42 protein-coding genes and 1 tRNA gene are annotated in these 57,671 nt (G+C 37.3%); 10 read left to right on the top strand and 33 right to left on the bottom strand.

Annotated elements, in window-relative coordinates:
* The first annotated feature begins 88 nt into the window (after positions 1–88).
* A tRNA-Phe gene (locus AC59HC_RS15380) sits at positions 89–161 on the top strand.
* A gap of 189 nt (positions 162–350) precedes the next feature.
* On the opposite strand, the gene AC59HC_RS15375 is transcribed toward AC59HC_RS15380, so the two are convergent.
* From AC59HC_RS15375 to AC59HC_RS15355, 5 genes are all read right to left on the bottom strand, one after another.
* Positions 351–1,112: a LytR/AlgR family response regulator transcription factor gene (locus tag AC59HC_RS15375; protein WP_411413911.1), complete on the bottom strand. Its 762-nt coding sequence runs from the start codon at positions 1,110–1,112 to the stop codon at positions 351–353.
* A 79-nt stretch (positions 1,113–1,191) separates the two neighbouring features.
* Entirely contained in the window at positions 1,192–2,511 is a 1,320-nt protein-coding gene (locus tag AC59HC_RS15370) for a RagB/SusD family nutrient uptake outer membrane protein (RefSeq protein ID WP_202838911.1), read from the bottom strand.
* A 12-nt stretch (positions 2,512–2,523) separates the two neighbouring features.
* Positions 2,524–5,853, bottom strand: a complete 3,330-nt coding sequence (locus AC59HC_RS15365; RefSeq protein ID WP_202838910.1) for a SusC/RagA family TonB-linked outer membrane protein — start codon at positions 5,851–5,853, stop codon at positions 2,524–2,526.
* A 6-nt stretch (positions 5,854–5,859) separates the two neighbouring features.
* Positions 5,860–8,433 carry a zinc-dependent metalloprotease gene (locus AC59HC_RS15360; RefSeq protein WP_496558939.1) on the bottom strand — a complete coding sequence of 858 codons (2,574 nt, stop codon included), beginning with the start codon at positions 8,431–8,433 and terminating at the stop codon, positions 5,860–5,862.
* A gap of 129 nt (positions 8,434–8,562) precedes the next feature.
* Positions 8,563–10,146, bottom strand: a complete 1,584-nt coding sequence (locus AC59HC_RS15355) for a sensor histidine kinase (RefSeq protein ID WP_202838908.1) — start codon at positions 10,144–10,146, stop codon at positions 8,563–8,565.
* A 228-nt stretch (positions 10,147–10,374) separates the two neighbouring features.
* Here AC59HC_RS15355 and AC59HC_RS15350 point away from each other — a divergent pair, with 228 nt between their 5' ends.
* From AC59HC_RS15350 to AC59HC_RS15340, 3 genes are read left to right on the top strand one after another with little or no spacing between them, the layout of a single operon-like run.
* On the top strand, positions 10,375–11,550 hold the full coding sequence (locus tag AC59HC_RS15350) for a thioredoxin family protein (protein WP_202838907.1): 1,176 nt from the start codon (positions 10,375–10,377) through the stop codon (positions 11,548–11,550).
* A gap of 14 nt (positions 11,551–11,564) precedes the next feature.
* Positions 11,565–12,197, top strand: a complete 633-nt coding sequence (locus AC59HC_RS15345; RefSeq protein ID WP_202838906.1) for a DUF3575 domain-containing protein — start codon at positions 11,565–11,567, stop codon at positions 12,195–12,197.
* Between the two features lie 4 nt (positions 12,198–12,201).
* The gene (locus tag AC59HC_RS15340; RefSeq protein ID WP_089690129.1) at positions 12,202–12,408 is read left to right on the top strand and encodes a hypothetical protein; all 207 of its coding nucleotides are present in this window, start codon (positions 12,202–12,204) and stop codon (positions 12,406–12,408) included.
* Here the strand turns inward: AC59HC_RS15340 and AC59HC_RS15335 are convergent, their stop codons facing one another.
* Entirely contained in the window at positions 12,409–13,605 is a 1,197-nt protein-coding gene (locus AC59HC_RS15335) for an exo-beta-N-acetylmuramidase NamZ family protein (RefSeq protein ID WP_202838905.1), read from the bottom strand.
* 4 nt (positions 13,606–13,609) lie between these two features.
* On the opposite strand from AC59HC_RS15335, the gene AC59HC_RS15330 reads away from it, so the two are divergent.
* Together AC59HC_RS15330 and AC59HC_RS15325 are read left to right on the top strand one after the other, a co-directional pair.
* Positions 13,610–14,839: an ABC transporter permease gene (locus AC59HC_RS15330; protein ID WP_110010172.1), complete on the top strand. Its 1,230-nt coding sequence runs from the start codon at positions 13,610–13,612 to the stop codon at positions 14,837–14,839.
* A 174-nt stretch (positions 14,840–15,013) separates the two neighbouring features.
* Positions 15,014–16,006, top strand: coding sequence for a PLP-dependent cysteine synthase family protein (locus tag AC59HC_RS15325; RefSeq protein ID WP_110010173.1), 993 nt, complete (start codon positions 15,014–15,016; stop codon positions 16,004–16,006).
* Positions 16,007–16,064: 58 nt separating this feature from the next.
* On the opposite strand, the gene AC59HC_RS15320 is transcribed toward AC59HC_RS15325, so the two are convergent.
* Genes AC59HC_RS15320 through AC59HC_RS15310 form a run of 3 tightly spaced genes read right to left on the bottom strand, consistent with a single transcriptional unit; the run spans position 16,065 to position 17,853 of the window.
* Positions 16,065–16,595 carry a hypothetical protein gene (locus tag AC59HC_RS15320; RefSeq protein WP_343643753.1) on the bottom strand — a complete coding sequence of 177 codons (531 nt, stop codon included), beginning with the start codon at positions 16,593–16,595 and terminating at the stop codon, positions 16,065–16,067.
* Between the two features lie 37 nt (positions 16,596–16,632).
* Positions 16,633–16,935, bottom strand: a complete 303-nt coding sequence (locus AC59HC_RS15315; RefSeq protein ID WP_079242769.1) for a chaperone modulator CbpM — start codon at positions 16,933–16,935, stop codon at positions 16,633–16,635.
* Positions 16,936–16,938: 3 nt separating this feature from the next.
* Positions 16,939–17,853 (bottom strand): DnaJ C-terminal domain-containing protein, encoded by a 915-nt coding sequence (locus tag AC59HC_RS15310; RefSeq protein ID WP_110010175.1) that lies wholly within the window; start codon positions 17,851–17,853, stop codon positions 16,939–16,941.
* A gap of 93 nt (positions 17,854–17,946) precedes the next feature.
* On the opposite strand from AC59HC_RS15310, the gene AC59HC_RS15305 reads away from it, so the two are divergent.
* Complete coding sequence (locus AC59HC_RS15305) at positions 17,947–19,146, top strand: dicarboxylate/amino acid:cation symporter (RefSeq protein WP_202838902.1); 1,200 nt, start codon at positions 17,947–17,949, stop codon at positions 19,144–19,146.
* Between the two features lie 18 nt (positions 19,147–19,164).
* On the opposite strand, the gene AC59HC_RS15300 is transcribed toward AC59HC_RS15305, so the two are convergent.
* The 3 genes from AC59HC_RS15300 to AC59HC_RS15290 all read right to left on the bottom strand — a co-directional run bounded on the left by AC59HC_RS15300 (position 19,165) and on the right by AC59HC_RS15290 (position 22,414).
* Positions 19,165–19,548: a DUF779 domain-containing protein gene (locus tag AC59HC_RS15300; protein ID WP_202838901.1), complete on the bottom strand. Its 384-nt coding sequence runs from the start codon at positions 19,546–19,548 to the stop codon at positions 19,165–19,167.
* A gap of 89 nt (positions 19,549–19,637) precedes the next feature.
* Positions 19,638–20,672 (bottom strand): alcohol dehydrogenase AdhP, encoded by a 1,035-nt coding sequence (adhP, locus tag AC59HC_RS15295; protein WP_110010178.1) that lies wholly within the window; start codon positions 20,670–20,672, stop codon positions 19,638–19,640.
* Positions 20,673–20,884: 212 nt separating this feature from the next.
* Entirely contained in the window at positions 20,885–22,414 is a 1,530-nt protein-coding gene (locus tag AC59HC_RS15290; protein ID WP_496558938.1) for an aldehyde dehydrogenase family protein, read from the bottom strand.
* Between the two features lie 182 nt (positions 22,415–22,596).
* Between AC59HC_RS15290 and AC59HC_RS15285 the strand changes: the two genes are divergently transcribed.
* The gene (locus tag AC59HC_RS15285; protein ID WP_202838899.1) at positions 22,597–23,523 is read left to right on the top strand and encodes an AraC family transcriptional regulator; all 927 of its coding nucleotides are present in this window, start codon (positions 22,597–22,599) and stop codon (positions 23,521–23,523) included.
* Positions 23,524–23,605: 82 nt separating this feature from the next.
* On the opposite strand, the gene AC59HC_RS15280 is transcribed toward AC59HC_RS15285, so the two are convergent.
* The 14 genes from AC59HC_RS15280 to AC59HC_RS15215 form a co-directional block, all read right to left on the bottom strand.
* Complete coding sequence (locus tag AC59HC_RS15280; protein WP_496558937.1) at positions 23,606–25,057, bottom strand: RagB/SusD family nutrient uptake outer membrane protein; 1,452 nt, start codon at positions 25,055–25,057, stop codon at positions 23,606–23,608.
* A gap of 12 nt (positions 25,058–25,069) precedes the next feature.
* The gene (locus AC59HC_RS15275) at positions 25,070–27,910 is read right to left on the bottom strand and encodes a SusC/RagA family TonB-linked outer membrane protein (RefSeq protein WP_496558936.1); all 2,841 of its coding nucleotides are present in this window, start codon (positions 27,908–27,910) and stop codon (positions 25,070–25,072) included.
* A 573-nt stretch (positions 27,911–28,483) separates the two neighbouring features.
* Complete coding sequence (locus AC59HC_RS15270) at positions 28,484–29,947, bottom strand: RagB/SusD family nutrient uptake outer membrane protein (RefSeq protein WP_496558935.1); 1,464 nt, start codon at positions 29,945–29,947, stop codon at positions 28,484–28,486.
* A 14-nt stretch (positions 29,948–29,961) separates the two neighbouring features.
* Positions 29,962–32,760 (bottom strand): SusC/RagA family TonB-linked outer membrane protein, encoded by a 2,799-nt coding sequence (locus AC59HC_RS15265; protein ID WP_429813194.1) that lies wholly within the window; start codon positions 32,758–32,760, stop codon positions 29,962–29,964.
* A gap of 613 nt (positions 32,761–33,373) precedes the next feature.
* On the bottom strand, positions 33,374–34,702 hold the full coding sequence (locus tag AC59HC_RS15260) for a hydroxymethylglutaryl-CoA synthase family protein (protein ID WP_202838894.1): 1,329 nt from the start codon (positions 34,700–34,702) through the stop codon (positions 33,374–33,376).
* A 169-nt stretch (positions 34,703–34,871) separates the two neighbouring features.
* Positions 34,872–37,382 carry a M1 family metallopeptidase gene (locus tag AC59HC_RS15255; protein ID WP_202838893.1) on the bottom strand — a complete coding sequence of 837 codons (2,511 nt, stop codon included), beginning with the start codon at positions 37,380–37,382 and terminating at the stop codon, positions 34,872–34,874.
* Positions 37,383–37,407: 25 nt separating this feature from the next.
* Entirely contained in the window at positions 37,408–37,626 is a 219-nt protein-coding gene (locus AC59HC_RS15250; protein WP_110010187.1) for a hypothetical protein, read from the bottom strand.
* Positions 37,627–37,855: 229 nt separating this feature from the next.
* Entirely contained in the window at positions 37,856–38,650 is a 795-nt protein-coding gene (locus AC59HC_RS15245; protein ID WP_110010188.1) for a thymidylate synthase, read from the bottom strand.
* A 137-nt stretch (positions 38,651–38,787) separates the two neighbouring features.
* Positions 38,788–39,438: a hypothetical protein gene (locus AC59HC_RS15240; protein WP_110010189.1), complete on the bottom strand. Its 651-nt coding sequence runs from the start codon at positions 39,436–39,438 to the stop codon at positions 38,788–38,790.
* 16 nt (positions 39,439–39,454) lie between these two features.
* Positions 39,455–39,895, bottom strand: a complete 441-nt coding sequence (locus tag AC59HC_RS15235) for a hypothetical protein (protein WP_110010190.1) — start codon at positions 39,893–39,895, stop codon at positions 39,455–39,457.
* Positions 39,896–40,025: 130 nt separating this feature from the next.
* On the bottom strand, positions 40,026–41,375 hold the full coding sequence (locus AC59HC_RS15230; RefSeq protein WP_202838892.1) for an alpha-amylase family glycosyl hydrolase: 1,350 nt from the start codon (positions 41,373–41,375) through the stop codon (positions 40,026–40,028).
* A gap of 292 nt (positions 41,376–41,667) precedes the next feature.
* Entirely contained in the window at positions 41,668–42,267 is a 600-nt protein-coding gene (locus AC59HC_RS15225; RefSeq protein WP_137905915.1) for an IS1096 element passenger TnpR family protein, read from the bottom strand.
* 133 nt (positions 42,268–42,400) lie between these two features.
* Positions 42,401–43,432 (bottom strand): sensor histidine kinase, encoded by a 1,032-nt coding sequence (locus AC59HC_RS15220; protein ID WP_496558934.1) that lies wholly within the window; start codon positions 43,430–43,432, stop codon positions 42,401–42,403.
* Between the two features lie 48 nt (positions 43,433–43,480).
* Positions 43,481–44,155, bottom strand: coding sequence for a response regulator (locus AC59HC_RS15215; protein WP_002977493.1), 675 nt, complete (start codon positions 44,153–44,155; stop codon positions 43,481–43,483).
* Between the two features lie 325 nt (positions 44,156–44,480).
* On the opposite strand from AC59HC_RS15215, the gene AC59HC_RS15210 reads away from it, so the two are divergent.
* Together AC59HC_RS15210 and AC59HC_RS15205 are read left to right on the top strand one after the other, a co-directional pair.
* The gene (locus AC59HC_RS15210; RefSeq protein ID WP_202838891.1) at positions 44,481–47,270 is read left to right on the top strand and encodes a TonB-dependent receptor; all 2,790 of its coding nucleotides are present in this window, start codon (positions 44,481–44,483) and stop codon (positions 47,268–47,270) included.
* Positions 47,271–47,314: 44 nt separating this feature from the next.
* Complete coding sequence (locus tag AC59HC_RS15205) at positions 47,315–48,724, top strand: beta-helix domain-containing protein (protein ID WP_496558933.1); 1,410 nt, start codon at positions 47,315–47,317, stop codon at positions 48,722–48,724.
* A 412-nt stretch (positions 48,725–49,136) separates the two neighbouring features.
* Here the strand turns inward: AC59HC_RS15205 and AC59HC_RS15200 are convergent, their stop codons facing one another.
* The 7 genes from AC59HC_RS15200 to AC59HC_RS15170 form a co-directional block, all read right to left on the bottom strand.
* Positions 49,137–50,375, bottom strand: a complete 1,239-nt coding sequence (locus AC59HC_RS15200) for an amidohydrolase (RefSeq protein ID WP_496558932.1) — start codon at positions 50,373–50,375, stop codon at positions 49,137–49,139.
* Between the two features lie 78 nt (positions 50,376–50,453).
* A complete protein-coding gene (locus AC59HC_RS15195; protein WP_496558931.1) occupies positions 50,454–51,299 on the bottom strand; it encodes an AraC family transcriptional regulator in 846 nt (281 codons plus the stop codon).
* A gap of 184 nt (positions 51,300–51,483) precedes the next feature.
* Entirely contained in the window at positions 51,484–52,827 is a 1,344-nt protein-coding gene (locus AC59HC_RS15190) for an amidohydrolase (RefSeq protein WP_496558930.1), read from the bottom strand.
* A gap of 299 nt (positions 52,828–53,126) precedes the next feature.
* Positions 53,127–54,416 (bottom strand): glutamate-1-semialdehyde 2,1-aminomutase, encoded by a 1,290-nt coding sequence (gene hemL / locus AC59HC_RS15185; protein ID WP_411414670.1) that lies wholly within the window; start codon positions 54,414–54,416, stop codon positions 53,127–53,129.
* 19 nt (positions 54,417–54,435) lie between these two features.
* On the bottom strand, positions 54,436–55,404 hold the full coding sequence (locus tag AC59HC_RS15180) for a hypothetical protein (protein WP_202838885.1): 969 nt from the start codon (positions 55,402–55,404) through the stop codon (positions 54,436–54,438).
* A 16-nt stretch (positions 55,405–55,420) separates the two neighbouring features.
* Entirely contained in the window at positions 55,421–56,479 is a 1,059-nt protein-coding gene (locus AC59HC_RS15175; protein ID WP_227943005.1) for a glucosaminidase domain-containing protein, read from the bottom strand.
* Positions 56,480–56,545: 66 nt separating this feature from the next.
* The gene (locus tag AC59HC_RS15170) at positions 56,546–57,454 is read right to left on the bottom strand and encodes a 1-aminocyclopropane-1-carboxylate deaminase/D-cysteine desulfhydrase (RefSeq protein WP_202838883.1); all 909 of its coding nucleotides are present in this window, start codon (positions 57,452–57,454) and stop codon (positions 56,546–56,548) included.
* Positions 57,455–57,671: the final 217 nt, after the last annotated feature.

Here is a 57,671-nt window from a genome sequence, read left to right as displayed (position 1 = left end):
AAAATAAAACAAAATACTTGCGCGGTATTATAAAATGTTATACTTTTGCAACACTTTAAAACAACGAAGTAATAAACGAAAACATAATGGTTTCTTAGCTCAGTTGGTAGAGCAATGGATTGAAAATCCATGTGTCCCTGGTTCGATTCCTGGAGAAACCACTTTAAAACCTCTAATTTATTTTAGAGGTTTTTTTGTTACCTTATTTTCCTAAACCAATGTGGGATCAATTGCAAAAGTTGGGGACTAAGCAAAAAGCGGGATCAATTTCATTGATTTTTTTAAGCCTGATCATAATCTTAGACCTTCTTAGCACGACTAGAAGTACGATGATGTAGTAAATAAGTAAATCAACTATTCAGCCAGTTCAGGCATTCAGTAATCTGTAATTTACTGATAAAAACTTCAGCATTCACTTCCGGTTCCGGTGAAAGTCTAAGTTCTACTTTCTGGCTGGAATGCTTGATAATTTCGGAAACCGCGTCTTTATTAATGATAAATTTCCTGTTGATCTTAAAGAAAATTTCAGGGTTCAGCTTCTGAATAATATCTTTAATGGTATCATCATAAATATAGGTCTGATGATCTTTTGTGGTCAGGAAAAGGTATTTCCCGGAGGCAAAAAAGTAGGCAGTGTTACGCTCGTCTATTGATTTTAGTTTATTTCCTTCTCTTACCATGAAACGTTTCATCACCTCATCTTCTGCCTGTCGTAATGAGGACATAGATTTAAGAACCGGTTCAGGATCAAAATTGTTTCTTATGGAAATAAATTTTTGTAAAGCTTTATGGAGATCCTCTTCTTCAAAGGGCTTCAGAAGATAATCAATGGTAAAATGTCTGAAAACCCTCATGGCATATTCATCAAATGCAGTAATGAAAATAATCGGGGTAAAAAGTTCTACCTGTTCAAAAATTTCCAGGCTCATTCCATCTCCGAGATGAATATCCATAAAGATAAGGTCTGCGGATTCTTTTTCAAAGAAATCAACTGCCTGTTTTTTAGAACGAAGAATAACAGTCTCTGTAACAGGGACTATGCTCTGTGTATCCAAAAGATTTTTCAGATAATTAACAGCCAGCAGCTCATCTTCTATAATGGCAATTTTCATAACGATGCAAAAGTACAAAAAAACCGCTGAAACAATTAAGTTCAAGCGGTTTCCTCTGTATTGAATTTGATATGAAGTTCTATAAATTAGGGTTATTCTTCTTCGCACTCATTGGATATTCAATGGTATATCGCGGATCATTCTGCTGAAGAATATACTCATTACCACTAATGGTGTGGCTTATTTTTTTCTGATTTGCTCTTCTTAAGTCGAACCATCTTTGTCCTTCCAGAGCAAATTCTCTGAATCTCTCATCCAGGATAAATGTCATAAACGCAGCAGAATCCATTGTGTTTACTGCATTTTGTACTGAAGTATATCCCTCCGGCGTATATCTGTTTTTTAATACTTTCAGTAATGTTTCTTTAGCTTCAGCCAGTTTATTCAGCTTTAATAATGCTTCAGACTTGATAAAGTACTGCTCCGCTGTTCTGAAAGACACTTTGAATTCTAAACTTCCTCCTTTGGTGACTTTATACTTACTACCATTTTTTTCAAAATACATGCCAAACCTTTTATCTGCCGTGGAATTGTATGAAGAAATCAGTTCCGGAGATGCAAAAGATAAATTTTTGATTGAATTATCCCATGTATTATCCAAAGCCATGATCGACTCCGGGGAAGCATAATGGTTAGGTGGTGTGTTTACCGTATTTAAATTGCTCAGATCTCCTTTTACTGCCAATACCTGACCTGCATAGTTTAAAGCCTTGTTCCAGTCTCCTTCATATAGCGCTGCTCTTGCTTCAAAAGCCAGCAATGCTGTTTTTGAGAACCTGTAATTAACTCCCAGCGGCTGCTTCTGCTCAATCATCAAATCCTCAGCTTTTTTAAGATCTGCATGAACCTGATTGTACACCTCCTGTACTGATGATGGCTTCAATACCTGCTCAAGATCGATTTCAAGACTGATCGGAACGCCTCTGTCGGTAGAAGCTGTAGCACTATTATACGGTTTACCATATAAATTCACCATATCAAAATACAGGTAAGCACGAAGAGCATACGCCTCTGCTAAAATCTGATTCTTTTCAGGAGAATCCTGCATGGTTTTGCTTCCTTCATTGATAATCTGATTCAGATAAAAGTTCACGGAATAAAAGCTTACCCATGGAAATTCCGTAGATGCCTGATCATTATTAGCGTCTTTCCACATCGCAATTTCACGATAGGAAATAAAATCTGTTGAATTATCATCGATATTCACCTCATCGGTACGAAGTGCCACCAGTGATTTGTGAACAGGATATTTTGAATACGCAGATGTAAGGACTTTTCTATAGTCTTCAGTAGTCGTAGGAATCACTTTTCCTTCCGGCTGAATATCTAAAAACCTGTCGCATCCGATATTGATAAAGCTGATTGCTGCAAGAGCTATGATTGCTGTAATTTTTCTCATTTTTCTCAAGTTTTAAAAAGAAACATTAAATCCTACGGTCACCGACTTGGTGATAGGCTGTGCATAAATATTACCATACGTTTCCGGATCGAAATATCCTTTGTATCCGTTGCTGAATACAAACAGGTTACGTCCTTCAACGCTCAGTCTCAGGCTCGAAATCCCCATAGGATTTGTAAATTCTTTAGGAAGTGTGTACCCTAAACGGATGCTACTGATTCTGATATAGCTGATTTCTTTTGCCCATACATCCAGTAAGCTGTAGGCATTGGAACGGTTTCCTGTAAACCATTTATTGGCCATCCATCCGTCCGGGTTAGCTTCCATATCAGGACTTGTAATTCCCGGAAGCGAACCTCCAGCTTCATAAATATCTCTTGTGTAGTTTCTTCCTCTGTCTAACTCCATACCTCGGTAAGAAGGAGTTCTCATTACTGTCTGCTTCAGGTTGAATGTTGCAGAGATGGTAAGGTCAAAATTACTTACTTTAAAGGTGTTGATAATCCCTCCGGTAAATTTCGGATCTCTGTCTCCTACATAAGTAAACAGGCTTCTCAGCTCAGCATTTGAAAGTTTGGTATCAACAAGCTGCCCTGGCAGGAAATCTGCATACACATCATATAACTTAAAGAATTCTGCTGCTGAAACCTTCTGATCTCCTTTCCAGAATAATGGGTTTCCCTGTTCATCCATTCCTGCTGTTTTCAAAGCAAAAACAGCATTTACCGGAAGTCCTTCTCTTGATGGAAGCAATGCATTATCACGCGGCTGCTCACTCAATACTCTGCTCTTGTTATGTGCAAAGTTAATGGTAGTCGTCCATTTGAAATTATCATGATTGATGTTTCTGGTAGATATCGCCAGTTCAAAACCTTTGTTGGTCAGGCTTCCCCAGTTCATCATCGTATATTCGAATCCTGTTTCCAAAGGAGTTTCTTTCATACTGATCATATCCGTACCTTTTCTGCTGTAGACATCAGCGGTAAGGCTTACACGATTATTGAACAATCCCAAATCAAGACCTAAGTTGGTATTGGTTGTTTTTTCCCATCTCAGTTTATCGTTAGGAGGGCTGAGAACATTGATAATCGATTCTTTTCCTCCCGGAAGAATGGTGGCATCATTATATTCACCGATAAAGAATGGTGAGGTGTTTCTGTCGATATTTCCCTGAAGACCGTAAGATGCTCTCAATCTAAGGTTGGATACAGCAGAAATATTTTTCATAAAGTCTTCCTTCGTTACCAGCCATGATCCTGAAACGGCCCATATCGGAAGGTATTTATACTTTTTGTTAACTCCAAACAGGTTAGTACCGTCATATCTCACACTTCCAAAGAATGTATATTTCTGATCATACGTATAAGAAGCTGTAGCAAACATAGATGCATAGGCATTCTCGATAGGAGCTGCTTCACGGTAGGTTTCATATCTTTTATCAGCTGCAAAACTTGAATTCGGGAAAACGATTGCTGTGGCTCTTCTTGTTGAAGGATCGTATCCGAAAGCCCTCGTGATGGTTGTGTTATCTTCTGTTTTACGGATTTCTGTTCCTGCCATCAAATCAATTTCATGTTTATTGATCTTCGTGCTATATGCCGCCTGTAATTTCCAGTTGTACTGGAAGAAATCATTATCCCAGTTTTGTTTTACCGCACCAGCCGGCAGAAAGTAATTGTATTTACCGTCTTTGTAGTAACGGGTATTTTCTTTCATTTTTCTGGTAAAATAGGTATTCTCCGCTGCAAATTTCTCTGTTTTATTAGCATCATACTGAAGTCCCAACTGAGAAGTAAATCTTAAACTTTTTGAAGCTTTATATTCTAAATCTAAAATTGCTTTCAAAGAGTTATTTTTCAGTGAATAGTTGGTATTCTCTCGTTCTTCAAGGAAGTTGAAAGGAATATAACGATCTTCAAAACCATCCATATCTCTATCATAATTGTAGCTTCCATCCGCATTGAAAGGCTTCATGTAAGGATTGGCATTTCTTGAATAATTCACGGGGTTGATTGAAGCATCAGCATCTGTTACAAAAGATGTACGTTCGCTCTGCGTTCCGAAAATAGAGATTCCTGCATTTAACTTATCGCTTAGTTTATAATTGTTTTTCAAAGTCAGGTTATAACGCTTAAAACCTGTACCGATAGTTGTTCCTTCTTCATCATAATATCCCAGGGAGAAATAGTAATCTGCGCGATCACTTCCTCCTGAAACACTTAATCCGTATTGTTTGTTGATGGCATTTCTGTATAACAGTTTGCCCCAGTCTGTATTGTTATTTCTTAAACCGTTAATTTGTTGGCGTGTGAATGAGTTCAAAGCATCAAACCCTCCGTTTCTGAAAGCATCAAGCTGGTTATTCTGCGTCAAGATTCTCATTACTTCTCCTTTATCGGCACGGTACGTAAGATCTGCACGCTTGGCAAGCATCAGTTCCAGGTCTACTTTTTCAGAAGCATTTAAAAGATTTAATTTATCAAAATCAGGACGAGAGGTAACGAAAGTGTCTGCTGAGAAGTTCAGTTTCAGACTTCCTTTCTTTCCTTTTTTGGTGGTGATAGAGATAACTCCGTTGGCTGCTCTTGCTCCATAAATAGCTGTTGCCGCTGCATCTTTAAGGATGGTAATATCTTCAATATCGTTAGGGTTTAAGCCTGCGATAGAGAAGTTCTGGAGCTGATCAATATTGTCTTTATCCGTAAAATTCGGAACATCATTTCCTTCTAACGGAAGACCGTCAATGACCCATAGCGGATCCTGGGGACCGGAAAGGGAAGCTGTCCCTCTGATTCTGATCTTCGCCGGACTTCCCGGAGCTCCCGTTTCAGGAGTTACTGCCACACCGGCAATCTGCCCTGCCAGCATCTGGTCTACACTGGCAACACCAGCCTGGCTGATGTTGTCCATTTTAACGGTAGAAACCGCTGAAGTCTGCTTACGCTTTTCAATTTTCTGATACCCTGTGATAATAACTTCCTGGATTTTATTTTTTTCTGAAACCTCAGAAGTCAGTCTGATAGTATAATTAGTCTGTCCTTCATTCAGCTGAATGACTCTGGATTCATACCCAGGATAACTTACCAATACCGTTTTTGTATCAGCAGGGATTTCCAATATAAATTTTCCGTCCTTATCGGTTACCGTACCTACTGATACACTTTCGATAATTCCTTCCAACTCTGTTTTTGTAGAGACCGATTGGGTCTCGATTTTTATAGAAGCACCGGTGATAACCTGAGACGTATTTCCGTCTTCTATTTTCCCGGTGATGGTTTTCTTTTGCTGGGCCATTGCTATATTAGCAGCCAAAAGAGGTAAAAGTATTAGAGTTTTTTTCATTGCCGTTTATTTGTTTAAAGCCTCTTGTATACGAATGATTAAATCTGTGTAATGTGCTCTGGAAGCATCATCACCTCTGTACCTTGTTCTGTTCAGTAAGTCCAGAACTTTCTGAAGTTCTGCTCTCTTGTAAGTTGTCACTTCAGATACTCTTTTCATGGATGAATAATTGATATTCCTCAAACCATGATCATCTTCATGGAAATTACAGATGGTCGGGATATTCAAAGTATCATCTGTTTTCAATCCTTTTACTGCTGTTTTTTCAAACAATTTGTTCACAGAGACAATCAAAGCATCCACATAATTTTTCTGAGTCATTTTCTCAAGCATCGTAAGGCTTCCTTTTTTACTGAAAATGGCAGTTCTTACCTGATCAAATAAATTTTCAACCGTATAGATTTCTTCTTTAGAGCCGGACATCTGATGTTTCAGTTCATTCTCAAGTAATCGCAACAGTCTGTCATCCATAAACAAAGAATAGATATTTGCATACTGCATTCCTCTTGCCAGGGTATACGGTGTCTGTTCAAATGGTCCCATTGGTGAATCTTTAACCGGGTACGTTTTTTCTGTAATAGGATTAAAGAATAACCATTCCGGAAGGTTGATCGCATTTTTAACAAGATAATCAACTGCTCTTCTCTGAATTTCTGCAGGTACAGCTTCATAGGCTTTCTTCTTGTTACCAAAAACAGTATTGTTCAGATAAATTCCTCCTACATTCGCCATCACATGACCTGTATACAAATCCCACTGCCCGATTACTCCCAGATACAGTTTTCCGGCATCTGTGTATTCTTTACCATCTTCATACATCCATTTCAGGAGGTTGTTAATTACCACTTTCAGGTTTTTGATTCCGTACTCGCTGGCTTTCATCGCATCATCACCTAAATCTTCAGACTGCGAACGCGGATCAATGGTTTCCAGGTAGCTCTGCTGCTCTCCATAGAAGTACATCGGGTCATCTTCATGTTTTTCAATTAAGTTTTTCAGCGCTTTCTTCTCTACGAATTCATCCGGATACCAACGGTACCCCCACTCGATGGCATATTTATCGTAAAGACCAATTTTCGGAGTGATTGCTGTAACACCATCTTCCGGCTGAGCTACATAATTGTAACGGGCATAATCCATAATGGAAGGTGCCGTACCACCCATTTTGTCTGTAAATTCTTTGGAACGAAGCGACTCTACCGGGAATGCAAAGGATGCTCCCATATTGTGCTTCAGTCCGAAAGTGTGCCCTACCTCATGGGATGAAACAAAACGGATCGCTTCTCCCATATGTTCATCACTGAATTTATTTCCTCTTGCTTTAGGGTCAATAGGTCCTGTTTGAATTCTCATCCAGTCATGAAGAGAAGTCATTACATTATGCCACCAGATTATATCTGCTTCGATAATTTCCCCACTTCTCGGGTCTACTACTGATGGCCCCATTGCATTTGACTTTGGCGACGCGGCGTAAGTAATTACAGAATATCTTACATCATCAATATCAAAATCTTCATCTTTCTCATCCGGCATTTTCGCAATCACTGCATTTTTGAATCCTGCCTGCTCAAACGCCGCCTGCCAGTCATGTACTCCGGCGATAATCTTTTCACGCCATTGTTTCGGAGTTGCCGGATCGATATAATAAACAATCGGTTTCTTAGGCTCTACCAGCTCACCTTTTAAATATTTTTCTTTGTCCTCGTCCTTCGGTTCAAGATTCCATTTGGTAATAAAGAATTTCTCATCCATTTTTTGCTGGTTGTCATTAAACGACCAGTGTTTTTCGGAGAAAAATCCTACTCTTGAATCCGATACTCTTGGTTTCATCGGTATTTTAGAAAGCAGAACCAGATTGGTTGTAACGCCTAAAGTTACCGGAAGATCTACCCCGCCTTCATTGACAGAAGTGGACAATTGGGACTTCACCACAAGGTTTTTAGGAAAAGTCTTCACACCTTCTATGTAAGAAAGACTTGACTTCACAGATCCACCCAATCCTACATTAGCCAAAACATCATTAAAACTTTTCTGATTTCCGTCAAAAACTTTGTTCACTTTAATGGCTACAGCCGTAGAGTCGTTGTTTTGTGCTTCAATATCAAAGACTTCAATCACAGATTCTGAAAAGTTATCTTTCACAGATTTTGTAATGGCGTCATTTTTTGGGGATGACACTTTAGGTACCATCGTTTTTACCCATACTTTTTTAGCTACAGGATCACGGTAAAAAGAGATGACCTTATTCTCATAGTTCATTCCTTTGTTCAAACCAGCCTCATTGACCTGCATGGGTACCTGAGAAAGTTTATTGACCACCAAAAACTGACGCCCCATCAAACTGTCCGGGATTTCAAAATAAATATCCGTTTTTACCTGAATGGTATTAAAAAGTCCTTTTTTATAGGTTCCTTTTTTGATCAGGTCTTCAATCTTTTTGGTTTTCTTGGAGGAAGAGGTTTCTGTCTTATCCGTTTTTTCTTTGTTGACCTTTACCGTATCTTTATCTTTTTTCTGTGCTATTGCCATTGGTGAGGCCATAGCAAGACCGAGATACAGTGCCAGCCTGTAATTCTTCATTAAAATAGTCCGATTCATTCCAAATAGTAAATATCTTAGTTTCAGCCAGCAAAGCTATAGGTATCATGAATCATATATATAATATTAGGGAGTGAATGGTGCTAATTCGGGAGTGAATGGATTTTTATTTTACTTCATTAAAGGCAAAAAACATACGAAATATTCACTATCTACAGAAATATGAAGAAGATTATTCTTAAAATATCCATAAACCTGATTCAAATATTCAATTCCGAATTTCTCTCCCTGTACCGTTTCCGTCTTAGGCTGCAAGGTATTCTTTACCGTGATCCCGTCCTCATCAACGATAATGATAATTTCCAAAGGCTGATCCATCGTTGCAATATTATGTTTGGTCGCATTTTCCGTGACTATCTGAAGGGATAAATAGGGAATTCTTTTTTCAAGACTTTCAGGAGCATTAATAATCAATTCAAACTTCAGTTCTTCATCAAACCTGCTTTTCAGAAGTTCCATATAGTGCTGTATAAATTTAATTTCCTGCGAAACAGGAACAATATTGTCTTTTGGAGGCACTATAAGATACCTGTAAATCCTGGAAAGATTCATGGTAAATTTCTGTGCATTTTCTTTATTGATCCCGATCAACATATAAAGGGAATTCAATGAATTGAAAAGAAAATGGGGATTGATATTATTTTTAAGCTGCTGAAGCTGATTGATCACTTCTGCTTTGTGCATCTTTTCGTTTTCTACCAACAATAAATTCTTCTCAGACTGTATTTTTTCTTTTTCCTGATAAGCCAGGCTGGTTGCTCTCTGAAACAATATAAAGACCGTTACAATGAGAAACAACGCTGCCAGAAAAATATAAACAGTATAGGTTTTTATCTTGCTGATATTTTCGTCAATAATAAAATTTACATGGTTCACTACCGTGTATCCATCAAAATTATCAGTCTTCAATGGTTTTATAAAGCGTGTTACCTCCACTCCCAGATATTCTGAAACGGCTGTTCCTTTAGTATATCCTGCTTCAGTTTTGCTGGTCAGTGTATCATTAGCTTTAATATCTGTAAAGTCAAAAATATTCTTTCCGATATACTTCTTCTCAGGATGGGTAATACAGATTCCTTCTTTGGTAAAGACATAAGCGTAGGTATTGGAACTTTTATCGACATTAATAAAATATTGATGAAGATCATCCAGGCTTACGGTAGAGCCATAGTACAATTTGTTTTTATCAGGTAGTATCAAAGAATCGTAACTAATCCAATACATGCTGTCCTTTTTGGTAAGCAAAAGGTCTTTAAAATGTCCCGGTCCGTTATTCTTTATCACAATAGAATTCTCTTTACGATCTGTCTTCCTGAAAATACCGGATAAAGGATTATTACTATCTGTTTTTCCTGAAGTGGTGTTTTCATAATAATACCAGCTATAGGGCAGCAGATTTCTTTTTTTATTTAATTCATTTAAAACCGAAGAATAATCCTTGTAATTCTTCAGTCCGTCCTTTTGAATTAGTGCGCGAAGCAGATACTGATAATCCTCAATATTTCTGAATTCATGTTCTATCGATTCATACTTTCGGAAGAATGTTTTCTTTGCAAAATCATCGGTATTCTTACGGCTGTCTTCTGTGATCAAAAGACTCAAAACAGCAAATGCTGCTACTGCGATCAGGCAGGCAGATAAAGCGGTGATATAAATGGATTTTTTGGATAAGGCGTGCTTAAAATTAATAATCAAATTCTCTAAATTATGGATTCCTCTACATATAAATTATTCGTTTGCAAAGATATAACAAAGATTTCAGGACTGTAAAGTGAATTAAATTTAGATTTCATATTTTAAAGTAAAAAACAAAAATCAGATACGCTTAAGTCTTAAAGTTCGTTAATATCGTCATTGAGACCACCTATTCATCACGCTATATTTTGAAAATTAATTATCTTCGCCTACAAATCTTATTTAAAAATGAAGAAGATCATCTCCGGGATATCTATTTTTTGTGCCATCGCTATTTCAGCTCAGGAAGCCATCCAGTTTCAGGAACTGCCATTCAAGGACATTATTGCCAAAGCCAAGAAAGAAAAGAAATTGGTTTTTATTGATGCCTATGCATCATGGTGCGGCCCTTGTAAAATGATGGAAAAAAATGTCTTCACACAGAAGTCCGTGAGTGATTATTACAATACCAACTTCATTAATGCGCGATTTGATATGGAAAAAGGAGAAGGCAGAGATATCGCTTCGAAATTCGGAGTACGCTCATATCCTACTTATCTTTTCCTGAACGGTGAAGGTGAGCTTGTTTCCCGAAATACCGGATATATGGAAGAAAGCCTGTTTGTAGCAATGGCTCAGGATATCAATTCACCGGGAAACAAAAAAGGATCTCTTAAAGACCGCTTTGCCGGCGGGGAAAAAGACCCGGAATTCCTGATCAATATTATGAAGCTTAATGCCAACTCAGATTATGAATTTGCCAAAAAAGCTTCAGAAAGATACTTCCAGAACAAAAAGAAAACCGAAGAATTGTCAAAGGATGAAATTGGATTTCTTCTTTACTTCGTAAAATCATCGGAAGATATCAACTATCCTGTTTTTGCATCCAGAAAAGCAGAGATTATTAAATTCCTTCCTGAAGAAACTTACAATGAATTTGATGCCCAGCTGAAACTGGGAAAAATAGTAGAACAGTCTATTGATGATAAAAATAAAAAAATCAATGATGACTATTTTATGAAAGCTGCCGAACCATTGGTAGGGAAAGAAGCTGCTGTTAAAAAGCTGAATCAGACTAAACTCAGCTATTATGAACAGAACAGTAATTTTCCTGAATACGAGAAAGCGGCTTTAGATTATTATAAAAATTCTGATGCCTTTGATCCGAATGAGCTCCTGAGAGCAGCATGGATATTTGCAGATCATGTGAAAACTCCATCTTCATTAAAGAAGGCTACAGAATGGGCAGAAAAATCTGTTATGAGAAGCGAAACTTCGGAAAACACTTATATTCTTGCCAAGCTTTATCACCTTACCGGAAATAAAGAGATGGCAAAAAACTATGCTGAAATGTCTAAAAATATGGCAGTTCAGGGCAATAAGGATTCTCAACTGGCAGATGAACTATTAAAGCAGATAAAATAAACATTATAAACCGGATGAAATATAAATTATTAGCAGCAGGCATTTTAGCTTTCCTGTCTACAACTACGTTGAGCGCTCAGGAACAGGAACAAGGAGGACAGGATAAAAGTTTATACATAAAAGGGAATGCTTTATTTGCTCCGATAGGGATTTTAAACCTGGGAATAGAAAAACAGATCAGTCCAAAATATACCCTTCAGGGAGATGTTTTCATTTCACCATGGAAATCTTTCGCAGGACATAAACTACAGTTTTACTCAGTTTCTGCAGAAGGAAGATATTACTTTACTGAAGCTTTCAAACATTGGTATGTAGGTGCAAACGTAGCTGTTGCTGCTTACAATGCCACAAAATGGAGTTATTGGAATGACAACACCTTTGAAAACTGGAATGGGGAAATCCTTAAGAACTCCAACCTGTACCAGAAAGGATTTTCTGTAATGCTGGGAGTTACAGCAGGATACCAGTTTCAATTATCCGAGCGCTGGAATCTTGATATTTACGGAACAATCGGAACATCACAAGGATTTTATAAAGGGTACGACAAATCTACAGGAAGGCGTTACGATTCTGCCAAGGAATTCAATAAAAGCGGTGAAATCATCCCCTACAGAGGCGGTGTCATGATTTCTTATAAATTAAAATAATACAATGAAACCATTCGGAAGAAATCATATTATCATTTCAGTCATCACTTTTGTGATTCTTTTTTTAATGAATTATATCGGGAATGATTTACCTGACAAATTACAGAGAGCCTTAATGACGGCTTTTGCAGGAGTTGTTGGATTAACTATCGGACTATTTATATTAAATAAGGGCAGAAATGATAAAAATCCGCCCCAAAATTTTGATTAATTAATCTTCGTACACCACATATCTGGTTCTGATCTTTTCGAAACTTTCCAGATCTTTTTTCCATGAAGCTTTAATTTCCGGAATTGATTTTCCTGCGATGATCTGTTTTCTCAATTCATCAGTTCCGGATAAAGTATCAAACCACAGATTTTTCAGGAAGAAATCCTGCTGTGGATTTTTATAATTCTGATAGGCTTTGATTACCCATTCAAGATTCAGTTCTCTTAAATCTTTAGGATAACTGGAAAGGTTTTCACCATAACACAGCTTCCCGTTCAGGAAAGGATCTTTGGCACCATAGCTTGGTTTCGGCGTAAACTGATAGGGCAGGTTTTCCGTCCATGGAGAACCATAAATCTGGAAAGGAAGATCTGTTCCTCTTCCTACAGAAACCTGAGTACCTTCAAAAAAGCAAAGGCTTGGATATAAATTAATCGCTTTATCATTGGGTAAATTAGGAGAAGGTTTATCAAGTATTGGGTAACGCTGTTTTTTATGATAATTCTTCATCGGAACAAGCGTATATTTCGCCTGTACTTGATTTTTAAGCCATTTCTCTCCGTTTACCATCTTTCCATACTCTCCTATTGTCAGTCCATATACTACAGGAACTTCGTGAAGTCCGACAAAACTTGCCCATTTTTTCCTCAATACAGGACCGTCGGTATATCCGTCATGCGGATTGGGACGATCTAAAACCATGATCTCCACATTGTTTTCAGCGCCGGCCTCCATCAGGTAAGACAAAGTGGAAATATACGTGTAAAACCTCACTCCAACATCCTGAATATCAAAAACAACTACATCAATTCCGGAAAGCTGTTCCGGCTTTGGTTTTTTATTATTTCCATATAGTGAAACAATGGGAATTCCGGTCTTCACATCTACTCCGTTCTTCACTTTTGCACCTGCATCTGCATCTCCTCTGAAACCATGTTCAGGAGCGAAAATAGACTTGATTTTAATTCCGTTTTTTACAAGAAAATCAACCAGGTGGGTTTTATCACTCATTAAACCTGTCTGATTGGTTACCACCCCTATTGTTTTATTTTTTAACAGCGGCAAGTAAATTTCAGGCTGGTCGGCACCCGTTTTAAAATCCGGTTGAACTTGAGTCTGAGAATAATATTGGTTGAATACTCCTAAAAAAATTAGGCAAATCAGAAGTAAATTTTTAATTTTGAAATCTAAATTCATAAGCTTGAAATTTCCTTTATATTTCTCTAGAAAAATAGCATTTTCCAAAGATAACAAAAATAACCTTTCAAGGGTTATCATCTTCATTGGCAGGCTTTCCGTAGCATTGGGAATTATTGTTTCCCTCATTACCGTAGCCACCGGTTTTGGTTCAAAAAAAGCTATCAAAGAAAGGCTGGCTGATTTCAGCGGACATATTACCGTAAGATCCACAAGATCCAATTCTTCATACAATACTTCTGTACTGGACAATCAGGGACTGAATATTGCCAAGATAAAAGAACTTCCCGATGTGGAAAGCACTCAAAAATATGTAACAGTTACCGGAATTATGCGTAATGAGCACAATTTCGCAGGCATTATATTTAAAGGAATCGGTAAGGATTTTGATAGTTTAAGATTTAAAAAATTCCTTATAGCCGGAACAACTCCGAAGGTAACAGAAAAAGGATTCAATAGTGATGTAGCGATTTCTCAGAAAGTAGCCAATGACCTTCATCTTAAATTGAATGACAGCATTGTAACCGTATTTTTAAAAGCTGATCAGAAACCGCTTTACCGTAAGTTCAGAGTTATCGGAATTTACAGAACGGATATCAAGCTCATTGACGAGCAATTCGTTATCGGCGGTATCAATCATGCCAGAAAAATTCAGGATATGAAACCTGATGAAATTGGCGGAATCGATATCTTCCTGAAGAATGTGAATGATATCGACAAAGATTTTCCTGACATTGAGAAACTGATCGGGTATAAAAATTATGCTGAGAAAGCGACAGAAAAATTCCCGCAGATTACAGACTGGATCAGTATTTTTGATACCAATATTGCTTTGATCATTATTATTATGCTTATCGTAGTGGTCATCAATATCATTATGGTTTTGCTGATCCTTATTATCGAAAGAACCAATTCTATTGGTCTTCTCAAAACATTAGGCGCAAGCAATTCACAGATAAGAGCTACCTTTATCAATTATACCCTGATTATTATGATTCCAGGGCTTTTGTACGGAAATGCTATCGGATTGGGATTGATTTTAATCCAGAAATTCTTTGGAGTTATCAAGCTGAATCCTGAAAATTATTATGTAAGCACCGTTCCGGTAGATCTTAACCCTATTGCTATTGTCTCCATCTCAGTAGGAATTCTTATTATCTCAGGACTGGCTTTGATTATTCCGAGCTACCTGATCAGTAAGATTTCTCCGGTGAAAGCGATTAAGTACAACTAACCTGATAATTGATAATTGATAATTGATAATTGATAATTGATAATTGATAATTGATAATTGAAAGTTATTGATTGTGTATCAGTTGATTTCAGTGTTATCCACAACTTATCCACACGTTATCCACAGCACAGATAATTTTAAAAGCCTTATCTTTGTGCCGCTTATAAAACATTTATGAAATACGCAAAAAATATCCTTGAAACGATAGGTAACACACCGCTGGTAAAGCTTAACAAAGTATTAGGTGAAGATTTTCCGGCATTGGTATTAGCAAAAGTAGAGACCTTCAATCCCGGAAACTCCGTAAAGGACAGAATGGCTCTTAAAATGATAGAGGATGCCGAAAAAGACGGCAGATTAAAACCTGGAGGAACCATTATTGAAGGAACTTCCGGAAATACAGGAATGGGACTGGCTTTGGCAGCCATCATCAAAGGGTACAAATGTATCTTTGTAACCAATTCAAAACAGTCAAAGGAAAAATGTGACATTCTTCGTGCTGTAGGGGCTGAAGTAATTGTTTGCCCTACCGACGTAAAACCTACCGATCCGCGTTCTTATTATTCAGTTTCCAAAAGACTGGCAAAAGAAACGGAAAACGGATGGTATGTCAACCAATATGATAACCTGTCCAACAGAGCTGCTCATTATGAATCTACCGCTCCTGAAATCTGGGAACAGACAGAAGGAAAATTGACTCATTTTGTCGTAGGAGCCGGAACAGGAGGTACAATCACCGGATGCGGAACATTTTTCAAAGAAAAAAATCAGGATATCAAAGTAATCGGAGTGGATACTTATGGCTCTATTCTGAAAGAATTCCACGAAACAGGTGAACTGCATTATGACCATGCTTACACCTATATTACAGAAGGAATCGGGGAAGACATTATTCCTGAAAACTATGATATGTCTGTAATTGATCACTTTGAGAAAGTAACGGATAAAGACGGTGCTATCTATGCCAGAAAACTGGCGAAAGAGGAAGGTATTTTCTGTGGATATTCTGCCGGAAGTGCTATTGCATCTTTGATTCAGATGAAAGATCAGTTCACAAAAGATGATGTCATTGTTGTTTTACTTCATGACCATGGCTCAAGATATGTAGGAAAAATCTACAATGACGAGTGGATGAAGGAAATGGGCTGGTTGGAAGAGAACAAATAAGCTAACTTGTATATAATAAAAAACGGAGCAAAATGATTTTGCTCCGTTTTTGTTTTTATTAATCGGTTTTAACTTTCTCTTTCAATGTATTTTTGAGAAAGCTGTATTCTTTCTCATTCATTGATTTTCTGGGAAACATATAGCTGTATTTTCCTTCCAGAGAAATAAATTCATGAGTGCTGTCGAAATATTCAAAATCCTTCCATTCGCTGGTTTCTTTATCGCCGTCAATATTGACGGTGAAAAAGTTCTTATCCAACCTGATTTCATATACTTTACATCTTTCAAGCACACTTAAATAATGATTCACCTGTTTTTTCCATCTTGAAACTTTATTAACACTTACGGATAAAAAAACAGCACAAAGCAGAAATATAAAGCTTAAAAAGTATAAAATCCCTACACTTTCTTTACTCAAAAGATCTTTGAAAAGAAAAACAATAAAAACAACTACTGCTGCTGCAATGGTGGCAATCGTTTTACTTTTTGTAGTGGGTGAAAAAAGCAGACTTCCCTGATTACCGCTAAAATAAATATCTTCAAAAATCTTCCTGTCCGGCTTTAGTGTAATCACCTTTTCTTCATTCATAATTATAGAGTTTGCTTTAAAAAGCTACAAAACTAAACTAAATATCTTCATATTGATCACTTATGGCAGAAAGTTTATTCATGAGTTCTCTGTTTCTGCGGTTCAGAGCATCCAGTTTTTTCAGCATATTATGAATCACTTCAAGGCCGGGCAGGTTAATTTCGAGATCATAATGCCAGTTGGCAAATTTTTCCAGGTCAGGCAGATCTTCATACATCAGATAATGAATATTGTTTTCAATCTGAATATTCAGCAGCCCGTAATCTACAAGCTCATCAAAAAAAGTAATTTCTATATTATAGATTTTTACGAGTTCTTCCCGTGATATTCTTTCACTCATAGCTTAGGAATTTTTTAGTTGTTCAAAAAGTTCTTTCTGCTTTTCGGTAAGGTTGGTTGGCAGTTTCACTTCATAGGTTACAAAAAGATCTCCGTGTTCTCCTTCTTTTTTATAGACTGGAAAACCTTTTCCTTTAAGTCTTACCGTCATTCCGGTTTGGGTTTCCGGTTTCACTTTAAGGTTTACACTTCCATGGAGCGTATGTACTTTTACTTCTCCGCCCAGAACGGCAGTATACAAATCAATGGTGACTTTGGTTTTCAGATCATCGCCGATTCTTTCAAAATCCGGATCAGCCGGGATATTGAAGGTAATGTATAAATCTCCATTGGGTCCTCCGTTTACGCCTGGATTTCCATGTCCTTTTAACTTGATCTGCTGCCCGTCATATACTCCTGCAGGAATCGTGATTCTTACTTTTTTACCATTGATTTCAAAAGTTTGCGGATGAGTAGTTGCGGCGTCCCTTAAATTTAAGTTCAGTTCAGCATGAATATCCTGTCCTTTGAACTTGCCAGAGGCTCTTCCTCTGGAACTTCTGCCAAATCCACCGCCTGCACCGCCAAACATATCCTGGAAGAAATCTGAGAAATCTTCACCTCCACCAAAGTCTGCACCGGAATAACCTCCGTTATAACTTTGTTGTTGATACTGTCTTTGCTGTTGCTGCTGGGCTTTTTCGTATTCTTCGCCGTGCTTCCAGTGTTCTCCGTACTTGTCATATTTTGATCTGTTTTCCGGATTACTCAGCACTTCGTTCGCTTCATTCAGTTCTTTGAATTTCTTTTCTGCTTCTTTGTCTCCGGGGTTGAGATCGGGATGATGTTTTCTTGCCAATTTCCGGTAGGCCTTTTTGATATCATCCTGTGTTGCGTTTTTATCTACGCCTAAAATTTTATAATAATCTATATAAGCCATAGAAATGAGGTTTACTCAAATTTATGAATTTTAGGTCTGAAAATTGTATAACAGAATGTTAAAAATAAACCTATCTTTGATAAAAACCCATACATGAAAGATGTATTGAAAAACTATTCTGGAATCATATTTTTACTTTTAGGAATCATTGTTGGAAGCATCATAGGAATTGTTGCACCCGGTTTTGTGGAATACATTAAACCTTTGGGAGATATTTTTCTGAATCTTCTTTTTGTGAGTGTGGTTCCTCTGGTATTTTTTGCGGTATCCAATTCTATTGCCTCTCTGGAGCAGCAATCTAAATTTGGAAGAATCATCCTTGTAATGGCTCTTACTTTCTTATTTTTTATTCTCACAGCAGCTGTTTTCACAATTTGCGCGGTCTATCTTTTTCCGGTTTCAGGGGTCTCTGGAAGTTCTGAGATGATAACAGAAGCGGCCAATGAGGATACATGGGGCAACAGAATTGTAAGTTTCTTTACAGTAGGGGAATTCACAGAGCTTTTCTCAAGAAGAAATATGCTGGCTCTTTTGGTATTTGCTTTCCTGACAGGGTTTGCAGCCAGAAAAACAGGAGAAAAAGGACAGCCTTTCAGAGTGTTTATCGCTTCAGGATATGAAGTGATGAAAGAACTTCTTCTGCTGGTGATGAAGCTTGCTCCTATTGGTCTGGGCGCTTATTTTGCTTATCAGGTCGCTACTTTAGGGCCACAACTTTTTGGATTTTATGCTAAACCTTTAGGGTTATATTATATTGCAGGAGTTATTTATTTCCTTGTGTTCTTTTCTATCTATGCGTTTATGGCGAATGGACAAAATGGAGTCAAAAGTTTCTGGACCAATGCCATCTACCCTACTTTAACCGCCATAAGCACTTGCAGCAGTTTTGCAACAATGCCTGCTAATTTACAGGCGGCTTCCAAAATCGGGATTCCGAATTCTATTGCCAATCTGGTGATTCCTATCGGGACTACACTGCATAAAAACGGATCTTCCATGTCATCTATTATCAAGATTTATGTAGCCTTTTTAATTATTGGAAAGGATTTTTTTGATCCTGCCAATCTGCTTTTAGCTTTGGGGATTACTGTTTTTGTGAGTATTGTAGCGGGAGGAATTCCTAACGGCGGGTATATTGGGGAAATGCTGATGATTTCTGTTTATAAACTACCCCAGGAAGCGATTCCTGCCGTAATGATCATCGGGACATTGGTAGATCCGTTGGCTACCGTTCTGAACGCTGTGGGAGATATTGTGGCGGCTATGTTTGTCAACCGGTTTGTCAAGGTCTGACTTTTTTGTTAAAGTACACTATTCACTACGTTTTACCGGTTCGAGGTTTTCATATTCTTCAGGAGTGAAAAGCCTGTAATGAACTTTAAATGTTTTTCCCAAGGGAGTTTCCAGTGAAAACCCACCGGGTCCGAAACCTTCTGTAACATCAAGGGTAAAATGTGAATATTTCCAGTATTCAAACAAATCGCGGTCTATCCAGAACTCATGTCCGTTAATGGTTCCTATCATGGCATCATTCATTCTGGGAAAGAAGCCTCCTTTTTCAAAACATTGCGGCTGTGTACCCTCACAACATCCTCCTGCCTGGTAAAACATCAGGGGGCCGTATTGATCTTCCAGCTTGTCAATTACTTCAAGTGCCTGCTCCGTAGCGGAAAGTCTTGATCTTTTTGTTTCCATTGTTTTTATTTTGATTTAATGTAAACCTTATATTGACAAAAGATCCCGGTAAAATACATTCTAACCGGGATCAGCAACACATCATCAAATTAATTTGAGCCGGCAATATCCAGAACGATTCTGCCGTCAATCTGTCCTTTTTTCATTTTATCGAATACATCATTGATATCTTCCAGTTTTGCAGGAGTAACGGTGGCTTTTACCAGTCCTTCATTGGCAAAATCCAATGCTTCCTGCAAGTCTTTTCTGGTTCCTACAATAGAACCTCTCACGGTGATCCTTTTCAAAACCGTTTCAAAAATAGGGAGTTCAAAAGAGCCGGGAGGCAGGCCATTCAGAGCAATGGTACCTTTTCTTCTCAGTACATCTATTCCCTGTTTGAAAGCGATAGGTGAAACCGCAGTAATCAATGCACCATGCATTCCGCCGACTTCTTTATGCAAATATTCTCCAGGATCTGTGTTTTTTGCATTGACTACAAGGTCTGCACCTAATTTTTTCGCCAGTTCAAGCTTATCATCTGCTACATCAATAGCAGCAACATGCATTCCCATAGCTTTTGCATATTGAACTGCTACATGTCCCAGTCCACCGATTCCTGAAATGGCTACCCATTCGCCGGGTTTTGTTTCTGTTTCTTTTAATCCTTTGTAAACTGTGACTCCGGCACATAAAATTGGGGCAATTTCCAAAAAGTTAACATCAGATTTCAAATGTCCCACATATCTTGAGTCTGCAATGACGTATTCTGCAAATCCGCCATCTACACTATACCCTCCGTTTTTCTGTGCTTCACAAAGGGTTTCCCATCCTGTAATGCAATAATCGCAGCATCCGCAAGCACTGTACAGCCATGGAACTCCTACCGCATCTCCTTCTTTCACAAAAGCTTCCGGTCCGCAGGCTACCACGATCCCTACTCCTTCGTGTCCGGGGATAAGCGGCATCTTAGGTTTGGCAGGCCAGTCGCCATCCACAGCATGTAAATCTGTATGACAGACTCCACAGGCGATGACTTTAACCAGGACTTCATATCTTCCGGGTTCTCTTACAGGTACTTCTTCTATTTTCAAAGGTTGGCCGTAGCCCTGAACTACTGCCGCTTTCATTGTTTTTGGAATCATATTTTCTTTTTTGGATTGAGTTATTTAAGGTTATCAGTTTTTATCTCTGCTTCTGAACAGGTAAATTTCCCTGCGTGAGGGATAGGAAGGGCGGCGAGGAACGAGCCGGTGCGCAATGCAATGGAGCACCGAAACGAAGTGCAGCCCTGGATAGCCCGACCGTTTTGCCCTGGATAAAGCCAAGGCAATCGGGCACGTCCTAAATAATAATATTAAAAGAAACCTAGCTTATTCTTGTTATAAGAAATCAGCATGTTTTTGGTTTGGCGGTAATGGTCGAGCATCATTTTATGATTCTCTCTTCCTATTCCTGATTGTTTGTAACCTCCGAAAGGAGCTCCTGCCGGATAAGAGTGATATTGGTTTACCCATACTCTACCTGCTTCAATCTGTCTTGGAATATTGTACAGCTGGTGGGCATCTCTGGTCCATACACCTGCTCCCAGTCCGTAGATCGTATCATTGGCAATTTTCACGGCCTCTTCTTCATCTTTGAAAGTGGTAAATGCCAGCACAGGCCCGAAAATTTCTTCCTGGAAAATTCTCATTCTGTTGTTTCCTTTGAAAATGGTAGGCTGAATGTAGTAGCCGTCTTCAAGATCTTCTCCCAGGTGATTGACATCTCCACCCACCAATATTTCTGCTCCTTCATCTATTCCCAACTGGATATAGGAAAGGATTTTATCTTTCTGGATCTGCGAAGCCTGCGCTCCCATCATTACGGTTTTATCCAAAGGATTTCCTACTTTAATAGCTTTTACTCTTTCGATTACTCTTTCAATAAAGGCATCTGCAATTCCTTCCTGAACCAGTAATCTTGAAGGACATGTGCAGATTTCTCCCTGGTTAAGGGCAAAAAGAACAGCTCCTTCTATGGCTTTATCTAAAAATTCATCATCTGCATCCATTACAGAATTGAAGAAAACATTGGGTGATTTTCCTCCCAATTCCAACGTTACCGGAATAATATTTTCTGTAGCGTACTGCATTACCAGACGTCCTGTTGCAGTAGATCCTGTAAATGCTGCTTTGGCAACTTTCGGATTGGTAACGAGCGCCCTTCCAAGTTCTGCTCCAAATCCGTTAACAATATTAATAACTCCTGCCGGTAAAAGATCACCGATCAATTCCATTAAAACCATAATAGAAACAGGTGTACTTTCTGCCGGTTTCAACACGACGCAGTTTCCTGCAGCCAATGCGGGAGCCAGTTTCCATACTGCCATCAGGATCGGGAAATTCCATGGGATGATCTGTGCAATCACTCCAAGAGGTTCATGCACGATGAGGGACACGGTATCTTTGTCCAGTTCGTTATGAGATCCTTCTTCAGCGCGGATCACAGATGCAAAGTATCTGAAATGATCAATAGCTAAAGGTAGATCTGCTGCCAGTGTTTCTCTTACAGCTTTTCCGTTATCTATTGTTTCTACTGTAGCAAGGTATTCCAGGTTCTGTTCCATCCTGTCTGCAATTTTGTTCAGGATGATGCTTCTTTCTGTAGAAGAAGTATTTTTCCATGTTTGAAATGCTTTTTCAGCTGCATCTACAGCCAGTTCCAGGTCTTCTTTGGACGAGTGTGCTACCTGGGTGAAATTTTTGCCATCTACCGGGGAAACCACGTCAAAATACTCTCCTTTAACGGGTGGAGTGAATTTCCCGTCAATATAATTATCGTATCTGTTTTTAAACTCCGGGCGCTGTAAAAGCGTTGTTGATCTTGGTTCTGTAATAGTGCTCATATTAGTATTGTTTTTATTTTTCGATAACGCCAAATTACACTGAGAAGCCAGAAAGAGTATAGCACAATCGTATAAAAAAAGTGGAAAATAGTGCAAGAGGTTCAATTTTAGTATTTTATTAACAGCAACGTACACTCAAATTTTCTATATTTGAGTTACCTCTTTTTCAAAAAAATTTAGAAATGAATAACAATAGTAAGATTTTATTAAACACTCCTGAATTACGAAAGGAGAGCCAACTATTGAGTCTTGTTGAAAACCAGACGAAATTCAATCTAAACAATTGTGAGTTCAGCATTTATGAGACTCACCAGGCCGCTTTTGATGTAAAACTTCATTTTGAAAACATTGCATTTACGGCAATGCTGAGGGGTAAAAAACATATGAAACTGGATAATAAGACCAGTTACTTTGATTATTATCCGGGAGAAAGCATTCTGGTAGCCCCGGGAGAAACAATGGTGATTGATTTTCCTGAGGCGGATGAAACTCCTACCCAATGTATTTCTTTAAGCCTTAATCCTGATTTTATTGAGGATTCTCTCAACTATCTGAATTACCATCTTCCTAAAGTAGATGAAACTTCCCAATGGAACATTCAGCTTGATGAGTATTTTCTGTTTAATAATAAAGCACTTGCTTCTGCCACCAACAATATTATGAGAATTGCCATGGATGATAATTCTCAAAAAGATATCATGGCTGATTTTGCATTGAAAGAACTTCTGATAAGGCTGATGCAGACTCAGGCAAGGAGAATGGTGGAAAAGAATATTGTAAAAAATAAATCCAGGATAGGTTTTGCAGTAGATTATATTAAAAGAAACCTGCATCAGAAATTATCGATCGACAGTATTGCCAAGCTGGCTTATGTAAGTAAGTCGAATTTCTTTAAAATGTTCAAAGATGAGTTGGGAACATCTCCCAATGATTTCATTTTGCAGGAAAGAATCAGCAAAGCGAAGGAATTGCTGGCAAGCCGGACCAGCATCAAGGAAACTGCTTTTCAGACGGGATTTTCAGATACGAACTATTTTACAAGAGTATTTAAACAACTGGAAGGAGTGACTCCGAAAAGTTATCAGGATAAAATAATATTTCCTAAATAAAATGGTGAATTTGTAAAAAAAACGAGACTGTCCGCAAAAGTACAGTCCCGTTAATTTTTGATCAGCGAACTACCATAGGTCCTTATTTATAACCTTCATTTTGCTGAATAGAAGAATTAATATTAATTGCTCCCAATGGAATCGGCCATTGCCATTTGTAGCTTGAAGAAGGCAGGTTAAGTGTGGGAGCAGGAGCACCTCCTCCTGTACTTAAGGCGCCCAGAGCAGGTCTCGTCAAACCAAGTCCTAATCTCTTGAGGGTGTACCATCTGTCATCTTCTCCCATGAGTTCCAATCTTCTTTCTTTCTGAATTTCATTCCACAACGCTATCCCTGTAAGGTTTAGTGGGGTATAATCAGAATACCTTGATTTTCTAAGAATATTAAGCAATGCAAGAGCTCGGGCAGGATTAGAGGTATAAGCTGCTTCAGCACCGTTAAGGTAAACTTCTGCCGTTCTGAGGTATTTGTAATTTACAACATTTGGTAAAGATCCTCTGGTATTATATTTTATAACATTTATATAGCTTTGGCCTGAATAGGAACTTACCTGGAAATAGGTACTTTTTCTGATATCTTTAGAGGTATACATATCATAAAAATCTTTATAAACTACAAATTCAGATTTGATAGCACCTCCCACAATCTGATTATATGAAACGCCCACTGTAACCTTTTCTGCATCAGAATTCAGTATTTCAAGCAAAGTTCCGTCCTGATTCGTATTGTTCCAGACTGACGGGAAGTTATCAATTGATCCTACACTTGGCGAAAGAGCAATGGATTCTTCCGCTGTCTGAAGCGCTTTTGTATTATCTCCTCTGTACAGATACACTCTTGAGAGTAAACCGGCTATTGCAGCTTTATTAAGCCTGCCTTTCGTAAATGGTGCAGCTGTGTCATTTGTCTGAGGAATATTGATTCTTGCAAACTCCAGATCTCCTATAATTTTATCATAAACCTGAGTTACGGTCAGATCTCTCGTTACCGGACTATTGGAGGTAGTTGTCATATATGCTATTCCTAAAGAACTGTTGGCATCCGCAGACTGAGTAGGTATTTTGCAATATGCCCTTACAAGATCAAAATGAATAATTCCTCTTAGGGCTCTTGCTTCTGCCTCAACTTTCAAGGCATCTGCAGGGGAAAGAATTCCTTTACCCAGATTTTCCAAAACAAAATTAGCTCTCGAAATTGCCTGATATGCTGCGCTATACAGAGCTGTGGTCTGACCGTCGTCGGCACCAAATTCTAAAATCCAGGCTCTGTTATTGGATAATCTGCCTGAAGGGCTCTGAATTAAATTATCAGATGTGATATCTGCCATAATATTCTGGTTTCCACTATCGCCTGAGAAATAACCTGTTTCTTTCATGACATCATAGATTCCGTCTAATGCCAATCTGTAATCCGAGGAGGTTTGAAATGCCTGATCAGACAATGTATTTTTACTTGAATACTGATCCAAATCTCTTTCGCAAGAAGCTGCAGTCAACAGAGAAAGGAATAATCCCGATATAATTAACTTTTTCATTTTTTTTACATTTTAAAATTCTACCTGAATACCGAACATAAACTGTCTGACAGCCGGATAACCAAATTGTGCAAATGAACCTGCCACATAGGTTTGACCAGCCTGCAGCTGACTCTCTCCGGATCCTACTGCTACCTCCGGATCTCCTTTAAAACTGGTCCACGTTAATAAATTCTGAGCCTGCACATATATTCTTAATGAGTTGAGCGGAACTTTATTGCCCAGACTTTTTTTACTGAAAGTATAGCCAATCATCAAGGTCCGGAATCTCAGATAATCTGATTTTTCCAGAAACTGGTCAGATGCTCTCAGTCCTAAAGTTGTCGGCTTCGGCAGAACATCGGTATCTCCGGGATTTTTCCAGTAATTAAATGCATCTACACTCATATTATTTTTTCTGTTGGAAGGATTCTGCAACATTTGTGACTGATAATTATAGGTATATGCACCTGTTTTGAAAGAAAAGTCTGCGGAAAGGTCAAATCCATAAGCTTCAAGGCTTAGCCCGAATCCACCAAAAAATTTTGGCAGCGGGCTTTTATCTGTGATATCTTTTTTATCCAAAGTGGCATTGTAAACATCTGTGGCTGTTCTTCCATTCACTGAATAAAAATTTTCTCCTTTATCCGGGGTAGTTCTGTCTGTATAGTATAGTGCTTTTCCATCAGCAGAATTCACTCCGGCATATTCTACCAGCCTGTAGAAATAAGGTGTTTCTCCTACCATTAAAGAAGTTTCACCTAAATTTCTCCGTGTATTTATGCCATCAAGAGAAATTATTTTAGCTCTTTGCCAGGAAGCGTTGCCTCGTAATGAGAGTTTTATATTCTCCTTTTTGATGACATCAAAGGTAAATTCTGTCTCAATTCCTTCAGTACGCATATTACCAAGGTTTTGGTATATAGAATAATTTCCCGATTCATAAGGCATAGGCAGGAGCTGGATAAAATCTTTACGGTCTGAACGGTATACTTCTGCAGCACCTCTGAATCTGCTTTTCAGAAATGCAAAATCAACTCCTAAATTGGTTGTTCTGTTGGTTTCCCATTTAATATCAGGATTTCCTATAACATCTGTAGGAATCATTGTTCCTCCTGTTCCGTAATCTCCATAAGCAACATATCCTATATTGGCATAATTGGGTATATTTCTGTCATTACCGGTTATCCCATAAGATGCCCTTAGCTTAAGATCATTAAAAAAGTTTTGGCTGAGAAAATCTTCCTTGCCGATATTCCATGCTACACTGCTGCTCCAGAAAATCCCTGATTTGTTATTGGCACCGAATTTCGAGCTTTTGTCCTGACGAATAGAAGCTGTGACTAAGTATTTTTTCTGATAATTATATTCAAAAAGGCCTAATAATGAGAACAGGGTACTTCTTATCTTATTTCCTGTAAAGGTATTTTTATCTGACGGAGTTGTATTAGAAGGTACATCAGAATTGGGATTTTTATAGTTGGTACCACTTGCTGTAATATCTTCTGTAAATTCATTGCTAAACTCTACAATACCTGTTGCACCCACATAGTGATCGTTCAATTGTTTCCTGAAATCCAACCGGTTTCCATAAATATAATTGAATGTGTAGAATGTTGATTTGGTCAGTTTGCCTAATCCGTTGGCTCCGTTGGTCGTAATATCTAACTGTGAACCTTTTTTAACATTTGTAGTATTTACCAGATTGTCATATAAAGAATTAAAGTACATTCTGTAGGACAATCCGTCATTGAATTTATACTCCCCAAATATATTTCCGGATACCCTTAATCGTTGTTCAATATCGGGCACATTTCTTAATGATTCAACCACATTTGATCCTGCTCTCAGTTTTATATTGTAGGATCCGTCAGAATTATATACCGGCTCAAACGGATTGTACCTGTACATTGCACCAAACGGGCTTTGGGTATTATTTCTGTCGCGAATATTCTGAGTATTCTGGTAGGCAGCCCCCAGGTCTAATCCTACTTTTAGTCTGTCACTTAGGTTATTTTCAAAATTAAACCTTCCTGTATATCTGTCAAGACCATTTATATCACGTACAATACCATCATCTTTATCATATCCGAGAGAGTAGTAGAATTTATTTTTAGCACCTCCACCTCTTGCAGAAAGCAGATAGCTCTGAAGAAAAGAAGTTCTTAAAATATCTTTTTGCCAGTTATGGTCTAGCTTCAGAAGAGCTTCTTCATCCGCAGGGGTATAAACCGGCAGCCCACCAAGCCCGAGTGCATTCATTTCTCTTTCATATTGCAGTTTTTGGGCAGAATTCATCATTTCGAAATTAAGTTCTTTATCAGAAATTTTTTCTGAAAATCCGAGCCTGCTTTCAAATGAATACTGGGTTCTGCCACTTCTACCCTTTTTTGTAGTGACAACAATCACTCCATTTGCTCCTCTTGAGCCATACTGGGCAGTTGCTGCAGCATCTTTAAGCACTACCATGCTTTCAATATCATTTCCATTAACTGCGCTGAATTGTCTGGCTGTCATATATATACCATCCACGACATATAAAGGTTCTGAACTTCCGCTAAAACCTGCTATACCTCGAATATTAATTTCAGCAGCAGCTCCCGGTTGTCCGTTTTTAGCCTGTACAAATACTCCAGAAGCACGCCCCTGCAGCATATTACCTATAGAAGTTGCGGGAGTTTGGGTTTTTAACTCGTCAGCCGTAATAACAGATTGAGCCTGGGCAATTTCATCTTTGGTCTTTTTTTGATACCCTGTTACAATAACTCCTTCGATTTCTTTCCGGATGGTATCATTTTTCGTTTTCTGTGCATACACCGTATGTCCCGAAAAGAACAAAACACCTACACTTAATGCATAAAGTTTAACATTCATATTTAACACATTTTAATATCCATAGACAAATATGTTAATAAATGCAAGCAGAAACAAACATTAAACAACTGATAAACAACAATTTAAAGTGCAATAATTTCGTTAAAAAAGCAATTTTAAAAAATCAAACAAGAAGTGATTTGAAAAAAAGTAAAAAAAATCCCGGACAACATAATATTAACACAATATTAAGAAGTTTTAAAAAATTTCGTAAGGTCAGCTTTAATGCAAACAATTAACTAAAAAAATCAGTTTAAAAATGAATTGTAATAAATAAAATACTGTTTTCACCCAGGTAAAATCCATATAAAATAGTAATAAAATTATCCTTATATCACAAATACGACTCATAATTTAAAGCCAATATCATCATTTCATTGCATTCGCTTTTCAACTTTTAATTCCTGATCTTCCATAACATAAGCGAACTAACTGTCAACTTATTTCAGGACAGGACAAAAAATAAAAGCATTCCATATAATGAAATGCCTTTACTTTTAATATTAAAATATATTATTTTCGAGTATACAATTTTACTCCCATAAGAATAGGATCCCTCAAAATTAAATATGATTAATACTGATCATTCTGCTTAATATTCGGGTTTGCCTGAATAGCAGAAATAGGAATTGGCCACTGCCACTTGTAGCTTCCAGCTTCAAGAGTCTGTGCAACAGAAGGTGTACCGGTACCATCAAAAAGATCTCCTTTACCTGATCTCTGAACGGCAAGGTTTAATCTCTTCAATGTATACCATCTGTCATTTTCAAATGCAAGCTCCAGTCTTCTTTCTTTTAAAATAGCATCTAAAAGAGCCTGTCCTGTTTCTGTACCAGGTGTAAATGATGAATATCTTTCAGCTCTTAATTTGTTGAGTAAAACAAGAGCCTGTGCACCATTACCTGTTCTGTAATATGCTTCAGCTACATTCAATAATACTTCAGCAGATCTAAGATATTTAACCGGTACAATATTAGAAGGACCACCATTACCAGAATATTTTGTAACGTGGTTGTATTTTTGTCCGCTATATGTACCCACAGTAAAGTAAGCTCCTTTTCTAACATCATTTGATGTATAAGCTGTATATAAATCGTAATCTACAACAAATTCTGATCTTAAAGCCGGAACTGACTGGTTGTATGCAACTCCTACCGTATTTTGCTCGGCTGCAGAGTTCGATATCTGGAATAATACTCCATCAGTAATTCTGGATATACCTTCGTTTTCTTTCCAGATTCTTGTAAAGTTATCCAATGTTGTGATACTTGGAGAAAGGTTTAATGCTAATTCACCATATTTGATAGTATTAACATAGTCTCCTCTATAAAGATCAATTCTGGACAATAATCCGTATATAGCTGCTTTGCTCAATCTTCCTTTATCAGCATCATTCTGAGTTATATTATCAGCAGCAAATAATAGATCTGCTGTAATTTTATCATATACCTGATCAACAGTAAGATTTCGGGATGATGTATTATTTAAAGGAGAATATGTTTCAGAATAATAAATTCCGATCGTATTTTTAGCTCCTGCAGATTGAGTTGGGATTTGGGAATACGCTCTCACAATATCAAAATGAGCTATTGCTCTTAATGCTCTTGCTTCAGCTTCCAAATTTGTTTTCTGTGTTCCGGATAATACTCCGTTATTGATATATTTCAAAACAAAATTAGCTCTGCTGATTACAAGATAAGCTGCACTAAACAAACCTGTTGTCTGTGAATTATCGGATGAGAATTCGAAGTTTGACGCCGCAAAATTGGTATTTCTTCCTGTAGTTGTACGAACCAGGTTATCAGTGGTAAGATCACCCATGATAAGTTGGTTTCCTGTATCACTCGTATAATACCCAGCTCCTTTAAGCGCTGTATAGGCACCGTCCATGGCCTGTCTGAAGGTCTCAGGTCTCGTCATTGCCTGCTCCTGATCTTCATTGATTGATGAGATTTGATCTAAATTTCTGTCACAAGACGTTAACGATACAAAGGCAGTTAACGCAGCTAAACTTATTTTTATTATATTCTTTTTCATAAAGCTATTCAATATTAAAATTCTAATTGCAATCCTACCAGGATTGTTCTGACAGCAGGATAAGTATAAAGGTTAAATGATCCGGGAACAAATAATGATGATGAGTCAGCGGATCCTACAGAAACTTCGGGTTCTCCGTGGAATTTAGTTACCGTAAATAAATTTTGCCCCTGTACATATGCTCTTAGCTTATTAATTGGCGATCCTTCTCCAAGGAATGCTTTATCAAATGTATATCCTAATGTAAGTGATCTTAATCTCAGGTAATCTGATTTTTCAATCCACTGATCAGAATCACGCATACCATTTGAGTCAACTTTCTGGAATACTCCTGTGTCTCCAGGATTTTGCCAAACCTGAGCAGCAGCCTGTGCCATATTTCTACCTGCAACAGCCAAAGTTGGATTAACAGCGGCAAAATACATGTTGTTATAAGTATATCCGCCTAGCTTAAATGCAAAATCTGCACTGAAATCAAGTCCTTTGTACTGAACTGTAGTTCCGAATCCACCAAAACTTTTTGGGAATGGAGACTTATCAGTGAGAGGAACAGCATTTGAAGCACTGTAAACATCCGTAACGTTTCCAGCTTTATCATAATATAATGCTTTTCCGTTACTTGGATCTACTCCTGCAAACCTAACATTATAGAATACATATGGAGTTTCACCTACTTTAAGATAAGTATATCCTAAATTTCTTTCTGTCTGGTCACCTGCTAGCCTGTCAAGAACAGACTTCTGGAAAGAGATGTTAGCATGTAGATTCCATTGGAAATCTTTTTGCTTTATCACATCCACACTAAGTTCAACTTCAAGTCCTTTCTGAGACATATCTCCTGCATTGATATACTGGTAGTATCCACCTTCCTGCTTATCCAAAGGTACAAGCTGTACGAAATCTTTTCTCTTATTTTTGTAAACCTCTACGGATCCGCGAATTCTTCTGTTCCACATCGTAAAATCAACTCCTAAGTTGGTAATCGCATTAGACTCCCATTTAAGATTGCTGTTACCAATAATATAATCACCTTTTGAAACTGTTCCCGGATAAGAAGTACCGTTAGCACCATATAAACCGTAGCTGATATTATTGACATTATAATAATCAGGTAAAGTACCATCATTACCTGTAGTACCGTAAGATCCTCTAAGCTTTAAATCATTAATAAACCCACCTTTCATGAAGTCTTCCTTCGCGATATTCCAGGCTGCACTTGCAGACCAGAAAATACCACTTTGGTTATTGGCACCAAATCTTGAAGAAGCATCTCTTCTCAATGATCCTGTTACCAGGTATCTACCTTCATAGTCATAGTTTAACATCCCCGCTAAACTGAATAAAGTATTTCTTACTTTAACTCCAGTAAATGTATTTCTATCTGAAGGTGTAGTAATAGATGGAACATTGATTACCGGAGATTTCAATCCGTAAGCCCCTCCATTCATTGTTTCGTTGTAGTTATCGTTATATTCGATAAATCCTAAGAAATCGAAGTTGTGGCTTCCGTATGACTTTTTATAGTTAATGGAGTTGTTCCAGGTATAGTTAAATGTGTAGAATGAATTTTTGTTCAATGACCCTGTAGGAATTTTGTTGTTTAACGTTAAATCAAGGTTTGAGCCTTTCTTCAACCACTGAGTTCCCATGTACCAATCGAAAAGTCCGTTAAAGTTTGTTTTAAACTTCAGACCATCGATAATTTTATATTCTGCGAATAAAGTAACCGGGATTCTTAACCTCTGATCATCCAGTCTGTAATTACGGATCTGCTCAACAACGTTAGAACCCGCTCTCATTGTTTGATTATAGCTACCATCAGCATTATAAACCGGTTCATATGGAGCATATTTATACATGGCTCCGAATGGGTTCTGCGTATTGTTTCTGTCCATAAAATTCTGAGTTTCCTGATACTGAACCCCCAGGTTAATCCCTACGTTCAGTTTTTCACTCAGTTTATTGGTAAATCCAAAGTTACCTGTATATCTCTTAAGTCCGTCGATATCTCTGATAATCCCGTTATCAGAATCATATCCTAAAGAGTAATAGAAAGTACTCTCTCTGGAACCACCCTGGGCACTGAATAAGTAAGACTGGATGCTTGAAGGCTTCAACAGATCTTTTTGCCAGTTATGATCATAAGCAGCCAATCTATCCATTTCTTCCTGAGATCTTGGTTTAAATCCAAGGTATCCCAATTGATTCTGGAAATCCATCAACTCTCTTGAATTCATCATGGTGTAGTTATTATCCTTAAGCCTTTCACTAAAACCAAATTTAGTCTCAAATGAGTAATGAGTTTTCCCAGCTTTTCCGGCTTTAGTAGTTACTACTACTACCCCGTTTGCTCCCCTCGCACCATACTGTGCTGTAGCAGCGGCATCTTTAAGAATTGAAATAGACTCTACGTCTGCAGGGTTGATTGCACTGAACTGTCTTGCAGTCATATACATCCCGTTTACTACATAAGTAGGCTCTGAAGAACCACCAACACCGGCAATCCCTCTTACCTGGATGGTAGCAGCAGCACCTGGCTGCCCGGTAGTACTTTGTACAAATACCCCTGAAGCTCTACCCTGTAAAGAGTTACCGATAGATGTTGTAGGAGAGTTTCTTCTGATTTCATCACCACCAACAACAGCCTGAGCCTGGGTAATTTCATCTGCTTTTTTCTTCTGGTATCCAGTAACGATTACTTCATCGATCTTATTCTCCTTCAGAACAGAATCATTCTTAGATTTTTGCGCAAAAGCAGCTTGTCCCAAAAAAAACAAAGCTCCTGCACTTAATACATGTAACTTCACATTCATATTAACAGATTTTAATATATTCAAGCGACAAATATGTCGATAAATATCTATAACATCAATTCGCTGAATGCTGAAAACACGCTTCCAGAACAGAGAGATTCACATTCATCTAAAAAAAATGATGAGAAATCATTTTGAAAATATTTAAAAAATTAACAAAAAATAAGTCAATTTGTATATTAACGAAATTTTAATAAATTTTAAAATTAAAATCAATTTTCATTAATTTAAAATAAATGATTAAAAAAATAAACATTAATAACAAATTGTGAAGTAAAAAATACATATAAATAATTCACCAATTTAAAGAAAATGGAGTGAAAAACAGGCTTTCTTCTTAAATTTTATATAAAAAACAGCCTTCTGCCAACAGAGAATTCCTGTTTCAGAATTTTTTATTCATCATAACAATTAAAAAAACCGTTCATTTACTGTTTACTGAGTTCAAATGAATTGTAGAGAATTTCACACAGCATTTATTGTCGTTTTTTGACTGTCTCATTATTAAAATTACAAATAATCCAACTGTAAAATACCATAATATCTCTATAGATAAAAAAGTAAAGCATCCCGAAGTATGAGATGCTTTTATACAATTTTACTGAGAATATAGTTACTTCTGGTAATGATAGTATCTTGCTCCGATTAAAACAGGATTTTCTGTTTCAATAGAGACAAGTCCAAAGCCTTTGTAATTTTTATTTACAGAATCTTTCAGCTGCTTTCTGTGAAGCTTTTCATAGGTTTCAAAGTCCACAGCAGTTCTGCTGTTCAAATTTTCAAATAAATTCCATTTTTCTGCTACTTTTCGCCAGTTTCCGGATACCTTCCCGGCAAACACCTTTGATTTCGATCCGCTTCCATATCCCACAAAGCCAATTTCTTTTCCTGAAAGTTCTTCATTTTCATTAAAAGATGTCTGTAAAGCAGAAAGAAATGCCATAAAAATAGAAGCGGTGTACATATTCCCGATCTCAGAAGAAGCTCTCTGGGTCTTTTCTATCTTATCATTGATTAATTTCAGATAATTTTCTGATTTAGCGATTGCTTTCTGTTCATCAGCCGTTTCATAGGAAAGACCATTCTCCAGACTGTAGATTTCTGTGAAAACTCTTTTTCCGTGGAAGGCATAAGGAAGATGGAAGATAATATACTCCCAGTTTTCATATGGTCTATCCTGTCCTGTTAATTCTTTATAATGATAATAAGCTTCTTTTATTCTATCCTGATAGCATTGGTTAGAATATTGTCCGTCAAAAACAGGCTCATCTGTAAAAATTTCAATCTTTTCTGGATATGTTTCAGGGGCCCCATTCAAGTCTTCTTTTTTATATGATCTTCTGGGTTTGAAAAAATCAAAAACACTTTCTGAAGCAACTCCCCAATTATTTTCAATTTCAAGAAGGTCCGGTTTGGATGAAACCAAAAGGGCTACCGCGCCACCTCCCTGTGTATATTCTCCTGAAGAAGCCAATTCATATTTTGCATAATCACTGGCTATCACAACTGCTTTTTTATCAGGATTTACCCTCACAAAGTCCAGAGCATTGTGTAAAGCATCTACTCCCCCTACGCAGGCAAAAGTCATATCAAGCACATCACAGTTTCTGAAACATCTTGTTCCAAATTCTTCTTCCAATACTTTTTCTACCATTTGTACAGCATAGGAAGCTGTAGGTTTTGCCGCATCTACAGCACTTTCTGTTCCCAGATATACTCTTGCCATTTCCTCAGGGTTGATCTCATAATCTTTTATAAGCTTCAGTAACGCTTCTGCTGCAAAAGTGGCAGCGTCTTCGTGAACATCAGAAAGTCCCATTTTATGAAGACCCAGGCCTTTTTCCAATTTCGCCGGCTCTATCCCTCTTTTTTCTGCTAAATCCTTAATCTCCAAATATAAACCAGGCACATAATAACCCGCTGCTTCAATTCCAAAACTCATAATTGTCTAAATTTTAAACGAATTTATGAAAGATAATGCAAAAAACAGTGGTAAAAAATGCTAATTTTTGCAACATCATTAAAAACCAATGCGTTTTAAAATATAATACAGTAATCCAGAAACCTTTAACAGTAAAAGAAAGCCGGCATATTTGCCGGCTTTATCTATTTTACTTATAATTTTCAATTGCTTTATTGATGACATCAATCTGCTTGTTGATACTTGCGGCGTTTTGCGGATTCTGTTTCAGCAGTTCCATTTTTTTGCTCAAGCCATCTTTCAGCGTCTGAACCATCATCATTTTAGCCTGTGGATTGCCTGCCATTTGGTTTTTGGCATATCCTGCTATTTTAGTGACACTTTCAGTAGCTTTCAGGTTATCGGAAGTCATGATCCAGTTGAAACCGTCTTCTGCTGCTTTTCCCAATTCCGGATTCTGGAATTTAATGAATGGATAAAAAGTGGCAAGAGGTGCAATATTTTCTATCTGTGAAGTAATTCTGTTCTTTACAATAACAGGAAGCAATTGTGCCTGCAATTCTTCTGAAGCACCTTTCATATCAATTTTATCAGCAAGACTGTTTGCTCTTGACGGATCAATAGAAAGAAGCGCACCCATTGAACTTCCTTTTACTGCATTTGAAACAGCATTTACACCTTTTTCAAATAAAGGAAGGTATTTTTTATCTTTTGTTTTTCCTAAAGCCGTAATAGCTGCCGCTTGTACCAATGTTTTAGGATCATTGGAAGCCAGTTTTTCAACTTCAGCACCCAATGCTTTCATTTGTTCAGGATTAGTAAGGTCCATTAAGTTTAATGCTTTTTTTCTTACTCTGAAGAAAGGATCTTTTAATGCAGCAGCCAATAATTTTACAGCTGCAGGGTTTTTCCCGGCCTGATCTTTAATTCCGTTTAGAGCCAGATATCTGCTTTTAAATTCCTTGGAGTTGGTAAACTGCATCAGATTCTGTTCCGGAGTTTTAGTATCCGTAATATCAGCAAGTAAAACTCCGTCTGCGTTGATATTGACAAGATCCGGTGTTTTAGAAACATCAAAACTGAATGTATTTTTTGCTTCTGCATTTACCCAGACATTATATCTTTTAGGTTTTCCATTGTCATAGACATCAATAGCCAGAGGAAATTCAAATGGTTTTTCCTGAGTTTGATTAATGGTTACGGCAACCTGTTTTTTTACCGGTTCAAAGGTGGATGAATAATTAATCTTTGGGTTTCCGCTTCCAAAATACCATTGATTAAAGAACCAGTTTAAGTCTTTCCCGGAAACTTTTTCAAAAGACAATCTTAATTGGTGGGCTTCAGCATTTTGGTATTCATTGGTTTTCAGATAATCATTCATTCCGGCAAAGAAGGCATCATCTCCAAGATAGTTTCTCAGCATATTTAAAATGCCACCTCCTTTCTGGTATGTTACAAGATCAAAAACATCTTCACGGGATTCGTAATTGAATCTCACCAGATTTTTATTAAAATCGGACGGATTATGAAGATAATTATTCACATCCGTCATCAGGTGATAATCTGCCTGGTCTTTTCCATATTTGTATTCATTCCAAAGGTATTCGGAATAGTTAGCAAAAGATTCATTGACGGTAAGGTTGCTCCAGCTTTCTGCCGTTACCAGATCTCCAAACCAATGATGGAACAGTTCATGGGCAATGGTATCTTCCCATGTATTTTCATCGATAAGCTGACCGGGTTTCTGAAGGATATCACTTCCATGAAGAGTGGCTGTGGTATTTTCCATTGCACCACTTACATAATCTCTTCCGGAAATCTGGGCATATTTCGCCCATGGATAGTCATAATTCAGCTTTTTGGAGAAAAAGTCGATCATTTCCGGAGTATTTCCGTAGATCTGTTTAGCATAAGGCTCGTATTCCTTTTCAATATAATAATCAACAGGAATGTTTTTCCATTTGTCTTTTACGATGGCATATTCTCCAACGCCCATAAAGAAAAGATAAGTAGAATGTCTCTTGTCCATCACCCAATGATCGGTTCTAAGTCCGTTGGATTCTTTTTTAGAATCTTTCATAAGACCGTTGGAAAGCGTTACATATTTATCAGGAACTGTCATAAAGATTTCCTGTGTTGTCTTTTGGTTGGGTTTATCAATAGTAGGAAACCATGCTGAAGAAGATTCTGTTTCTCCCTGTGTCCAGATTTGTGTTGGTGTGTTGGGATCTGTTCCCTGAGCGTTTATGAAATACAAACCCTTTGCATCATTGATTGCCATACTTCCCTGTTGTTTCACTTCATTCGGGCGGGAGGTATATTTGATGTAAACGGTATAATCCTGATTTCTCTGATAAGTTTTATCCAGCGTAATTTTTAGAACATCATCTTTGTATTCGTATTTTAAAGGAGACTTTTTACCGTTGTTATCAAGAGCCACTTCATGAATCAGCATTCCTTTTGCATCAAGGGTAAGCTCATTGGTGGCATAGAAGTAAGGTGAAGCGGTAAGCCATTCTTCCCCATTCATCTGTTCTTTCTGATAATCGAAATTCACTTTCAGTTTTGTGTGCTTAAGCTCCGTTACTTTCGTGTGGGTAGCTCTGTATACTTTTTCTCTTCCTGAAGTTTCGGTTTGTGCTGATACATTGGCGGAAAATAAAATTCCAAGTATAGCAATTGATAAAATAGCCTTTCTCATCGGTCTGCTTTATTATTTTTTAGAATTATTTTTTTATGATGATGTCGAAAATATCATTAACAAGGGTTTCATAGTCGCCCTTTTTAAGTTGTTCCTTCGTTTTTGCAAACGCTTTTTTGAGTTCACTTTCCGGATTTTCGTCATCCACTATTTCTGCGGATGCCACACCTTTCAGCTGAAGTACAGCATTCTTCAGTACTTCAATATCTGCATTTTCTTCAATATTAATTTTTAAATACTTCATAATCTGTTCTTAAGCATTTGACATTTATGATATATTGCCTCCCAACGGATCATCTTACAAAAGAAATCCGGTGAACGGGCATTGTTCTTCCAAATGTAAGAAACTATTGCCAAAAGAAAGCGTAGTAAAGGATTTATATTCTAATTCCCTGACTTATGACCACAGACAATATCATCTATTCACATGAAAGTAATAGAAGTAAATTTAAAAAATAAAAAGATATAAAAAATTAAATGGCTACAGGAGCTTTGATCCCCGGATGCGGATCATAATTTTCCAGCGTAAAGTCCTCGAAATCGAAATCAAAGATATTTTTAACGTCAGGATTTAATTTCATTGTAGGAAGTGATCGTGGTTCTCTTCCAAGCTGTCTGTTTACCTGTTCAAAATGATTGTTATAAATATGAACATCTCCAAAACTGTGAACATAATCCCCTACTTCAAGATCACATACCTGAGCTACCATCATCAGCAGCAATGCATAACTTGCAATATTGAACGGTACACCAAGGAAAACATCTGCACTTCTCTGATACAGCTGCAGCGATAATTTACCATCAGCTACGTAGAACTGGAACAAGGCATGACAAGGAGCCAAAGCCATGTTAGGAATTTCTGCAACATTCCATGCTGATACGATAAGTCTTCTGGAATCCGGATTTTTTTTGATCTGGTCAATTACTTCTGTAATCTGGTCTACTACTTTTCCGTCTGCTCCATTCCAGCTTCTCCATTGTGCACCATAAACAGGTCCCAGATTTCCATTTTCATCTGCCCATTCATCCCAGATGCTTACCCCGTTATCATTAAGATACTTAATATTGGTATCTCCTTTCAGGAACCAAAGCAACTCATAGATAATGGATTTCAAATGCACTTTTTTCGTCGTTACCAAGGGAAATCCTTTAGACAGATCATATCTCAGCTGATATCCGAAAACACTTCTTGTTCCGGTGCCTGTTCTATCTGTTTTATCAGTTCCGTTGTCTAAAATATGCTGTAAAAGGTCCAGGTAGTTTTGCATTTTGATAAGGAATTTATGGACCAAATTTAGTAAAAAAAAAGCATCCTGCCTATGGATACTTTTTATAAGAGATTTATGTTTTTTTCGATAAATGAATGTATAGACTACACTCTCAGCCAATTAAGACAACAGATGGATTACAATACAGAGACACTAATTTTTTCACTGTTTCCGTTAATGGATTTCAGCTGTCCGTTTCTGTTTTCGTCTATAAAACTATCAGTATAATAATCAAGACTCACAGGACCGAATTTTACAAGCTTTTTATACTTACTCTGATCAATCACGTCTTTTGCTCCATAATCTATCACAATAGATCCTATCGTTTTCAGCTTGCCCATCTTGCTGTTATCTATGATATCATTAGGCCAATAATCTATAGCAAGATTTCCTATTTTCTTTACCTTACCTGCTTTTTCTTCAGTAAAGGCAGAATCTTCCCAATAGTCTACGGAAATATTCCCTAAACGTTTCAGCTTACCGGCTTTTTCCTTAGTGAAAGTAGAATCTTCCCAGTAATCTATTTTAACGTTTCCAATGCTTTTAAGTTTTCCATATTTCACTTTATCAAAAACCTGATCATCATAGTATTCCAGCTTGCCATTCAGGTCAGGAGCATTAAAATCAGCAATTGACCCGTCTGCATTAAGTGTAAACACAAAACCATCTACAGTAAATTTAACTGTTTCCAGATCATACGTTTTTGACGAAACGGAGGCACGAACCTGTGCATTGACCGCCAAACCTACCAATAAAAAGGCAAGGAAAAATAAATTTTTAATTTTCATATTATTTTAAAGATTATTACCAAATATGCTCAATATCCTGACTGATATTGTTGATGGTAAATGTCTCTCCCATTTTCTTGCCAAACATAGCCTTCACTAAAGGAGATTCTGCAGAAACCGTCATGATTTTCTGGTTCTCAACAATAATCTCTCCCATTGACGCCGCAACATAAAACATTCCTTTATTGGTTTTCACCAATGTTCCGTTCTGAACTTTTTCCGAAGGATCAGAAGTTATTTTCTGCAAAACAGCCTGTTGATTCAACACTTCATTGAGCTGCCTCTGCAGGTTATTGATTTCCTGCTGAAGCATTTCTCTTCCGGTTTCATATTTATCACCCATCGAGCTTTTGGTGTCATTGTTGGAAGCCCGTGTTTCTGCAATAAGATTTTCAAAATACCGGATTTTATCTGCGGCTTTTGCTTTAATGATATTGATTATTTCCTGTTTGTTCATTGGATGATCTTTTTTATTGCGGGCAGATAAACCACCCCGTCAAAATCATAGATTTTGACACCCCTCCAGCGGAGGGGAATTAGGTACTGCTTAGTGACTATGCATTAAGATAAAGCCAAAGATTTAAATATTACTTTTCAAATACGGCAAAATCAGATACCTTAAAACTAAAATCTTTTCCATTGCTGAAATCTCTTTTGGTTTTATCAAAAACATTTCTGAAGGTTCCGGACAGATGTTCGTCTTCAATGGAGAAATTAAGCGGTTCTTTTGACATGTTCAGGACTACCAGCACTTCATCTTTCCCATTTTTCCTTACATAAGCAAGAATTTTATCATTGGCTGTCGTATTAAGAAGATAGGTGGTCACATTGGAATCACCTCCTCTTAATGCAGGATTTGATGTTTTTAAATCCAATAATGTTTTATAGAAATCTGCAGCCTGATAGGTATTGGTCCATTTGATAGCATCTTTTTCGAAAAATTCCAATCTCTTCATATTTGGAAGTTCCTGGCCGGAATATAATAACGGAATGCCATTCCATGTTGCAGAGAATACTGCCATAGGTTTTGTAATGACTCCGTATTTTTCATATTCGGTTCCGTTCCATGAGTTTTCATCGTGATTCGTGGTAAACCAGGCTCTCATTGAAGCGTCTCCGATATTGGAATATTGTCTCAGAAGATCTTTTAATTCCTGAAGAGGTTCATTATTTTTGTAATAGTCAGCAGATTTATGCATCCATTTCCAGGAATAACTGGCGTCGAAAACTTTACCGTACTCCGGACTTTCCAGTTCATCAAATTCTCCCAACCAGAAAAGAGGCTTTATTTTTTCCACTTCAGGACGTGCCTGTTCCCAGAAATCGACTTCTACCCATGAAGCAAGGTCACACCGGAAACCGTCGATATTGGTTTCCTGTACCCAGAACTTCATAGCATCAATCATTGCCTGGCGCATTTCCTGGTTTTTATAATCCAATTCAATAATATCATCCATTCCGGAAGCAATATGGAATTTTCCATCCGGATCTTTAAGATAAAATTCAGGATGTGTTTTTGTCCATAGATGATCCCAGCCGGTATGATTGGCTACCCAGTCGATGATGACTTTGAATCCTAACCTGTGAGCTTCATTCACCATATCTTTAAAATCCTGCAGGGTTCCGAATTCAGGATTGATGGAAGTATAATCTGCTGCGGCATAAGGACTCCCCAGACTTCCCTTTTTATTTTGCCGGGCAATCGGAGTAACAGGCATAAACCAGAGTGTTTTTACTCCCATAGATTTCAGTCGGGGCATTTCTTTTGCAAATGCTTTGAAAGTTCCTTCCTGAGTGTATTGTCTTATGTTTACTTCGTAAATATTTGTATTATGTTTCCAATCTTTTGGCAGTTCTGTCATCTTCCGGATTTTTTTTTGAGTGGTACAGGAAACAATTCCCAGACCAATTACAGCTAACAAAATTATTTTTTTCATTAAACTATTTTTAACAAAAGTAAGGATTGTTTTTGGAGAAAAAGGATAAGTAGTATTTAGACTTATAAAAAATGCTGGATCTATTAAAACCATTAAGAAGGATTTAAGAAATAAAGTCTAGTTAAGATGAATCATTCTGATTTTTAAGCTTAAAGCGAAGCTTATATTAACAACTTAATACCAATATTAATGTTTCAAAATAAAAATTTAAAGAAATTCTGTAAAAAAAGCATAAGTAAAACTCCATAAAAAAGCCCCGGATTAAAATCCAGGGCTGAGATATTTTTGTTGACTATCTTTCATCGTCATTGTCATCTTCCTCATCAAAGACATCGTCATTGTAGTCTTCTTCTTCCTCATCATCAAAGCTGTCATCATCTTCATCTGAAAAGTTTCCTCCCGCTACGAAATCATCATCAAAACCGAACTCATCATCTACCAATGGCATTGCTGATTTCTTTTTGCCACCTCCGGCACTTCCGTTTTTGCTGGGAGCTTTTAATGGAACATTTCCAAATCGGTATACGGTGATCGGATAGTTCACGCCTTTTGTTTCTTCAATTACTTCCACAAGCTCGCAGAAGAATTCCCAAAGATCAAGAAGTCCATACTGGAATTGCGCTTTGTCACCTACATTTTCAAAAGCTTCATCAATGTAAACATCTGACATGATCTCACCATCACCATCATCACTCATATCTTCCAATGGGACACTTTTTACGATCGTTCCGTCATCTTCCAACAGATTAAAAGTAGAAAGTTCATCTCCCTGCAGACTGAATGCACTTTTAATTCCTAAATGTAAGTTCCATAACGTTTGTTTTCCCTTAACTTCGACATCACGGAAAATATCCTCTTTCGCATCTAATATTACGCGGATTTTGTAAACCATATCAGTTTCTTAAATTACTTTTTGCCTTTATAATTATGATAAATCTCTGTTGCAAATATATAATAAATGACATGTGACAAAAAAATATTTCAGGATTTTTTAAAATATTTTTTTTTCTTACATTTTGCCGGAATTATTTACTTTTTTCAAGCATAAAACTGAACTTCGTCCCTTCAAGGTAAACGCTTTCTACCGTAATGTTTTCGTTGTGAGCTTCAAGGATGTGTTTTACAATAGCCAGACCAAGTCCGGAGCCGCCTTCTCTTCTGCTTCTGCTGGTTTCCACACGATAAAATCTTTCGAAGATTCTTGGAAGAATTTCAGATTTGATACCCATTCCATTGTCTATCACTTCGATCAGAACCTTATTTTTAAGGACACTGGTTTTTACGATCACTTTTGCTTCCTGCCTGTTGGCATAATGAATAGCATTGGAAATCAGATTAATAAAAACCTGGGAGATTTTCTGTTTATCGGCTTCCACAAAAATCTGCGGATGAAGGGTCTGAATTTGTAATGTTGTATTTCGTTTTTCAGCTTCAAGATCAAGAAGGTCAAAAATCTCTTTGATCAGAAGATTCACATCGAATTTTGAAACGGTAAGATTGATTTCACCGGCTTCCAGCCTGTTAATCATATCAAGATCTGTCACAATAGCGATCAGTCTTTCTACCGATTTATCAATTCTCTCCAGATATTTGTCACGGATTGTAAGATTATCCACGCCGCCGTCTCTTAGGGTTTCTACATATCCTTGGATAGAAAAAAGAGGAGTCTTCAGCTCATGGGAAACATTTCCGATGTATTCTTTACGGTAACTTTCCATCTCTTTCATCATATCAATTTCGGAAGCTCTCTGCTGATTAAGGTCTGAAAATCTTTCTCCTAATTCTTTAATGGTTATATTTTCATCATTATCATGAACCATTTCCTGAGGAAGGATTCCGGAAAGTCCTTTCACCTGCTTTCTTCCGTAATAATTAAACAGCAGCTCCAGTACTACACAGTTGATCATAAAGATCAGGATAATACAGATGGAAAGACCCGTTTTGAACAAAGGGGTCTCATAATAGATATCTTTCAGCGAATCGAATACGACTACTAAAAGGAGCATTACCAGTGTCAGCAGACAGGAGGCAACGAGGGTAAGTCTGTAAAATTTCAATTTTACAACGTTTTAATGATTGAACGTAAAGTTAGGATTTTTAAATAATTAAACGATCAGTTTATACCCAATCCCTTTCAATGTCTGAATCGTATTGATTCCCAGTTTTTCTCTTAGTCTTCTGATGTGAACATCAATGGTTCTTTCTCCTACGATCACATCATTACCCCAAACTTTTTCCAGGATCTCTTCTCTTTTGAAAACCTTCTCCGTATTGGAAGCCAAAAGGTAAAGCAAATCAAATTCTTTTTTAGGAAGAAGAAATTGCTGTCCGCTCTTGGAAACCCTGAAGTTATCTTTGTCGATAACAAGGTCTCCGATTTCGATGAGTTTAGCATTGTCAGACACCTGAGAGGTCAGCTGTAATAATGCATTCACTTTAGAGATAAGGATTTTCGGTTTGATCAGTTTTACAATGTAATCATTAGCACCCGCCTGAAAACCTGCTAATTGAGAAAACTCTTCGCTTCTTGCAGAAAGGAACACGATAAGTGTTTTTTGCAGTTCTTTCACTTTACGAAGTTCCTGACAGGTTTCTATACCATCTTTTTCAGGCATCATGACATCTAATAAGATAAGATCCGGAACAATTTCCTTTGCTTTTTCTATACCTTCGTTACCATTGGTAGCGGTATAGATATCATACCCTTCTTTTTCCAAATTGTAAGACAGAATCTCTAAAATGTCCAGTTCATCGTCTATTAAAAGAATTTTTTTGCTCATCTTCTAGTTTAAGAATTCCCACAAAATTAATTATTTCAATTGATTTCATCTATCCGCCAAATGTTAACTAATTATTAAAAAATTACATTTTACACATTAATTACAAAATCAATAAAAAAATCAATAAATAAATATACACAAATCAAATATAAGGAATAATAATTAACATTAAAACAAAAATTATAATTATATAAATTAAACATCGATAAGTATAAAATCTGTTCTTTCGTTAATACAAACTTCATAATTAATTAAGATTCTCCTAAAGTTTTCTTAAAAACTTAGCCTTTATTTTGCCCTTGAAAAAGAAGTAAAAGAAGTAATAATGAAAAAACAACTCCACAAGAGCATCATGCTACTTGCCTTGTTTTCTGCTGGCTATGCTTTTGCACAAAGTCAGATTTTGGAAGGTAGGGTATTGGACGAGAAAGATAATACTCCAATAGAAGGTGTAAAGGTAAAAGTAAATGGTCAGGAAGTAACCACTGACATTTCCGGATACTACTCTATCAACCTTTCCCCTGGCACCAATTACATTGTAACCGTAAGTTCCAACGGGTATAACAGAAAAGAGATCAGTGAAGTTATTATCAAAAATGAAGGTAACACCCATCTTGATATCGTTCTGGATAAGCCCTCTACCAAAGAGAAAGAAATTGAGGGAGTTGTCATAAAATCAAACGCAAGAAAAGAAACCATAGCCTCTACCATCGGTTTACAAAAGAATGCCGGTGTAGTTTCTCAGGTTATCGGTGTTGAAGCGATTAAAAGAAGTCCGGACAGAAACACCGGTGAAGTTCTGAAAAGAGTTTCAGGGGTGAGTTTATTCGACGGAAAATATATTGTAGTAAGAGGTTTATCAGACCGTTATAACCAGGCCATGCTGAACGGTATTCAGTTATCCAGTACGGAGCCTGACAGAAAGACTTTCTCTTTTGACCTTTTCCCTGCTAACGTTATCGAAACCCTTGTTATCAACAAAACGTTCATTCCGGAATATACAGGAGAATGGGGAGGTGCTTTGATTCAGGTAAATACGAAGGATATTCCTAATAAGAACTTCTTCAATGTACAGGTAGGTGTAGGTGGAAACACGGCTACTATGGGACAGGAATTCCATATGCAGAAAGGAGGAAAATGGGACTTTTTAGGAATTGATGACGGATACAGAAAACTTCCTACCAATATGCCTGCGAAAAATGCTTTCAGTATTCTGACTGAAGCGCAAAAAACAGAGATTGGTAAAGGATATACCAAGAATCTGGGATACAACAGCATTGGTTATCCTGAAAACTTAAGTTTACAGTTAGACGGAGGTTTCAACACGAAAGTATTCGGAAAAGATTTAGGGGTAATTGCTGTTTTAAACTACAGTAACAACAAAAGAAGAACCGAATCTACCAATCGTTTCTTTACCATCAACGACCAGCTTGCTGATACCAACTTCGATTATTTTACAGAAAAATACAGCAATGATATTATTTTAGGAGGGATGTTGAACCTTTCTTTAAAGCTGAACAACAATAATAAAATCTCCTTAAAGAATATCATTACCAACAATACGGTAAACCACATGTCCTTCAGAACAGGAAAGGACTTTGAATTTGATCCGATCAACGGTACCAATATCATGGCAAGGGAAATTGGATTTAAAGAAACGACTTTCTACAATTCTACCCTTTCCGGTAATCATAAAATTGATGTACTTGGCGGATTGACCGTGAACTGGTACGGAAGTTTCGGAATCCTTGATCAATACATTCCTTTGCTGCAGCGTTTACAGTATAACCAATATACGAATATGCCGGGAAGCCCTTATTTAGCATTAATTTCTAATGGTCTTTCTCAAAAATCAGGAAGTGTATTCTACTCCACCCTAAGCGACTATTTATATAATGCAGGAGGTGATGTTTCCAAGACGTTTACGATGTTTGGACAAAAACAAACGATCAAAGGAGGTTATTTATTCCAGGTAAAAGACAGAATATACAACTCAAGACCATTCTCTGTAAGGCTTGAAAACTTCAATCAGGGATTACTTTCCCAGCCTTTTGAAACCATCTTCAATCCTGGTAACTTCGGAACTAACGGTGGATTCACATTTGATGAAATTGCAGGAAACCAGTACAGATATATTGCCAACACCATCCTTAACGCAGGATACTTACAGTTTGACAATAACTTCACACCATGGTTAAGAGCTGTCTGGGGATTAAGAGTGGAGAACTTTGATCAGTTGGTAGGAAGCACGAAGAAAAGCGATGACCGTTTTGTAAACACTCGTGTTACAGATTTCTTACCTGCTGTGAACTTAACATTCAAGGTAAATCCTAAAATGAATATCCGTCTTGCAGGTTCACAAACTGTTGTAAGACCAGAATTTAGAGAAGTTTCTCCTTTGGCATATTATGATTTTGATCTGGGAGCAACTGTAATCGGTAACAAATCTATCGAAAGAACCAAAATTACGAGTGCCGACCTTCGCTGGGAATTCTACCCAAGAAACGGGGAAATTATTTCCGTGGCCGGTTTCTATAAAAACTTCAAAAAACCGATCGAATTATACTTCAACCAATCAGGGGTAGGAACGAGTAACACCTTCAACTATCTTAACGTAGATAAAGCTGATGCTTACGGATTAGAAGTGGAAGCCAGAAAAAAACTGGATTTTGTAAGCGCTCTTAAAAACTTTACTTTGGGTGGAAACGTAGCATTAATCAAAAACAGAGTAACAGACGAAGCTACCAATATTGACAGACCAATGCAGGGACAATCTCCATATACTGTCAACCTAAGTCTTCAGTATGATACTGAAAAATCAGGATGGTCTTCAACGCTATTGTTCAACATGATCGGAAGAAGAATCCTTTATGTAGGGAACGATCAGGTTCCACCAATCTGGGAAGCACCAAGACCTCTTTTAGACTTCCAGCTTTCTAAAAAACTATGGAGCAACAAAGGAGAGATCAAGCTGAATGTTTCAGACATCCTGAACCGTCGTGCCAAATTCTACCATGACCTGAACGACAATGGCAAGTATGACAGCAAAGATGCTCTTGCTATTGAAAGACTTACAGGAACCAATATCAGTTTAACACTGGGATACAATTTTTAATTCATTCAACAAATAATCTAATAAATAATTTAATTCTTTATAACATGAAAAAGTTCGTTTTATATTCTTTAATGCTTGGCGCTCTAGTATCAACTACCGCATGTAGAAATATAGAAGAAGATGGACCTACCATTATTCAAAATGGAGGTAACGGAAACGGAGAAACTGAAAACCTTATTCTTTCAGGAAAAATCACTTCCAATACTACACTTAAAGCCAATAAAATCTATAAGCTGAGAGGACTGGTATATGTAACTAACGGAGCTACTTTAACGATCGAGCCAGGTACAAAGATTGTAGGTGAAGCTGATAAAAACGGAGCTTTGATCATTACAAGAGGAAGTAAAATCATGGCAGAAGGTACTGCTGCCAACCCTATTATTTTCACTTCAGAAAAACCAAGTCCTAAAAGAGGAGACTGGGCAGGTTTAGTTATTTTAGGAAACGCTCCTACCAATGCATCTTTCGGAGGCGCAAACGGAGTTGGAGAAATTGAAGGAGGAATCAACAACTCTGAAGGTCTTGGACTTTATGGCGGAACCAATGCTGCTGATAATAGTGGTGTATTAAAATATGTAAGAATAGAATATGCAGGATATGCATTTTTACCAGATAAAGAGGTTAACGGACTTACATTCGGTGGTGTAGGTAACGGAACTACAGTAGATTATGTAGAGGTTGCTTATGCTAACGATGACAGTTTTGAGTGGTTCGGAGGAACAGTAAACTGTTCTCACCTTATTTCTTACAAAGGTCTTGATGACGATTTCGATACTGACAACGGGTATTCAGGAAAGGTACAGTTTGGTATCGCAGTAAGAGATTCTCAGGTAGCAGACGTTTCAGGTTCTAACGCATTTGAATCTGATAATGATGCCAACGGTTCTACTTTAGCCCCTCAAACATCCGCTACGTTCTCTAACATGACGATTATCGGGCCAATCAACTCTGCAGCTCCGGGATCAATCAATGCGCTATTCCAGAATGCACTACAGATCAGAAGAAACTCTTCTATCTCTGTATTCAACTCTGTATTCACAGGATTCCCGGTTGGTTTATTCATCGATGCTACGAAAGGTTCTCCAACAGATAACAATATTGTTGGTAACAAATTATTCTTCGAAAACAACATATTGGCTGGAACTACAACTCCTTTAAAATTTGGCCCATCAACTTCTACGCCGACGACGTATACGTTAGCTGACCTTACTACATGGTTCAATGCTAAAGGAAACACCATCCTTGCTTCTACAGCTGATGTAAAACTTGCCGGTGCTTGGGCTCCTGCAGGAACTACTCCAAACTTTACCCCTACTTCAGGTTCTCCATTATTAACAGGTGGAGCATTTACAAACGCTAAATTAGCAACCTGGTTTACGCAGGTTACTTACAGAGGTGCTGTAAAAGATGCTACGGATACATGGTATGCAGGATGGACTAACTTTAACTTATAACATCATCATATAAGTACCTAGATTTAATTTCAAATAGAGGCCTCCGGAAGTAATTTCCGGGGGCTTTTTTTATCGTTATTACGGGATATTACAAATAGTAGGAATTTTGAATATGAATAGATGTTCACATTGTAAAACATATAAAGGGAATATGAACAGTAATTTTGGGGTTTGAATACAGATATTCTTTCATAAGTTTTGCTAAAGCCTGAGGTATATTTTTTTCCATTCAAACGGGCTAAAGCCCGTTCCTATTGAATATAAATAATCTCGAAATTTATAATCATAATCTCAAAACTCGAATCACGAATCTCAAAACCTCGAATCCCGCACTCCATACAAAAAAAGCCACCAGAAAAGCTTCCGATGGCAGTTACAAAAAACAAGTGTATAAAAATATATATACTTCACATTAATTTCTCCAGAATAAATTCCCGCCATTCATCAGGGCTTTAATTTCGGACATCCTGGAAACAGCTTCTGCAGAACATGACGCGTCTGTCAGAACAATAGCGGCTTCATCACCGGTTTTTGGCCACTGCTGGTTTCCTTTTTCATCCAGAGGAAGAATGGCTTGAGTCGCAAACTGCAAAGCTCTTGAAAGGGCATATTCTGTAGTATAACCGTACAGTTCAGCAATAAGATTCGCTTTCTGCAGCATACTTCCGGATCCGAAAGTGCTCCAGTAGTCCTGTACGTTGTCATTTCCAATCAATACGTTTACTCCGTATTTTTTCAGGGTTGTAATAGGCATTACTTTTCCTTTAAAAGGTACGGAAGAAGCGATTCCTACTTTTCCGGCAGCCAGTCTTTCCGCAATCTGTTCAGTTTCTTTAGGAGAAAGATGAGCTAAAGCAAATGCATGGCTTACAAACGTTTTTCCCTGAAGTACCGGGTTTTCGATCGCTTTATCAATCAGATAATTGATCGTTTTCATTCCGGACTCTCCTGCTTCGTGCAGATGAATATCAATTCCTTTGTTGTGATCTAAAGCCAGCTGAACCGTAAAATCCATTACTTTTTCAATGCTTCCATCAATACTGAAAGGATCCAGTCCGCCAATAAATCCTACACTTTTCAATTGGGCTGCTTCTTTCATCCAAGGAGCAGATTCTGTGTAATACACTCCATGCTGCGGGAAGGCCACCAGTTCAGCTTTAAAAGAATCTTTTTTGTTTTCAAGAGCCTCCTCAAGATGTTCCAGAGATTTCAGTCCTGATGTAGGATCAATATTGAAATGCGTTCTTACGAAATGCGTTCCGTAATGCTGTTGTAAACTGATCAGCTGCTCTGCCCTGCTTACCGAAGTTTTCAGCAATTCAGGAATGATTTCCTGCTCATAGGCGATCATATCTTTCACCGTTTTTCTTTTCGGAGAAAGGGCCTGCCAGGGAAGGCCATATAATGTTTTATCCAGATGAATGTGCATATCCCTGAATGCGGGAAGCATCAGGTATCCTTTAGCATCGATGGCATTGGAAGCCGGATCATTGGCTTTTACTGTTTTTATTTTTCCGTCTTCAATTTCAATACTGAAAAGGTCTGTTTTTGTTCCGGTAACCTCTTCATTTTCGTATTCAAAACCTGTTTCCAGACGGACATTTTTCAGGGAATAGTTTCCTTTTGCAGTTAATTGATAGGGAAATTTCATGATGTAAAATTTAACAATACAAAATTAAGCCGGCCTGAAGTAAAACCGGTGTATCAATCATGTCTTGTTTTGTACAGATTATTCTTTGAATTGGGAAGGTGTCATTCCCGTCTGCGCTTTAAAGAATTTGGAAAAGCTGGCATGATCATAGAAACCAAGATCATAAACAATATCTTTTACAGACATTTCGGAAACTTTCAGCAGTCTTTTGGCTTCCAGTAAAATGCGGTCCTGAATAAGTGAAGATGCTGAAGCATTGAGATTTTTCTTACAGACAATATTCAGGTAGTTGGCAGAAATATTCAGCTTATCGGCATAAAATGATACAGATCTTTCTGTTTTAAAATATTCATCAATCAAATGCAGAAATTTTGAAATAATAGGATTTGAGTTATAGATTTCAAAGTCTTTAAAAGCGCCTTCCACAGATTTACTTACCAGCAGACCAATTAATTCACTTCTTTTCTGGATCAATTCCCAGAATACTTTTTCTCCATTCAGTTCTTTCCGGATTTCCTGAAATTCATAAAAAAACTTCGCAAACGTTTCTTCAGAAAGAGTGATTACCGGATGGTTCTGATAATAAGAGGCAGAAAATCTTAATGAGGGCAGAAAACTTTCGAACCAGTCCCGGCTGATCATCAGCTGATAACCGATGGTTTCTTTTCCAATCACCCATTGATGTACCTGATCAGGAAAAACAAGGTGAATCTGATAATCTTTTACCTGATATTCTGTAAAATCGATGGTATGTGATCCTGCTCCGTGCTCAAAGAGATTAATGATGAAAAAATCATGTTTATGGGGTTCATCAATGGAACGTGCTCCGGAGAGATCATTAAACAGCAAATTACAGCCGTTCAGCTGATTTTCACTAAATTCCTGTATTCCCAAAATAGGAAAATGATCTGTATGGTAAGCCACTCTGCCTGATTTTCTCCTAAAATTACTAAAATTTACGAGAGAAAAAACTAAAACAACCACAAAAGGAACAAAAGCTTTATTGTATCACGCTATCTTCATTTTCCATCTTCGTTTCGTGACTTTTCGTAAACTTTTCATCCCCTTTATGGTTGAAAAAACACAACTAGATTATATATTAATTTATTTAATCCTTTTTTTCAAAAACAACGTTTCCTTCATGAACTAAAGACTCCACGTCTGAAATTCTTGATACTGCTTCTGCAGAACAACTTGCTTTGATCAATACAAAATTTGCTTTATCACCCGACTTTGGCCATTGCTGAGTTCCTTTATCATCTAACGGAAGGATATTTCCAGTTGCCAGTTTTAAGCTTCTTGATAATAAAAACTCTGTTGAATATCCATACAATTGTGCCATTAAATTGGCTTTCTGAAGTACGCTTCCTGTCCCGAAAGTATTCCAGTGGTCTACAATGCTGTCATTTCCTGTGAGAACAGTTACATTATGCTTGTAAAGTGTTGGTATTGGCATAATCAACCTTCCGAAAGGGATTGTAGAAACAATTCCGATCTGTGCTTCACCTAATTTTTCAGCAATTTCTTCCTGTTTTGCGGCTTCTAATTTTCCAAGAACAAAACAGTGGCTTACATATGTTTTTCCTTTAAGAGCTGGGTTTTCGTTTACTTTTTTAATCAGGTATTCTACCGTTTTCAATCCCGAGTCTCCGGTTTCGTGTAAGTGAATATCTATTCCTTTTTTATTGTCTAAAGCAAGCTGAACAGTAAAGTCTACCACTTTTTCAATATCGCCATCAATGTTGAACGGATCTACTCCACCAATAAAATCGATGTCCATCTTCGCAGCTTCTTTCAGATAAGGTACGGAATCCGTATAGAAAACACCATGTTGTGGGAAGGCTACCAATTCAGCTTCAAAGCCTTTCTTTTTGTTTTCTAAAGCTTTCTGAAGATTTTTTAATGACTGAAGTTTGGAAGTCGGCTCAATATTCACGTGACTTCTTGCAAAGGAAGTTCCCTTAGACTGTAATAACTCAATCAGTTTTTCGGCTTTGAAAGTTGAATTCTTCAGCATCTCAGGAAGCATTTTCTGCTCCAGTTCTATCATTCCTTTGACACCTCCTGTTCTTTTTCTAACGGCCTGCCATTGATCACCATAAAAGGTTTTATCCAAATGGATGTGCATATCCTTAAATGCAGGAAGCATCAACAGTCCTTTTGCATCTACCGCTTTAGCATTAGGTTGATTGGGTGAAATCTTTATAATTTTTCCGTTCTCAACTTCAACATAAAATAGATCCGTTTTGGTAGAAGTCACTTCCCCATCTTGGTATTCAAATCCTGTTTCCAAACGAACATTCTTAAGGTTCATTTTTCCTTTTGCTGAAAGATTTTTCTCATCGAAAGGCGATGCAGTCATGATATTAGGTATTAAAGTTAATCCCGCTACAGCCAACGCTGAATTCCGGATAAAATCTTTACGGGAGATGGTATTGTCTGAGGTCTTCATTTCCAATCTATTTAAGACAAAATTAAAAAGAAGCCCCTTGAATGAGGTGTATGGTTTATTACAAAATCTGTATGATTTATACTTTGTGGTAATTCCCTGCTGAAATACTCAGTTTATCTTTCTACACTACAACTAAGAGTATCCCACAACGCTTGTCATTCCATAAAAATCCAGATTATGCTGTTTTTACTCTTCTACCGCAGTGACAAAGATTGCGTTGATTTTTTTCAATCTAAACTCATCAAATCAATTTTCTTTTCCATAAAAAAACCGGATCTAAAATCCGGCTTCATTTATTTTTATTTATTTGAATATTCAAATTTTCTTACTGCTTCCAGTGTCATATCAATTTCTTTATCCTTGATCGCATCACTGATGAAGTAAGTTTCATAACCGCTTGGCGGAAGATATACTCCATTCTGTAACATTTGATGGAAGAAATTATTGAACAATGAGTGGTTAGCTTCCTGTGCCTCATCAAAGTTGGAAACACTTTTAATATGGAAGAATACAGACATCATAGAACCTTTTCTGTTGATTCTGTGAGCGATTCCTTTTTCATTCAGAATTTTCCCTATTTCAAAATCCAATGTTTCTGTTGTTTTCTCCAATCTGTTGAAAAACTCAGGATCATTTTTAATAAGCTGAAGAGTTTTTAATCCGGCTCTCATGGCTAAAGGATTTCCGCTTAATGTTCCCGCCTGGTATACCCCTCCTTTTGGTGCAAGGTGATCCATAATTTCATTTCTTCCTGCGAAAGCTCCTACCGGAAGACCTCCACCGATTACCTTTCCGTAAGTCACTAAATCTGCTTTTACATTGAAAAGTTCCTGTGCACCTCCGAAAGCTAATCTGAAACCGGTCATTACTTCATCAAAGATTAACAAAGCACCGTTTTCATCACAGATCTTTCTCAGGTTTTGTAAGAAATCGTTTTCAGGCAGTACACAGCCCATATTCCCTGCTACAGGTTCTATAATTACAGCTGCAATTTCTCCCGGATTGTGGCGGAATAAATCCTGAACCTGTTCAAAATCATTATAACGGGCCAGCAAAGTATCTTTTGCAGTTCCGGAAGTTACTCCCGGAGAGTTTGGATTTCCGAATGTAGCGGCGCCGCTTCCTGCTTTGATCAGGAATGAATCTGAATGTCCGTGATAGCAGCCTTCAAATTTTACAATCTTATCTCTTCCTGTATATCCTCTTGCCAGTCTTATGGCACTCATACATGCTTCTGTTCCTGAAGAAACCATTCTGATCTGGTCAATATTAGGAACATTTTCAATGATGAATTTTGCAATTTCTGTTTCCAGCTCTGTAGGTGCACCGAAAGAGAATCCTTTCTCTGCCTGTATTTTCAGTTCTTCCAATACTTCAGGATGTGTATGTCCTAAAATGGCTGGGCCCCATGAGTTAATATAATCGATGTAAGTATTGTCATCTGCATCGGTAAGGTAAGCTCCTTTTGCCGATTTCATGAAAACGGGCACTCCTCCTACGGATTTGAATGCTCTTACCGGAGAGTTTACACCTCCCGGAATGTATTTGTAGGCTTCATCAAATAAAGCCGAACTTCTTTGATACTTCATTTTTCTTTTATTTTATTATTTAACCCTCAAAGTAAAGGGTTCCATCTTCTCCTGCATAATTTTTCTGCCCATTACTTATCATGTAATATATCTGAAAAGGATTGCCATTTTTCAAAACGATCATAGCTGGCTCAAATTTTCCGTATAAAACCTTATTATTGGGAAGAATTGTCTTAAAAATCACATTATTTCTGTTATTCGGATCAGGTTCTGAAAGAACAACTAAATGGCTGTCATCTATCAGATTGATTGTTTCATATCGTATAGGATAAACCTCCCGCAAATTTTCATCTGCTAACCCCAAAAAACCTGAAACGTTGGTTGTCAAAATATAAGGTTTACCTTTATAAAACTGCCATCCTACGTATGCTATATCCTGTGTATTGAGAAATACTTTCTTAAGTTTAGGGACATACATCCCGACATAGGTATTTCCGTCCATAATCTCCAGAAAATCAGCTTTGTAATTCCATTGATAACCATCATTATCATATGACTCCAGCATATCCAGATCATCATCATCAAGATCTTCCCTGCTTAATGTCAATTTTGCGTTATTTCTGTTAAGCGGACTATAATTTTCCCAACCACTGTCTCTTACAGGATAACTTTCTTGCTTAATATATTTGTCAAGACGCATTTTGGTCTTGATGGAATAGTAATAATAATCCCATCCATCAAAAACCAGATATTTATCTCGTTCTACAGATATGGGTGTATTGGAAATAAATGGCATGATGATAACAGCATTTCGATCTACGATACCAAATCTTCCATTTTGTTCTGCATGAAATCCTCCTATGGATTCATCATAGCTGCTTATACTGCTATATTGCGGCTGTACAGCTATAAATTTATTAACATCACACAATCCCCACAACTTTCCTTTTCTGTAAGGAATATAATTTTGATCCTGTGAAAATATTGTACACGACATGAATATCAGAAATATCGACAGATATTTAGATTTCACATTTAATATTCTCATGGCTTTGGAATCGTTATTAGTTTCGCGGTTTTTTGTCTATTAAATAAATCAGCTGTCCTGCTGAAGGCTGCTGCCCTTCATCCATTCTGTTTTTAGCATATAATTTATTTAACTTGATTCCGAATTTCTGTGCAATATCATGCATATCTTCTCCGTATTCAGCTTTGTAAGTTGCTGTATTACCTGTAGAATTTTTGGATTCAAGGAAAACGATATCATTTTTCTTCAACGTTTCATTTTCCAGTTCATTCCACTTCATCAGCCTGCTTTCGCTTACTTTGAATTTATTGGCAATGAATTTTACATCGGTATCTTCAGGAATGATAATATATTTCAGCCCGTCATTCGGATGGCTTTTGATAAGAATAGAATTAAGAATTTCAGCTTTCGTTTTGATTCTCTCTACTCTTTTTTGTTGTTGTGCGTAGGAAGTCTGTTTGTAGGGAACTTCTACCGTAACCGGTTCTTTAGCTTTTCTGTTGGCTTTTGAAGGCTCCAGCTGTGCCATGAAAGTTCTGTCGTCTTTCAGATCCGGGTACATTTTAAGAACAGCATACAATACTTCATTGGAATTGGTATTGTCGTATTCATATAATTTATACTTTTCAATTTTGGAGATAAGAATGGAAGCATAGCGCGGGTTGGTAGCATATCCTGCTTTTTTTAAGCCGGTTGCCCACGCTCTGTAATCTTTCATATCCAGTTTGAAAAGGTTGGCGTAATATTTTCTTGTGGATAAAAATATAGAATGGTCTTCATAAGACTGTCTTGGATCATCGTATACACGGAAACACTCATTGGGTGCATCATCGGTATGCTTCATTGTTCTACCGGTCCAGTCTTCTTTACATTTTATACCGAAGTGGTTTTTACCTTCCTGTGCCAGTCTGCTCTGCCCGCCTCCGGTTTCCAATAATCCCTGAGCAAGGGTAATAGAAGCCGGAATTTTGTATTTTTCCATTTCTTCTACTGCATATTTAGCAAACTTCTGAATATACTGATCTTCGGTTGCCCAAGTCTGGGCTGAAAATTTTGATAAAACTAAAAGGCTTATGGATAGAAAAAGTCTTTTCATCTTATATTTTTTATTGTTTTAAAATGAAAGATGGAACACTAAGTGTTTCATGTTTTTCAATTTTACTTATATAATTAAATTTCTATTCTGTTTTTCCAACAGCAGATTAGCTCCTTCAATCCCCTGTAATCCACCAGTGTGAAAGCACAAAATCTTACTGTTTTCAGGAAAATATTCTTCTTCTATCAGTTCAAAAATCTTCTCCATCATTTTCCCTGTATAAACCGGTTCCAGAGGAATACCGTATCTCTCCTTGAAATCATTGATAAAACGGACGTTTCCATCACTTATTTTACCATAACCTCCAAAACATGAATTTATTAGATTAAAATTCTGTCTCAAAGTTAATTCAAAAATTTTATTTTCCAGAGAAGCATCGTCAACAGCTTTAAATCCTATAACTTTCTGATTCTCTTCACAAAATTTTGAAATTCCAGCAATAGTACCTCCGGTTCCAACTGCGGTGCAAAGATAGTCAAAATCTTTTGTTTGTTCGTTGAGCATCATTTTTACCCCTTCCACAGCATCTTTATTGGTACCTCCTTCAGGAACTATCAATGCCTCAGGAAACTCCTGCTGAAGGAATTCCGTGAGTTTTTCTTTGTGACGGTATTCTTCGCGGGTGACAAATTTCAGGTTCATTCCATTTCTTTTCGCAAAAAGTAAAGTTGGGTTATCGCGCCATTTTTGCTCCAGTTCTTCTCCTCTGATGATTCCCAGTGTTGGAATACCCGCCATATTCCCTACGGCAGAAACCGCAGCAATGTGATTGGAAAAAGCACCTCCAAAAGTAATGATATAAGGGTTTCCCTGATTTTTTTCGAGATAGTTATTGACATTGTGAAAAAGCTTCCAGTATTTATTTCCTGAAATTAACGGATGAATCTGATCTTCCCTTTTAATGAAAAGCTTTACGTTTTTATGAATTGGAATTTCCTTGATGGAAACAGGTTCTGGGGGAAGTTTTAATAGCATTTCAGTTTTACGAATCAGAGTTTATTCTTTACAAAAGTAGGAAAAGATTTAGTGTTGTGACAATTTGTTGTTTTTATTGTTTTTTTACCATAGATAACACGGATTTCTACAGATGGTTGTTTGATACTTTTTTAAGTTTTGGCTCCTATGTTTGCAAAAGAATAAATTTACATACAAAGCAAAAGGGGTGAGAGAACAGTTTTGGCTAAATAACTCA

This window comes from Chryseobacterium sp. DZ-32 (assembly GCF_059587025.1).
The sequence above is the reverse complement of the archived record's forward strand: the minus strand, read 5'-3'. Positions and strand labels throughout refer to the sequence as shown.

Bases quoted from the DNA above. Each gene is read 5' to 3' on its own strand.
- AC59HC_RS15375 (WP_411413911.1), bottom strand. From the start codon at position 1,112: ATGAAAATTGCCATTATAGAAGATGAGCTGCTGGCTGTTAATTATCTG.
- AC59HC_RS15370 (WP_202838911.1), bottom strand. From the start codon at position 2,511: ATGAGAAAAATTACAGCAATCATAGCTCTTGCAGCAATCAGCTTTATC.
- AC59HC_RS15365 (WP_202838910.1), bottom strand. From the start codon at position 5,853: ATGAAAAAAACTCTAATACTTTTACCTCTTTTGGCTGCTAATATAGCA.
- AC59HC_RS15360 (WP_496558939.1), bottom strand. From the start codon at position 8,433: ATGAAGAATTACAGGCTGGCACTGTATCTCGGTCTTGCTATGGCCTCA.
- AC59HC_RS15350 (WP_202838907.1), top strand. From the start codon at position 10,375: ATGAAGAAGATCATCTCCGGGATATCTATTTTTTGTGCCATCGCTATT.
- AC59HC_RS15345 (WP_202838906.1), top strand. From the start codon at position 11,565: ATGAAATATAAATTATTAGCAGCAGGCATTTTAGCTTTCCTGTCTACA.
- AC59HC_RS15340 (WP_089690129.1), top strand. From the start codon at position 12,202: ATGAAACCATTCGGAAGAAATCATATTATCATTTCAGTCATCACTTTT.
- AC59HC_RS15335 (WP_202838905.1), bottom strand. From the start codon at position 13,605: ATGAATTTAGATTTCAAAATTAAAAATTTACTTCTGATTTGCCTAATT.
- AC59HC_RS15325 (WP_110010173.1), top strand. From the start codon at position 15,014: ATGAAATACGCAAAAAATATCCTTGAAACGATAGGTAACACACCGCTG.
- AC59HC_RS15320 (WP_343643753.1), bottom strand. From the start codon at position 16,595: ATGAATGAAGAAAAGGTGATTACACTAAAGCCGGACAGGAAGATTTTT.
- AC59HC_RS15315 (WP_079242769.1), bottom strand. From the start codon at position 16,935: ATGAGTGAAAGAATATCACGGGAAGAACTCGTAAAAATCTATAATATA.
- AC59HC_RS15310 (WP_110010175.1), bottom strand. From the start codon at position 17,853: ATGGCTTATATAGATTATTATAAAATTTTAGGCGTAGATAAAAACGCA.
- AC59HC_RS15305 (WP_202838902.1), top strand. From the start codon at position 17,947: ATGAAAGATGTATTGAAAAACTATTCTGGAATCATATTTTTACTTTTA.
- AC59HC_RS15300 (WP_202838901.1), bottom strand. From the start codon at position 19,548: ATGGAAACAAAAAGATCAAGACTTTCCGCTACGGAGCAGGCACTTGAA.
- adhP (WP_110010178.1), bottom strand. From the start codon at position 20,672: ATGATTCCAAAAACAATGAAAGCGGCAGTAGTTCAGGGCTACGGCCAA.
- AC59HC_RS15290 (WP_496558938.1), bottom strand. From the start codon at position 22,414: ATGAGCACTATTACAGAACCAAGATCAACAACGCTTTTACAGCGCCCG.
- AC59HC_RS15285 (WP_202838899.1), top strand. From the start codon at position 22,597: ATGAATAACAATAGTAAGATTTTATTAAACACTCCTGAATTACGAAAG.
- AC59HC_RS15280 (WP_496558937.1), bottom strand. From the start codon at position 25,057: ATGAAAAAGTTAATTATATCGGGATTATTCCTTTCTCTGTTGACTGCA.
- AC59HC_RS15275 (WP_496558936.1), bottom strand. From the start codon at position 27,910: ATGAATGTTAAACTTTATGCATTAAGTGTAGGTGTTTTGTTCTTTTCG.
- AC59HC_RS15270 (WP_496558935.1), bottom strand. From the start codon at position 29,947: ATGAAAAAGAATATAATAAAAATAAGTTTAGCTGCGTTAACTGCCTTT.
- AC59HC_RS15265 (WP_429813194.1), bottom strand. From the start codon at position 32,760: ATGAATGTGAAGTTACATGTATTAAGTGCAGGAGCTTTGTTTTTTTTG.
- AC59HC_RS15260 (WP_202838894.1), bottom strand. From the start codon at position 34,702: ATGAGTTTTGGAATTGAAGCAGCGGGTTATTATGTGCCTGGTTTATAT.
- AC59HC_RS15255 (WP_202838893.1), bottom strand. From the start codon at position 37,382: ATGAGAAAGGCTATTTTATCAATTGCTATACTTGGAATTTTATTTTCC.
- AC59HC_RS15250 (WP_110010187.1), bottom strand. From the start codon at position 37,626: ATGAAGTATTTAAAAATTAATATTGAAGAAAATGCAGATATTGAAGTA.
- AC59HC_RS15245 (WP_110010188.1), bottom strand. From the start codon at position 38,650: ATGCAAAACTACCTGGACCTTTTACAGCATATTTTAGACAACGGAACT.
- AC59HC_RS15240 (WP_110010189.1), bottom strand. From the start codon at position 39,438: ATGAAAATTAAAAATTTATTTTTCCTTGCCTTTTTATTGGTAGGTTTG.
- AC59HC_RS15235 (WP_110010190.1), bottom strand. From the start codon at position 39,895: ATGAACAAACAGGAAATAATCAATATCATTAAAGCAAAAGCCGCAGAT.
- AC59HC_RS15230 (WP_202838892.1), bottom strand. From the start codon at position 41,375: ATGAAAAAAATAATTTTGTTAGCTGTAATTGGTCTGGGAATTGTTTCC.
- AC59HC_RS15225 (WP_137905915.1), bottom strand. From the start codon at position 42,267: ATGGTTTACAAAATCCGCGTAATATTAGATGCGAAAGAGGATATTTTC.
- AC59HC_RS15215 (WP_002977493.1), bottom strand. From the start codon at position 44,155: ATGAGCAAAAAAATTCTTTTAATAGACGATGAACTGGACATTTTAGAG.
- AC59HC_RS15210 (WP_202838891.1), top strand. From the start codon at position 44,481: ATGAAAAAACAACTCCACAAGAGCATCATGCTACTTGCCTTGTTTTCT.
- AC59HC_RS15205 (WP_496558933.1), top strand. From the start codon at position 47,315: ATGAAAAAGTTCGTTTTATATTCTTTAATGCTTGGCGCTCTAGTATCA.
- AC59HC_RS15200 (WP_496558932.1), bottom strand. From the start codon at position 50,375: ATGAAATTTCCCTATCAATTAACTGCAAAAGGAAACTATTCCCTGAAA.
- AC59HC_RS15190 (WP_496558930.1), bottom strand. From the start codon at position 52,827: ATGAAGACCTCAGACAATACCATCTCCCGTAAAGATTTTATCCGGAAT.
- hemL (WP_411414670.1), bottom strand. From the start codon at position 54,416: ATGAAGTATCAAAGAAGTTCGGCTTTATTTGATGAAGCCTACAAATAC.
- AC59HC_RS15180 (WP_202838885.1), bottom strand. From the start codon at position 55,404: ATGAGAATATTAAATGTGAAATCTAAATATCTGTCGATATTTCTGATA.
- AC59HC_RS15175 (WP_227943005.1), bottom strand. From the start codon at position 56,479: ATGAAAAGACTTTTTCTATCCATAAGCCTTTTAGTTTTATCAAAATTT.
- AC59HC_RS15170 (WP_202838883.1), bottom strand. From the start codon at position 57,454: ATGCTATTAAAACTTCCCCCAGAACCTGTTTCCATCAAGGAAATTCCA.